The following is a 56,364-nucleotide window of genomic DNA, read 5'->3' on the forward strand; positions in this document are numbered from 1 at the left end:
CCCGTTTTGTGACAGGCCAAGTGCTGCATGTCAACGGGGGTACTTACTTGGGATCTTGAGGCAGGGTTTTTTGCCGGAGCCGCGGTGTTGCGCTTTCACCGCATCTTCACCGCAGTGATGCTTGGTTGAGCGAAAAGCTTGTCACAGGAAAGTCCTCTTGAGAATCATCCAGTGCCAATGACTGCACCGTGGCGTTAGATGGGGGCATGTGCGACTGCAAGTCCATCTTGTTACGGCCAGAGTGCTTGGCCTGCCGCCCGCGCACCCGGATACGCCAGACCCTGAACGAGCGGGTTTTCAGCTGGTCACGCATCAACGCAATGACCGCTGCTTCGCTCAAACCAAACTGCTGCTCAATGGCCTCAAACGGCGTGTTGTCGGACCAAGCCATGGCGATGATGCCGGACACGTCGGCAGCACTCAAAACATCGCAAACGCGTGTGTTCATGTCAGTTTGTGCCTTGTGGTTTTTCAACCGTTGGTAAGGGCGGGCTGCCGGGGTGGTCGCTGTGCTGCACCTCAAAACCATCGGCCACAAAAGCCGGACCCTTCATCAGCATCACGATCACACAACCGATGCTTGTTGTCAGCATCAAAATCCAATGCAGTAAAAGCACACCGATGGCAATGTAAAGCCACTGGCTCAGTTCGCGCTCAGATGCCGGGGTGGGTGGATCAGGTGCCCACAGGTAAGCCATGCCGACCAACGCCATGGGCAAGGCCGTGCCCAACAGCCCAATCCAGGGCAGCTTTTTCCAAAGCGACCATTCCAGGCCGGGGGCTGAGCGGGTAAAGCCCGGTAATTTTTGGAGCCAGTTCAAGGATTTCGCCACGGTATGAGCCCTTTGTCGCTTGCTGTGTTTGCGCCGTCTCACCGCAGTAAAGCGGTGGTCTCTTGCCGTAGCATGCGCACCATTTCTTCTGCTGCAGGTGACAGACTGCGGTGGCGTCGGGTGACCACGCCGATGGGGCGCTGGATGTCCGGCCCCGTCAAGCGGCGAGAGACCACGCCGCCTTGCTGCACAAAGGCCGCAGCCAATTCGGGCAGGGCCGCCACGCCCAGGCCAGCCTTGACCATGGCGTGGATGGTGGCGATGTGTTCGACTTCGTAACGCGGCTGAAAGGCGATGCTGTGCGAGATGAATGCGGCGTTGGCGTATTGACGCACGCTGGCGGGCAGAGGCATTGAAATGTGGGTCAACTCGGCCACGGTCAACCAGCTCAAGGGGCTTTGGGCTTTCGCCAAGCGGTGTCCCAAGGGCATGATTAACACAAAGCCATCGGCCGACAACGGCGTGTAGTCCAGATCGGGGTAGTCGGGGTTGGCGGCCGTCAGCGCCAAATCCACCGTGCCAGATCGCACCATGTCAAAAGCGGGGCCAGACAAGGTGTCGTGCAGTTGCAGCGCAATCTGTGGGTATTGCGCTGCAAAACGCGCCATGACCCGAGGCACCAACGTGGCCGCCAAAGAGGGCAGGGCGGCCAGGCTCACTTTGCCCGATTGGATTTGAGTGATGTGCTGCACCCGTTGCACGGCCTCTAGAGTTTGGGCGCTGAGCAGCTTGGCTTGCTCTACAAACACTTGACCCGCTTCGGTCAGGTGCACGCTGCGGGTGGTGCGGTCAAACAAGCGCGTGACCAGGGCTTCTTCAAGTCGAACGATGACCCCTGACACGGCCGATTGCGACAAATGCACTTGCGCGGCCGTTCGTCTGAAACTGCCGGTTTCGGCCAGCACCAAAAAGATGTCCAGGTCGCGTGGCGTCCAGTTCAGTTGTGCGTTGGATTGCAGTTGGGCAGTGGAATTGATCTTCATTGAAGATCAGTTTATGGGAAAAAACGGCTGGACGGGCCAATAGGGCCTTTTTAGACTGCACCCATCTCATCCTGTAAGTGGCATTCAACATGATTTCTGCAGACCCGTATAAAGCCCGTACCGTGGTCGTCGGTGGCGGCACCATGGGCATGGACGTGGCCATCGTGCTGGCCCGTGGTGGCAGTCAGGTCACGGTGGTCGAACCTGACGCCGCCAAGCGGCAAGCGCTGGCAAGCCATGTGCGCCACAACCTAACCCCCTTGGGCATGGCACACCGAATCGAGCGCGTGCAGGCTGTGGCCGATTTGGCCGACATCGCATGGCCTGGCGTGAGCCTGCTCATCGAATGCATTCCCGAAAAACTGTCGCTCAAACAAGCGCTGTTTGCACAGCTGGCGCAACTGGCGCCCCCAGAAACCTTGCTGTGCAGCAACAGTTCTAGCTTTCCGATCAGCGCCATCGCCGAGGGCTTGCCGACGGGCCAGCGCATGTTGGGATTGCACTTTTTTATGCCCGCGCATTTGGTGCCCTTGGTTGAGGTGGTGCTGGGGTTGCAGTCTGACGTGTCAGAAGCCGAGCAGCTGTGTGGCTTCATGCGCGGCTGCGGCAGCGTGCCAGTGCTGGTCCGCAAGGATAAACCCGGCTTTTTGGCCAACCGCATGCAGCATGCTCTCGCGCGTGAGGCCTTTGCCCTGATCGATGAAGGCGTGGCCTCGCCCGAAGACGTGGACGCGGCGGTGCGCTTTGGTTTTGGGTTCCGATTTTTGGCCGCAGGCCCGGTCATGCAGCGCGACCATGCAGGCCTCGAAGTGCACACCGCTGCTGCGGCCAGCATGTACCCTAGTTTGGCGGTCAATGTCGAACCTGCCCGCGTGCTGCAAGAACGTGCGGCCCGGGGCGACTTGGGCATGAAGACCGGTCAGGGCTTTTACAGCTGGACCCCCGAAACCCAAAAGGCCGAGCGCGAGCGCTACGACCGCTTGCTGCGCCAGGGGCTGGACTTGTTGGCCTCCGAACTGCCCACTCTTAACCCCCAAGATTGATCTTTCAAAGGTATTTACATGGCTGTTTTTTCAGATCCCTTGTTGATTACTGTGGCGCCCAACGGCGCTTACAAGCAGCGAACTGACCATGCTGCTCTGCCCATGACGCCTGCCGAGTTGGGTCAGACGGCCAAACACTGCCTCGATGCCGGTGCGGCGATGGTGCACATGCACATCCGTGATGCGCAAGGCCGCCACAGCCTGGACGTGCAGGGTTACCGTGATGCGCAACAGGCAGTCAAAGCGGCGGTTGGCGATGAGTTGATCATCCAGGTCACCAGCGAAGCGGCCCGTGTGTACCAAGCCCCCGAGCAAATCGCCATGGTCACCGCGCTCAAGCCCGAAGCCGTCTCGGTGGGCCTGCGCGAGGTGGACCAACCCGAGATCGGCGAAGCCGGTTTGTCCCGATTTTTTGGCTGGCTGGCCCAAGAACGCGTGATGACCCAGGTCATCGTTTATGACGTGACCGACCTGCAACGTTGGCAAGCCCTGCGTGCGCAAGGCGTGATTCCCGATGCGCCTTGGTCGCTCTTGTTTGTACTTGGCCGCTATTCGGTCGGCCAAACCTCAGAGCCCAAAGACCTGCTGCCTTTTGTGCTGGCCCACACAGGTCGCGAGCCGTGGTCGATGTGCGCCTTTGGCGCGGGAGAACACGCCTGTGCCACCACTGCGGTCGCGCTGGGTGGGCATGCGCGTGTGGGCTTTGAGAACAATCTGTTGCTCAAAAATGGGGAAATTGCCCCCGACAATGCAGCCTTGGTGCGCCAGGTGGCCGACTCTGCACGCGTGTTGGGCCGCAGCCTCTGCACCGCTCAACAAGCACGTGAAGCTTTTTTTGCCTGTTAAACCATTCAAACAATTTAAACCAACCGGAGACCACCCCATGAAACGCAGCACCTTTGTCACGGCACTGTCCGTAGCACTTTTAAGCGCCATTACCTTGCCTGCCCTGGCACAAGACAATTACCCAAGCAAGACCATCCGCTTTGTGGTGCCTTACCCACCGGGTGGTCCCACCGATTTGATGGCCCGCATGTTGCAAAGCGAATTGAGCTCGCGCTTGGGCGTCACGGTGGTGGTCGACAACAAAGGCGGCGCTGGCGGCAACTTGGGCAGCGCTGAGGTGGCCAAACAAGCGCCAGCAGATGGCTACACTTTGTTGTTGGCGGCCAGTGGTCCTATGGCCGTCAACCCTTCGCTGTTTCGCAACATGCCCTTCGAGCCCTTGACCGATCTGACGCCCGTGATTCAGATCTCGTCTTTCCCATTGGTGCTCGAAGTTCACCCGTCTTTGGGCGTTAAAACGGTCAAGGAACTGGTGGCTTTGGCCCAAAAGTCCGACAGCAAGCTCTCGTTTGCTTCGGCCGGCAACGGCACACCTCAGCATCTGGCGGGCGAAATATTCAACACCCAAATGGGCGTGAAGATTGCCCACATTCCTTATCGTGGCGCAGGCCCGGCGCTCAATGACTTGTTGGGTGGACAGGTGCAGGTCATGTTTGATGTGTTGGGCAGCAGCTTGCCGCACATTCAGGGTGGCCGCCTGCAGCCTTTGGCGGTCACTTCGGCTAAGCGCCATGCGTCTTTGCCCAACGTCCCCACGATGGTTGAGGCCGGCATTGCCGGTTATGAGTTCACCGCCTGGCATGGGGTCGCAGTGCGTGCAGGCACGCCAGCGCCGATTGTTCAAAAGCTCAACGCCACCATGAACGCAATCTTCAACGATGCCGAGTTCAAGAAAAAGTGGGAAGCGATCGGCACGCCCGTGGTGGGCGGAACGCCTCAGCAATTTGCCGACCTCATTCGCAAAGACAGCACCCGTTTGGGACTGATCGTCAAGAACGCGGGCGTGACGCTGGACTGACCGGACGGGCTGAGGCGGGATTGGCTGGGCCGAGTGTTCGGCTGGCCCCCGAGGGGATGCGGGAAAGGCTTTTTCAACCAGCCACAGCGGCAGCCGCTACACTGGCGAGCCTTTGTGCAAAGCAGCGCGTTGAACCTGCCCGATTGACCTCGGGCTTCCTTCTTTTTTTGATTGCCCATGAAATTCAAAATGTCCGAGAAGTCGCTGTTTGCGGCTTTGTTGCGAGCCCCTTGGTGGGTGAGTTTTTTGGTGATGCTGGCCGTGGCTTTGGTGGCCGGGGCTTTGCTGCCCGAGGCCTACAAAACAGCGGGCATGCTGGGGGCGTTTCCGTTTTTGGTGATCGGTGTCATGGCCGCGTGGCGGCAAAGAAACGCCATATCGGCGAGCCGCATCCAGGAACTGCTTGAGCAGGCCAGAGGCATGGGGTGGCGTGATTTTTCAGTGCGGGTGGAAGAAGCGTTGCGTCAACAGGGCTTTGTGGTCGCTCGCCTGACCGATAGCCCGGCTGATTTTCAGATCGAAAAAAATGGCCGTGTCACTTTGGTCAGCGCCAAGCGCTGGAAAGCTGCCACCGTGGGTGCCGAGCACCTGCGCGAACTGCTGGCCGCCCGAGAAAGTCGGGATGCTTTTTCGTGCACCTGCATGAGTCTGGGCACCTTCAGCCAAGCCGCGATCGATTTGGCCCAGCAAAGCCCCATGCAACTGCTGGGGCCTGCCAACATCGCACAACTCCTGCACGACGGAGCCAAAGCCCTCAAGCCCTGAAGCTCGGGCAGCCCGCTTGCGCCTTGGCGCTCTCTTTTTGGTTTTCAAGGAATTTCATGACTCGACCTCTTCTTGGCGAATCGGCCATCCATCCTGCTGTCCGCCAACGCATTGCCGAACACCACTTGTCCGTCATACAACAGGTGCAAACGGCCATCGGACTGCACCCCGTGGTGGTGGTGGGGTTGTCGGGTAACCCGTTTGTGGGTAAAGCGCGCAAAGCGCTGGCCGCAGCCGGTGTGGCGCACGAATACATCGAGTTTGGCAGTTACTTCTCGCAGTGGCGTTTGCGCAATGCCCTGAAGATGTGGACGGGCTGGCCAACGTTTCCGATGGTTTTTGTTCGGGGCACCTTGGTCGGCGGGGCCGATGATCTGCGCCGCCTGATCGACAGCGGCGAACTCAAGACCTTGTTGCAAGCCTGAGCGCGATGGCGTCCCCTGAAAAGCCCGAGTTGTGGCGCACAGAGGTTGGCGATGCAGTGGCCGTGCTCCATATTCCGGGTGCATTGAAGCGCGCACGCACCTTTGACATCGATGTCAGCCTGCTGGTGCGTGTGCCAGAGGACAAATCAGAGGCGTGGCATGCGCTGACTTTGGAGGTTGACGGCAAGCGGCAATGGCATCGGCGCATCGCCAGCAGCTGTCCGGGCCAGACCGATGGGCTGGACTACCACTGCCGTGTCGTGCTCGAAGCAGGTCCGTCTCTGCGCATCCGCGCTGTGGCGGGTACTCGGGGCGCTGTGGTGCAGCGCCTGCAGATCGAAGCCCGCGAAGACCAGCCGTCTTAGCCCATGGCGTTTCACTTGGGCAGGTCGCGTGCACCGCTTTCGGGGCGGACCATCTTGAACAGCTGCTCTGGCCCGATGCTGAAGTAATCCGCCGCACCACCCCCGCGCAAAATATGCCCTGCATTGGCCGTGTCATAAACCCCGGCCTTGAGCAAGCGCTGGTCAATGTGGACGCCCACCACCTGTCCAAACACCATCCAAGTATCGATTTTCTGGCCTTGCAGGTCTTGCAGTTGCAAGATCTGTGTGCAGCGGCACTCAAAGCTCACCGGGCTTTGCGCCACACGCGGCACGCCCACCACCCGTGAAGCCTCGGGCGTCAGGCCCGCCAGATCAAACTCGCTCACCTCGGGCGGCACCGCCTCGCAGGTCTGGTTCATCACCTCGGCCAAATCTCGTGTGACCAAGTTCCAGACAAACTCGCCCGTGGCCTCGATGTTGTTCAGCGAATCTTTGCGCCCGATGCTCGAAAATCCGATCACGGGCGGCACGTAATTGAAGGCACTGAAAAAGCTGTACGGGGCCAGGTTCAGAACGCCACTGGCGCTGTGGCTCGACACCCAACCAATAGGGCGGGGGCCAACGATGGCGTTGAACGGATCGTGCTTGAGGCCGTGGCCTAGATGGGGTTCGTAAAAGTGCATCATGGTCGAGGTGTAAAAAAACCCCTCAAGAGGGGTTGGGCTCAGAGTGCAAGAAGGATCACTTCTTGACGCAGGCTGAATTGGTTTCGTTTTCTTTTTTGGAGCAGTCGACTTTTTTGTCGTCCATCTTGCCACCGCCATGGCTGCCAGCGAAGGAAGGCATGGACACCAACATGAAAGCGGAAACGAGAGCGGTCATCACGATTTTCATAGAAACACCTTCAGGGAATGAGGTTGATAAAAGAGGCCAGAATGTCGTATCGGTTTGAACCAACACCATTACATCCTATCAAGCATCAAAGGCACACGTCGAACATGGACAAAAGTCAGACGCCCGAAAAATTACACACGCCGGCCATCTTTTTCCTCGGTATCGCCTGCGGTCTGGGTGTTCTGGCGGCGGCTTCGCCTGTCGCAGCGCAAGAGCGGTTTTTGCCCGCCGCGTCTGCGGTTGTTTTGTCTTCTTCGGTGCACGCTCAGGGCGGACGTCAGGCGGCCTTGCGCTCCCTTGATCTGGCTTGGCGGGCCCAACCCCAAGAATTGAATGCCGCACTGCCCTATGCCCGAGCCGTGTTTACCCTGGGCCTGACCGAAGGCGATTTGCGCTGGTTCGGTTCGGCCAAGGCGGCGCTGTCGCCGTGGTGGACGGCCGCTGATTTGCCGGCCGACGGGTATTTTTTGCGGGGCCTGATCAAGCAAGGCTTTCACGCTTTCGATGTCGGCTTGCAGGACATCGACCGCGCCATTGCGCTCGAACCCCGGCGTGCCGAATTTTGGTCCTGGCGCTTTGCCCTGCACCTGTTGCTCGCGGACATGGCGTCTGCCCGACAAGACACCGATGAGATGGCTCGGCTGTTCGGGGCGCAAGAGGCCGATGTGTACCGCGCCGTGTTGCTTTACCGTACCGGTCAGCCGCTGCCTGCCGTTCAGATGCTGACCCGGGCGATGCGATCACCCGACAACCAGGACGCGTCTTCGCAAGACTGGCTGGGTTTTCATCTTGGCGAGGCACACCGCGTGGCCGGCCAGCCCGCGCAGGCTATCACTCTGTGGGGACAACGGCTCAAAGCCAGCCCGCAGTCGCATCTGATCCGGCTTTCGCTGGCTGAGCTGTTCAACCAGCAAGGCCAATATGCACAGGCCAAATCCACCGCCTTGTACAAGGCCGACATCGGCAGCCTGACCGATGCGCTGCTCATGCAGGCCCTGCTGGCCAGCCGGGGCCTGAAAGACCCGGATGAGGCCCGGTTGGCCAGCCAGATGACGGCGCGTTTGCAGTCGCAAGCCCTGCGACAGGAGTCGTTGATTGAGCGCCCCAAATTGATTCACCAGATTGCCTACGGTCAGGATGTGGCGACAGGCCTCGCCTTGTCCATCGAGAACTGGCGGCTGCAAAAAGAACCGCCTGATGCGGTTTTGTTTGTGCAGGCTGCGCTTGCACTGGGCCAGGCCCGAGCCGCCGAGCCCGTGCTGGCCTGGGCTAAAAAAACAGGCTACACCGACCCGCAACTGGGTCCGCTGATGCAGCAACTCCAATCGCACCCGAGCTGGACAGGCGGTCGCTCATGATCGCCCGCACAGGGCTCTTGGGTTGGCGTGGCTTGTGCGCGGCGTTGCTGCTCATGACCTTGTGTTGGGCCCCGGCTGCTGTGGCCCATTCCAGCAGCAACAGCTACCTCTCGCTCACTGCGCCTGACGGGCTGCTGAGCTTGCGTGCCGACATTCACCTGCGTGATGTCGACCTGATTTTTGACCTCGACCATGACCGGGATGGCCAGGTCACTTGGGGCGAGACCCAAGCGCGCAGCGCCGAGCTGAAAACCTGGCTGGGGCAGGGCATCGCCTTGAGCGCATCGGGCCAGGGCTGCACCTTGGGCGATGCCGATCTGCAAGCCAGCCACCATGCCGACGGCATGTACCTGAGTGCGCTGTGGACACCCGTTTGCATGGGACTGACGGATGTGGCCCAGGCCAGCCTGGCGCTGCGATATGACCTGATCTTTGCGCAAGACAACCTGCACCGGGGCTTGCTGAAAGTGGATTTGCCCGGCAACCAAAGCAGTGCCTTGCTCAGCCCCGAGCGTCCCGAAGTTCAGGTCAGCGCGGCCGACAGCAGTGCCTGGCGGGTGTTTGGGCGCTATGTCATCGAAGGCGTGTGGCACATCTGGATCGGCATTGACCACATCGCCTTCTTGCTCAGTCTGTTGGTGCTGGCCCCCTTGCAGTCTTCACGCCAAAGGGTGGTGCACTGGCAAGCGGCCAAGCAGGCCCGGCCCGTGGTGCTGGACGTGCTCGCGGTCGTCACCGCCTTCACCGTGGCGCACTCCATCACGCTGGGTTTGACCATCACCGGCTGGCTCACGCCACCTGCCGATTTGGTGGAGCCGGCCATTGCCTTGTCGGTGGTGCTGGCAGCGCTGAACAACCTGCTGGGTTTCAGTGCCCTTCAGCGCTGGCGGCTGGCCTTGGTGTTTGGTCTGGTGCATGGCTTTGGCTTTGCAAGCGTGCTGCTCGACCTGGGCTTGCCCACCAGTTCGCTGCTGGCCGCGTTGGGCGGCTTCAACATCGGTGTGGAACTGGGGCAACTGGCCATTGTGGGCGTGTTTTTGCCCCTGGCCTGGGCGCTGCGCCGAACCCGTTTTTACCGCTGGGGGGTGGTGACGGGCGGGTCAGTTGTGATTGTCGTGCTGGGTGTGTTCTGGACCCTGCAGCGCATCGGGTGGCTCGGCGGATGACCTGCAGCGGCCTGCGGTGGGGGGGGGCGCAAGCCGCTGCAAGCTGCAGCCTCATAGCTTGCAGCCCTTGACCCATATGGCATCGCTATCCCCAAACCCCGTGCCCAAAGCTGTGGATAAGTCCTTGAACAAGTCGTTCAAGCCGCATGCCTGTTAGCTTGGCGGGATGTGCCTAAAAAACAAGCAGTTGTTTTTATCCCGTTCAGGCTCGTCTGTTGCGCTTTAGCCAGCTGGTTTTGCGGCTATTCTTGTTGCTTCGCACGCACTTTTGTCGCCTTGTTTTTCAGGGTGGATGCCCTGACCGCTGACCGCATGACCACCTCCTTGATCGCTCCTGGCTTCATCGCCTTGCACAGCCACCGCTCTGAGGTGCTGGCCGACACCTTGACGGCTTGGTTGCGTGCGCATCCTTTGCAGCCGCTGGAGAGCGAAGTGGTGCTGGTGCAAAGCAACGGCATGGCCGAGTGGATCAAGATCGAGCTGGCCAGGCAAGGCGGCGTGTGTGCAGCCACGCGGGTGGAACTGCCTTCACGCTTTTTGTGGCGCACTTACCGACAGGTGCTGGGCTCGCACAATGTGCCGCCCGATTCTCCGCTCGACAAGCTGCCCATGACTTGGCGGCTGATGGCGCTCTTGCCCGCTTGCCTGAGCGATGCGGTGTTCCAGCCGGTGGCGGGCTTTTTGCGTGCCCACGCCAATGCCAATGCCAATGCAAGCCCAGAGCCCGACCGCTTGCTGCAACTGGCCAGCCGCTTGGCCGATTTGTTTGACCAATACCAAATTTACCGACCCGACTGGCTGCAAGACTGGGCCGCTGGGCGCAATGTGCTGCGCAAGTCCGCTGGGCAAGATGAGCTCGGCGAAGACCAGCTTTGGCAGGCCGAACTTTGGCGGCGTGTGTTGGCCACGCTGGATGAATCGCAACGTGAAGCCACCCGCCCGGCGCTGCATGCGCGGGCGCTGGCGCATTTGCAGTCGGGCCAGCCGCTGGCCAGCCCGGTGGCGCGGCGCGTGTCGGTGTTTGGCATGAGCCACATGCCGGGGCAACTGCTGGAGATGTTGGCCGCGCTGGCCACGCACAGCCAGGTCATGCTGGCCGTGCCCAACCCTTGCCAATACCACTGGGGCGACATCATCGATGGGCGTGAATGGTTGCAGGCCGAGCGCCGTCGCCATGCCGACCGAGGTCAGGCGCTGGCCGCATTGCCCTTGGCGCAAATGCACTTGCACGCCCCCACGCTGCTCGCCGCTTGGGGGCGGCAGGGGCGCGACTTCATCCGCCAGCTCGATGCCTTTGACGACTTGCAAGCTGCCCAGCAGCTCACGCAGTGGCCGCGTCTGGATTTTTTTGACGATGTGCCCGGCGAAGACCCCACGCGGATGCTGGCGCAGTTGCAGCGGCGCATCCGCGACTTGGAGCCGTCCAGCGGTGGCTCCCCAGCCCAGCCTTTGCGCAAGGATGACCGCTCGCTCACCTTCAGCGTGGCGCACAGCCCGGTGCGCGAACTCGAAGTGCTGCACGACCAGCTGTTGCAGTGGTTTCACACACCGCCGGGCGATCAGCCCTTGTCGCCGCGCGATGTGGTGGTGATGGTGCCCGACATCGAGGTCATGGCCCCGGCGATCCGTGCGGTGTTTGGCCAGTACAAGCGCAGCGATGCACGCTTTATCCCGTTTGACATCGCCGACTTGGGGGCGCAGGCCATCAGCCCGCTGATCCACGCGGTCGAATGGTTGCTGGCCCTGCCGCAGCAGCGCAGCCGCATGAGCGAGCTGGTCGAGCTGCTCGAAGTGCCCGCCCTTGCCGCCCGCTTTGGCCTGAAGGACGAAAACCTGCCCACGCTCACGCGCTGGATGGCGGGCTCGGGCATCCGCTGGGGGCTGTCGGCAGAACACCGCGCAGGCATGGGCTTGGGGGTGTGCGGCGGCGACAACTCGGCGCTGTTTGGCGTGCAGCGCATGCTCATGGGCTATGCCTGCGGGGCCGACCCTGTTGATGCAGATGGCGTTGCATCGGGCGTGTCGCCTTACCCGGAAGTGGGCGGGCTGGATGCCGAGCTGGCCGGCTCGCTGGCCCACCTGTTGCAGGCGCTGATCGACTGGTGGCAAACCTGCACGCAAGACGCCACGCCCCCGCAGTGGGCCGAGCGGGGCCGTGCGTTGTTGACCGCTTTGTTCAAGCCGCGTGACGACAACGACCGCCATGCGCTGGCCGCGCTGGACCTGGCCTTGAGCGACTGGGTGCGGGCCTGCGACGATGCGGGCTTTGCCGAGGGGGTGCCGCTGGCTGTGGCTCGATCAGCTTGGCTCGAAGCCTTGAAAACACCCCGGCTGGAGCAGCGCTTTCGGGCCGGTGGTGTGACGTTTTGCACGCTCATGCCCATGCGGGCCATTCCTTTCAAAGCGGTGTGCCTGCTGGGCATGAACGATGGCGACTACCCGCGCCGAAGCCCACGTGCCGACTTTGACCTGATGGGCCTGCCCGGCATGACGCGCCCCGGCGACCGATCGCGCCGCGACGACGACCGCCAACTCATGCTCGAAGCGCTGCTGTCGGCGCGGCAGGTTTTGTATGTGAGCTGGAGCGGCCGCAGCGTGCGCAACAACAACCATCAACCGCCATCGGTGCTGGTGTCGCAGTTGCGCGACGAGATTGATTTGCTGTGGGGCAAAGGCACTGCGCAAAGCCGAACCACCGAATACCCGCTGCAACCTTTTGGCCGCGCTTACTTTGAAGAAGGCAGTGCCTTGCAGACCTATGCCAAAGAATGGCGGGCCGCGCAAGACGTTCAGCGTGGCGATGGGGCCACGCAGGCGGGCAGTCCATCGATGGCCCTTGCGCTGTTGCCACCGCTCATGGCGGCCAACGATCAGGCGCCGGTCATCACTTTGGCGCAGCTTGCACGCTTTTTGCGAAAACCGGTGGGCGCGTTTTTTCGTGAACGGCTGCAGGTGCAGTTGGACCTTGAACGCAGCGAGTTGCATGACGAAGAACTGTTTGGCTTGGGTGGGCTGGACCTGTACCAACTGCTCGACCACGAACTGCAACATGTGCCCGCCGACCTGAGCGCAGACGCATTGCCCGCCCACGCCGCGCGTGTGGTGCAGCGTCTGCGCCAAGCCGGGGCCTTGCCGCTGGCGGGTGTGGGCACGCTCGAAGCGCAAAAGCTCACCTATCTGTTGCAAACCCAGTTGGCCGCAGCCCTGCGTGAGCGCCAGACATGCCCCGATGCGGCCGAGCGCGTGCTGGTCGATTTGTCGCACCCGCAGGTGGCTTTGCAAGACGCCTTGGGCGGCGTGCTGGTGGGCGAGGGCGGGCCGATGCGCTTGAGCTTGCGTGCCAACGAGGTGGCCGACCTCCAATCCAAGACACCTGTGGCCAAGCCCGACAAACTCATCGACATTTGGCTGCAGTCGCTGGCCGCTGCCGCCATGGACCAGCCATTGCGCTGTGTGGTGGTGGGCCGCAATGCCGTGTTGCGTGTGCCCCCGCCATCGCCCGATGCTGCACGCGCCCAATTGCAGGTGCTGCTGGCCACTTGGGCCGAAGGCATGCGCTGGCCGCTGCCCTTGCCGCCCGGCGTGGCTTTGCAGTGGCTCAAAGACCCTGAAAACGGCCATGCTCTGGCCGATGCCTACGAAGGCAGCGGCTTCAAAAGCGCAGAAAAAGACAAAGACCCGGCCCTGGCCCGCACCTACCCCACCCTGGCCGATTTGCTGGCCACGCAGGCTCTGGGGCGCTTGGCCGAGGCGGTGTACGCACCGCTCAAAGCTTGGGCCGCGCAAGCGCAGGTCGAGCCATTGCCCGATGCGTCTGGAGACGACGAAGGGGAAGACGCATGAGCACCGCACACGCCCTCAACCCCCACAGCTTTCCGCTGCGTGGTAGCCACCTGATCGAGGCGAGCGCAGGCACGGGCAAAACCTGGACGATTGCCGCGCTGTATGTGCGCTTGGTGCTGGGTCATGGCGATGCGGCGACCGCACCCGTGCGCCCCATGCTGCCGCAAGACGTGTTGGTGATGACCTTCACCCGCGCCGCCACCCGCGAGTTGTCAGACCGCATCCGCGCACGCTTGACCGAAGCGGCCCAGGTTTTCCGCGGCATTGCCGAAACCGACGACGCTTTTCTGAAGCAACTCCAAAGCGAATACTCCGAAGGCGAGCCTCGCCAACAAGCAGCGTATCGCTTGGCGCTGGCCGCGCAGGCCATGGACGATGCGGCGGTCTACACCATCGATGCCTGGTGCCAGCGCATGCTGCGCGAACACGCCTTTGACAGCGGCAGCCTGTTTGAAGAAAAGCTGGTCGGTGACGAAGCCGCGCTGCGCCTCGAAGCGGTGCAGGACTACTGGCGGCAACAGCTCTACCCCATGGCCCCCCCCTTGGTGGCGCAGGTGCAGCGCGTTTGGCGCAATGTGCCCGCACTCGACAAAGACATGCGGGCCTTGATGGCGGTGAACCTGCCCAGCGCCGCACCCGGCACGCTGGCGCAGGTGTTTGGCCATGCGCTGGCCGAGCGCGAGGCACAACTGGCAGCGCTCAAGCCAGGCTGGGTTGAAAAAGCCGACCACTTGCTCGGTTGGATCGAGGCGCAGCTGGAGCAGCACAAGACGAGCTGGGATGGCCGCAAGCTGAGTTACAAAAAATGCGCCGAATGGTTGGCTGTGCTCAAAGCCTGGGCACAAAGCGCAGACGATCCCAAGGTATTGCAAGAGGACATGAAGACAGGCTGGACCCGCTTCACGCCCGAAGGCCTGCTTGAATGCCGCAAACCCGGCGAAGCACCGGTGGACTTGCCGCCCGAGTCGCAGGCCTTTGCCGATTTGCAAACCGCTTTGCAGGCCTTGCCAGAGCCGGCACAAGCGGCCAGGTTACACGCCCGCACGCATGTGTTGCAACGCATGGCCGAGCTCAAGCGCCGCAGCGGTTTGTTTGGCTTTGCCGATATGTTGCAGCGCCTGGACGTGGCGCTGGCCGAGCCCGATTCGGGCGAACGTTTGGCGCAGCGGCTGCGCGAGCAGTTTCCGGTGGCGATGATCGACGAGTTTCAAGACACATCGCCTTTGCAGTTCCGCATCTTTGACCGCATCTACCGCACCTCAGAGCACCGGCAAGACACGGCGCTGCTTTTGATCGGCGATCCCAAACAATCGATCTATGGCTTTCGCGGGGCCGACATCTTCAGCTATTTGGCCGCACGCCAAGCCACCGCAGGCCGCCACCATGTGTTGGGCACCAATTACCGGTCTACTCAGGCCGTGGTCGATGTGGTCAACCGCTGGTTTCAGATCACGCCAGACGCTTTTGGTTACCGTCAGGGCGTTGAAGACCCCTTGCCCTTTCAGCCAGTTGAAGCCAAGGGCCGCAGCGAAGTGTTCACCACCCAGCACGGCGAGGTGAAGGCCATGACGGTGGTGCATGGCAGCACGCTGCGCAGCCAGCGCGATGCGCAGACGCACCTGTCGGCTCTGTGCGCCGAGCAAATCGTGGCTTGGCTGAGTGATCCGCAAGCGCGTTTTGCACACACCCGCGAAGGCGACAAAGCGCTGCAACCCCAAGACATTGCGGTGCTGGTGCGCACCGGCAAAGAAGCCGCCGCTGTGCGCGACGCTTTGCGTGCGCGGGGGGTGGCCTCGGTGTATTTGTCAGACCGCGACTCGGTGTTTTCCAGCGACGAAGCGCAAGACCTGTGCCTGTGGCTTGGCGGCGTGGCCGAGCCACAAGACATGCGCCGCGTGCGGGCCGCATTGGGCACGCGCACCATGGGCTTGTCGCTGACCGAGTTGCATGCTTTGGCCACCCAAGACGAGCTGTTGGACCAGCGTGCCGAACAGATGCGCGATTTGCGCGGGGTTTGGCAAGGGCAGGGGGTGCTGGCCATGCTGCGCCAGTCGCTGCATCTGCTGCAGCTGGCCGGGCGCTGGCGCGGCCAGCCCGATGGCGAACGCCGCCTGACCAATGTGCTGCACTTGGCCGAGCTGTTGCAAACCGCCAGCAGCCAGCAAGCCGGCGAGCAGGCGCTGATCCGTTGGCTGAGCCAGCAGATCGACGAGGCGAGCTCGGGCAGTGTGGGCGACAGCGAAGAACAAACCGTGCGGCTGGAGAGCGATGAAGACCTGGTCAAGGTCATCACCATCCACGCCAGCAAGGGCCTGGAGTACCCGGTGGTGTGCCTGCCCTTTGCGCACAGCCACCGCATGATGGAGGCGCACAAAACCCCGGTGCTGCAACGCGATGACGGGCATGGCGAGCGCCATTGGACACTGGCCTTTGACAAAGAAGACACCGAGCTGGCCGACCGCGATCGCCTGCGCGAAGACTTGCGTCTGTGGTACGTGGCGCTCACGCGGGCACGCCATGCGCTGTGGGTGGGCTGGAGCCCCGTCACGCGCGGGGCAGGCAAAAGCGGTGTCAACCACCACAGCGCTGCAGGCCATTTGCTGGGCGGCGCTGCCGACTGGGACGCGGCCCAATGGTTGAGCGCCTTGCAAAGTTTGCAGAGCGACGCGCATGGCAACAGCTTGTCGGTGCACCTGGCCGCAGCCCCTGAAACGGTGCCGCTGACGGTCTGGCAGCGGCCCGCCCACAACATCGCATTGCGCCCAGCCCTGCGCTGCACAGCCGCGATCGACAAGTCGTGGACCATCGCCAGCTTCTCGCGTTTGACTCGTGACTTGTCTTCGCAGCCTTTGGCGCCAATGGGCATGCACATGGCCAGCCCGCGTGCCGCCGATGACGAGCCACCCGAAGACACGCCCATATGGCCACCCGCCGCAGCCCTGGCCACAGGCCTGGATACAACCCCCAACCAGCGCACACAGGCGGCTTGGCACACCTTTGCCAAAGGCCCCAGCGCGGGCAATTTTTTGCACGACCAGCTCGAATGGTTGGCCACCGAGCACTTTGCCATCGACGCGCCAAAGGCCGAACGGCTGAAACTGCGCAGCGAACGCGCAGGCTACAAGGCCCAGGCCGACGATGTGGTGCAGTGGCTCAGGCGTGTGGTGACACAGCCTTTGCGCGGACCCCACGCACCGCTCCAAGCGCTAGGGGCTTTGTTGCCTGAGATGGAGTTTTGGCTGCCTGCCCAGCGCCTGCATGCGCGTGAGGTGGATGCCCTGTGTCAGCAACACCTGCTGCCTGGCGTGAGCCGTCCGCAGTTGCCCGATGCACAGCTGCACGGCATGTTGATGGGTTTTGCCGATCTGGTGTTCGAGCACGAAGGCCGCTACTGGGTGCTCGACTACAAATCCAACCACTTGGGCGCAGACGATGCGGCCTACACGACGCAGGCACTGGCCCAAGCCATGGCCCACCACCGCTACGAAGTGCAAGCCGCGTTGTACATGCTGGCTTTGCACCGTTTGTTGCGAGCCCGTTTGGGTCAGGCCTATGACCCGGCGAAGCAACTGGGGGGGGCGGTGTATCTGTTTTTGCGCGGCATTGACGGGCCTGCTGGAGGCTGTTGCACATTGCCTGCGCCTGTGGCGCTGCTGGAGGGCCTGGACGCCATGCTGAACACGGAGGACAAGGCATGAGCTTGCACAAAAAATCTCGCGTGGCCGCTGTGCCCATGGGGCAAATGGATTGGCTCAACGATGTGCCGACCCAAGGCCTGAGTGCAGCGCACGTCATGGCGTGTTTGCAGCGCTGGACCGAGCAAGGTCTGTTGCGCCACATCGACAGTGCTTTGGCGGGGCAGTTGCTGCGTTTGGATGCACACGCCCATCCCGCGTTGTTGGTGGCGGCGGCGTTGTTGGCTCAAATGGAAGGTCGTGGCCACACCTGTTTGCCAGTGACCGATCTGTGCGCCCCACCTGTGACCCTGTTGGGCTGGCCTGCGGCGGCGGTGGATGGGCCGCAAGGCCTGCGTGCGCTGTGGGCGCATTTGCCCGGCACGCTGGCCGACTGGCAAGCGGCTTTGCAAGGGCCACCAGGCCATGCGAGTGTGCGCCACAACGACATGCCCGACCAAGGCCAGCCGCTGGTGTGGGGCGGCAGCGCCACAGCGCCGCTTTTGTACCTGCGCCGTTATGCGGGCTATGAAAAGCGTGTGGGCCAAGGTCTGCTGCAGCGGGCCAGCGAAGCCTTGGCGGTGCCTGAGGTGACCGCACGCGAGTGGCTGGACCGTTTTTTTGCGCCCAACACCGAGGCCCTTGCCGAGACCGATTGGCAAAAGCTCGCTTGCGCAGTGGCGCTGCGAGCGCGTTTGTCGGTGATCACCGGCGGGCCGGGCACGGGCAAGACTTACACCGCCGCACGTTTATTGGCTTTGCTGCTGGCCTTGCACGTGGGCGAAAGCCCTTTGCGTGTGGCGCTGGCTGCGCCCACAGGCAAGGCGGCTGCGCGTTTGAAGCAATCGATTGACCACGCGCTGACGGGCCTGCAAGCGCAAGTGCCTGCCGACAGCGGGCTGGACTTGGGTGCCTTGATCGCCCGCATGGGGCCAGCACGCACCTTGCATGCGCTGTTGGGGGCGCGGCCCGACACGCGCGAGTTCAAACACCATGCCGCTCAGCCGCTCGATGTGGATGTGTTGATCGTGGACGAAGCCTCGATGGTGCATCTGGAGATGATGGACGCTTTGCTGCAAGCCTTGCCCGCCACGGCGCGGCTGGTGCTGCTGGGTGACAAGGACCAACTGGCCTCGGTCGAAGCCGGTGCGGTGTTGGGGGAGCTGTGCCGCGACGCCGCCGCAGGCCGCTACAGCGCGGGCACCGCAGAGTTTGCGCAGGCCGTGGCAGGGCAGACTTTGCCCGCGTCATGCCGGGCCGTGGGTGCCGTGCCCGTGCTGGCCCAGCAGACGGTGATGCTGCGCCAAAGCCGCCGCTTCAAGGGCGCCATTGGGCAGTTGGCGCTGGCCGTCAACCGGGGTGATGCCGTGGCGGCCCGCGCTGTGTTGCCGGCTTCTTTTGTGGGATTTACCGCCCTCGCACGAATGCTTGCCGAAGACGCCAACCCTAGCCAACCCGGCGCGCTGCTTGCATTGCAACCCACTACCCCTCAAGCTGTATGCGACCTGGCCCTTGGCGCATCAGGCAAGCCGTCCTACGCCGACTACCTGCGTCTTATGCAACCGGGCCCGGCAGGGCAGGATGCTGAAACGCACGCCGCTTGGGTGTCCAGCGTGCTCATGGCGTTCGAGCGGTTTCGCATTTTGTGCGCGGTGCACCAAGGCGACTGGGGCACCCAAGGTCTCAATGCCGCGGTGCAAAAGGCGCTGGCCGGCCAAGGTCTGCTCAAAATCACAGGGGAGTGGTTTGCGGGGCGCCCTGTCATGGTCACGCGCAACGATGCACAGCTGGGCGTCTTCAACGGCGATGTGGGCTTGGTGCTGCCCAATTTAGAGGGCAAGCACAAGGTGTGGTTTCTCGATGGCCAAGCCTTGCGCTCGGTCAGCGTGATGCGCTTGGCGCAGGTCGAAACGGCGTTCGTCATGACGGTGCACAAGAGCCAAGGCTCAGAGTTCGAGCACACCGCATTGGTGTTGCCACCTGGTGGTGGCGAAGTGCTCAGCCGTGAGCTGGTCTACACCGGCATTACCCGCGCGCGCGAGCAGTTCACCCTGATCGAGGCCGAGGCGGGTTTGCTGGAAGCGGCTGTTCAGCGCCCCAGTGTGCGGGCCAGTGGTTTGGCGCAGCGGTGGGCCGGGGGCTGAACGAAGCGCGGGTGCGCTCTTGAATGGCCGCATGCACTTGGGCAGGGGCGAAGCATCAGTTCGCAAAACCTTCGCACGCCCCGGCATTGGCTTTGCCACGGCATTCGCGCAAAAGGCGTTTGTCGCGGTCGGCCTGGCTTTCACCGCTGCCGGGGCTGCTGGGTGGTTTAGGGGCTTTGGATTTTTTGGCCTTGGCGGGCTTGTTGGCGGTGCTGGCGGAGGTGATGGCTGTGAAGTTGTCTGCCGCCACGCAGGCCGGCGACAAGGTCAGCAAACACAGCCCCGATAACACGTAGAAAATCATCAAAGGCAAATGCCGTGTGAGCATGTCGGTCTCCCTGTCTGTTGTTATGCGGTCCATCATAGGCAAGTGCAGCGCTTGTGCAAGGGGTGACACCTGGAGGTCAGTTCCGCCGTTAGGATGGCGGCATGAACCCCAACACCACTCCTTTCATGCGCCAAGCGGTCATGGACCTTGAAGAGTCTCGCATCCGTGAAGTTGCCAATGCGGGTATGGGCCGGCCCGATGTGATGGCATTCTGGTTTGGCGAATCCGACGAGGTCACGCCCGACATCGTGCGCCAGGCGGCCATCGATTCGATGCAAAAAGGCGAAACCTTTTATTCGCACAACCTGGGCCTGCCCGAGCTGCGCCAGGCAGTGTCAGATTACATGTCGGCTCTGCATGGTCAAACTCAAGCGATAGGCGTGGACCGGCTGGCCATCACCTCAGGGGGCGTGAATGCCCTGATGCTGGCCGCACAGGCGTTGGTGGATGCCGGCGACGAGGTGGTTGCGGTCACGCCCGTCTGGCCCAACCTCACGGCGCAGGCCTTGGTCATGGGGGCTAATTTGAAGTGCGTGTCTCTGAGGCCGCTCAATGGCCAGTGGCAGCTGGACATGGCCGCGCTCAAAGCCGCAATCACACCCGTCACGCGAATGTTGATTGTCAATTCGCCCAACAACCCGACAGGCTGGACGCTCAGCCGTGCCGAGCAGGCCGAAATCTTGGCGCACTGCCGCAGCACCGGCACTTGGGTGCTGGCCGATGAGGTGTACGAGCGCTTGTATTACGAAACCGACACCGCCAACGGCTGCGCGCCTTCATTTCTGGATGTGTCTGAGCCCGATGACCGCCTGGTCGTGGTGCACAGCTTTTCCAAGAGTTTTTTGATGACCGGCTGGCGTCTGGGCTGGCTGGTCATGCCTGCGGCCATGACCCCTCACATGGGCAAATTGATCGAGTTCAACACCTCGTGTGCTTCGGTCTTTACCCAGCGCGCCGGGGTGGTTGCCTTACAAAACACCGGCGACATCACGCCCCGTGTGGTGGCGCACCTCAAAGCCTGCCGCGACACGCTGGTGCCGCTGTTGCAAACCGTGCCGGGCGTCCAAGTGGTGCCGGCCAGGGGCGGCATGTACGCTTTCTTCAAGCTGGAAGGGCATCCCGACTCATTGGCCACAGCCAAGCGCTTGGTGGCCGAGGCCGGTTTGGGCTTGGCCCCCGGTGAGGCCTTTGCACCCGAAGCAGCAGGCTGGCTGCGCTGGTGCTTTGCGTCCAAAGACCTGGACCGCTTGGTTCAAGGCGTGGATCGGCTCAAAAATTGGCTGGCCAAAAATTAATTGGGATCTGACCCCAATTGTTGCCAATTGTTGATTGGGATCTGACCCCAATTGCTGTGACCCCAACTGCTGCTGTCATGCCCGCGAACGCGGGTATCCATGCCCTTGAATAAGGTGGCCCTCAATCATGCTGTCATGCCCGCGAACGCGGGTATCCATGACTTTGAACGGCGGATAGATTCCCATTTTGTCGCCAGCAAAGCAGTGCTGAACCGACTCCGAGCCGGGCTGAAGGCCGTGAAAGTAGCCGCTTTCGGTCTATAATCCGCCTGTTTTGCGATTTGCAAAGCGCACGCCAGCCGCTTTTCCGGCAGTTGGCGCAAGTCATTCACCCGCTGAAATTCGTCACTGAACGACAGCGAAACAACAAGGAAATACCATGATTGCATCTTCAATCAAGGCAGAGGTCGTTAAAGCCAATGCACGTGCAGCCAACGACACTGGGTCCCCTGAAGTCCAAGTGGCTTTGCTCACAGCCCGTATCAACGAGCTGACACCTCACTTCAAAACACACGCCAAAGACCATCACGGTCGTCGCGGTCTGCTGCGCATGGTGAGCCGTCGCCGCAAGCTGCTGGACTACCTCAAGTCCCGTGATGCTGACCGTTACGTTGCGTTGATCGCCAAGCTTGGCCTGCGTAAGTAATCGTCTCTCCAGATGAAAAGCGCCTGAGTTAGTTCACTAGCTCAGGCGCTTTATTCTTTTTTTAGTCGGAATTTGTCCTTACGAACCCGCGCTGTGTCATTCCACAAGGCTTTCAAGCCCAGGTTTTGTGGAATGGCATCGAGTTCAGCAAGTCATTTTCCGGGCCCACCTTGCAGCCTTATGCATTTTTGATTTCAGGAGTACTGAACATGTCTATTTTTAACAAAGTTACCAAAACATTCCAATGGGGCCAACACACGGTCAAGATGGAAACGGGCGAAGTCGCTCGCCAAGCCGGCGGCGCTGTGCTGCTCGACATGGAAGGCACTGTGGTGCTGGCTACGGTGGTGGGTTCCAAGATCGCCAAAGCCGGTCAGGACTTCTTTCCTCTGACCGTCGATTACATCGAGAAAACTTACGCCGCAGGCAAGATCCCCGGCAGCTTCTTCAAGCGTGAAGCCAAGCCCAGCGAGCACGAAACCCTCACCAGTCGCCTGATCGACCGCCCGATTCGTCCCTTGTTCCCAGAAGGTTTCTACAACGACGTGCATGTGGTCATCCACACTGTGTCTTTGAACCCTGAAGTGGACGCCGACATCGCCGCGATGATCGCTGTGTCTGCCGCTTTGTCCATCTCGGGCATCCCGTTCAACGGCCCGATTGGTGCCGCTCGCGTCGGTTACATCAATGGCGAATACGTGTTGAACCCTGGCCAGACCCAGCGCAAAGACAGCGTGATGGACTTGGTGGTGGCGGGCACCGAAGCGGCTGTGTTGATGGTCGAATCCGAAGCCCAGCAACTGTCCGAAGAAATCATGCTGGGCGGTGTGGTGTATGGACACGCGCAATCGGCCATTGCCATCAACGCGATCCACGAGTTGGTGCGCGAAGCGGGCAAGCCGGTGTGGGATTGGCAAGCGCCTGCCCGCGATTTGGCTTTCGAAGCCAAGCTGGCTTCTTTGGCTGAAGAAAAGCTGCGCGCCGCTTACCAGATTCGCAACAAACAAGCCCGTACACACGCTTGCCGCGAAGCCTACGCTTCGGTCAAAGTGGCTTTGGCAGAAGAGGGCTTGGCCTTCGACAGTGTCAAGCTCGACGGCCTGATGTTCGAAATCGAAGCCCGCATCGTGCGCAGCCAGATTTTGGCTGGTGAGCCCCGCATCGACGGCCGCGACACACGCACTGTGCGTCCCATCGAGATCCGTAACAGCGTGCTGCCCCGCACACACGGTTCTGCCTTGTTTACACGTGGCGAAACTCAGGCTTTGGTGATCACCACTTTGGGCACCGAGCGCGATGCACAACGCATTGACGCGCTGGCCGGTGAGTTCGAAGACCGCTTCATGTTCCACTACAACATGCCTCCCTTTGCCACCGGCGAAGTGGGCCGCATGGGTTCGACCAAACGCCGCGAAATCGGCCACGGCCGTCTGGCCAAGCGTGCTCTGGCCGCTGTGTTGCCAAGCAAAGAAGAATTTCCTTACACCCTGCGTGTGGTGTCCGAAATCACCGAATCGAACGGTTCTTCGTCCATGGCTTCGGTCTGCGGCGGCTGCTTGTCGATGATGGACGCTGGTGTGCCGATGAAAGCCCACGTGGCCGGTATTGCCATGGGCCTGATCAAGGAAGACAACCGCTTTGCCGTGTTGACCGACATCTTGGGTGACGAAGACCACCTGGGTGACATGGATTTCAAAGTGGCCGGTACCACCAACGGCATCACCGCTTTGCAGATGGACATCAAGATCCAGGGCATCACCAAAGAAATCATGCAAGTCGCTTTGGCTCAAGCCAAAGAAGCCCGCATGCACATTCTGGGCAAAATGCAAGAAGCAATGAGCGAAGCCAACACCGCAGTGTCTGACTTTGCGCCCAAGCTCTTCACCATGAAGATCAATCCCGAGAAAATTCGTGACGTGATCGGCAAAGGTGGCTCGACCATCCGTGCGCTGACCGAAGAAACAGGTTGCCAGATCAACATCTCTGAAGACGGCACGATCACCATCGCGGCAACCGATGGCGACAAGGCCGAAATCGCCAAGAAGCGCATCGAGCAGATCACTGCTGAAGTCGAAATCGGCAAGGTTTACGAAGGCCCAGTGACCAAAATTTTGGACTTCGGTGCTCTGATCAACTTGCTGCCTGGCAAAGACGGTTTGTTGCACATCAGCCAGATCGCGCACGAGCGAGTCGAAAAAGTGACCGACTACCTGAGCGAAGGCCAGATTGTCAAAGTCAAGGTCATGGAAACCGATGAAAAAGGCCGCATCAAGTTGTCGATGAAGGCCTTGTTGGACCGTCCAGCTCAGGGCTAAATCCTGGGTACTTCGGGTGGTCAACGATCACCCGAGTCCGTGGTGTCGACTCACTATGAACGTCATTGAAATCCAGAGCTACGGTGCCCCCGAGGTGCTGGTGTCCGCGACCCGTCCCGACCCCGTGGCCGGGGCTGGAGAGTTGCTGATTCGCGTGTCGGCCAGCGGCATCAACCGCCCCGATGTGCTGCAACGTACCGGCAACTATCCCGTGCCACCTGGTGCCTCGGATATTCCTGGCCTCGAAGTGGCCGGCGTGGTTGTTTCCGGTGATGCAGCAGCCATGGCCGAAGCGGGTTTTGCGGTGGGTGACCGTGTATGCGCCTTGGTTTCTGGTGGTGGTTATGCGCAGTTGTGCGTCGCCCCTGTGGCCCAGTGTTTGCCAGTCCCCAAGGGCTTGACTGACACCGAGGCCGCCACGCTGCCCGAGACGTTTTTCACCGTCTGGAGCAATGTGTTTGACCGTGGGCATTTGCAAGCGGGCGAGACCTTGTTGATTCAAGGCGGTACCAGCGGCATTGGCGTGACGGCCATTCAGATGGCCAAGGCGGCAGGCGCTACCGTGATCGTCACGGCGGGGTCTGACGACAAATGCCAGGCTTGCTTGGCTTTGGGTGCAGACCATGCCATCAACTACAGAACCACCGATTTCGTGGCCGAGGCCAAGCGCCTGACGGGTGGTTTGGGTGTGAATGTGATTTTGGACATGGTTGCAGGCGACTACGTGGCACGCGAAGTCGAAGCCTTGGCCGAAGATGGTCGCTTGGTCATCATTGCGGTTCAGGGTGGTGTCAAGAGCGAGTTCAATGCCGGCATGGTGTTGCGTCGTCGTTTGACGATCACGGGCTCTACACTGCGTCCACGACCAGTGGCTTTCAAAGCAGCCATTGCACAGTCGTTGCGCAAAACGGTCTGGCCCTGGATTGAGTCGGGCCGCATCAAACCGGTCATCCACAGCGTGTTTGGCGCGGCGGATGCAGGCGGTGGCTTGCCATCGGGTGCGGCGCAAGCCCATGCCTTGATGGAGTCCAACCAACATGTGGGCAAATTGGTGGTGACTTGGTGATGACAATGCGCAGCAAGTTGATGGTCGGCAACTGGAAGATGAATGGCAGCCTGGTTGCCAATGCCTCTTTGGTGAATGCTATTTTGGACGACATTGCAACCGTGAATTGCCGTGCTGCGGTGTGTGTGCCTGCGGTTTTTCTGGCCCAGTTGCAAGCCTTGCTTGCTGGCTCTTGCATTGGCTTGGGTGCACAAGATGTGTCTGCCCATGCTTCGGGTGCTTACACGGGTGAGGTGTCTGCCGATATGTTGCGTGACTTCGCGGTGCGTTACTGCATCGTGGGCCACTCGGAGCGCCGTCAGTACCATGCCGAATCGGATGCGCTGGTGGCCATCAAGGCGCAGCGAGCCTTGGCTGCAGGCATCACCCCAATTGTTTGCGTCGGCGAAAGCTTGGCAGAGCGCGATGCAGGACAAACAGAGCACGTTGTGAAGCGTCAGTTGGCTGCTGTGATTCATGCCAACGGCCATTGCATCAGCGAAATTGTGGTGGCCTACGAGCCCCTCTGGGCTATCGGCACCGGTTTGACGGCCACTCCTGAGCAAGCGCAACAAGTGCACGCTGTTTTGCGTGCGCAGTTGCAAGCGGCATCTTCGCATGCGGATCTGATTTCTATTTTGTATGGTGGCAGCATGAATGCCGCCAATGCCGCTGAATTATTGGCCCAGCCCGATGTGGATGGTGGCTTGATTGGTGGCGCTGCGCTGAAAGCGCCTGACTTTTTGTCCATGCTGAAGACCGCTTCGCGCTGAGTTTTTGGCCAACTTTTTTATTGATTCTTGGAGATACAGATGAGCATGGTGTTGACTTTGATTTTGGTAGTGCAGATGTTGTCGGCCCTGGCCATGATCGGTTTGATCCTGATTCAGCACGGCAAAGGTGCTGACATGGGGGCCGCCTTTGGCAGTGGTGGTTCTGGCAGCCTGTTTGGTGCCACTGGGGGTGCCAACTTTCTGTCGCGCACCACGGCTGTTTTAGCTGCGGTTTTCTTTGTGTGTACTTTGTTGCTGGCTTATTTCAGCAACGCTCGCCCAGCGGCCCCTACAGGCAGCGTTCTGGAAGGTGTCACTGTGACCGCGCCGGCCGCGCCATCCGCACCTGTTGACAGCAGCACGGCTGCACAGATTCCTGGCAATGCACCCGCCACAAAGACGGACAACAGTGTGCCACCTGCACCAGTCAAGTAATTTGCCATTCAGCTTTGTTGCCCTGCATAAATTTCCTGTTTTTCGAAAGGAAATGGCAGGGTTTTCAGAGTAAACTATGGGATTGCCCGGAGAGCTAAATGCATCGTTTGATGCGCCTCATGCAACCCGGTCAAAAGTATCCAGCCGTCGTGGTGAAATTGGTAGACACGCTATCTTGAGGGGGTAGTGGCGAAAGCTGTGCGAGTTCGAGTCTCGCCGACGGCACCAGACAAACAGATTAGCCCAGACTGCAAGGTCTGGGCTACTCATTCGGTGATACCGTCAGCCTCAAGATGAACCTCGAACAATACCTTCCCATTCTCTTGTTCATTTTGGTCGGCATTGCTGTCGGCATCATTCCCCAGGTTTTGGGCTACATCCTTGGCCCCAACAAACCTGATGCGGAAAAAAATTCCCCCTATGAATGCGGCTTCGAAGCCTTCGAAGACGCTCGCATGAAGTTTGATGTGCGCTACTACTTGGTAGCCATCTTGTTCATCTTGTTTGATTTGGAAATCGCTTTCTTGTTTCCTTGGGCTGTGGCGCTCAAGGAGGTGGGTGTGGCGGGCTTTGTGGCCGTGGTGATTTTCCTGGCCATTCTGGTCGTGGGCTTTGTCTACGAGTGGAAAAAAGGCGCCCTCGATTGGGAATGATCGTGCCAAACACAACAGCATTCAGCCTGCTTAAGGATTCAAAATGATTGAAGGCGTGATGAAGGAAGGCTTTATCACCACGAGCTACGACTCGGTGGTGAACTGGGCCAAAACCGGCTCGCTCTGGCCCATGACCTTTGGTCTGGCTTGCTGCGCGGTTGAGATGATGCACTCGGCGACAGCCCGTTACGACTTGGCTCGATTTGGCGCCGAGGTGTTCCGAGCCAGCCCCCGTCAGGCCGACTTGATGATCGTGGCCGGCACTTTGTGCAACAAGATGGCACCTGCTTTGCGTAAGGTGTATGACCAGATGTCTGAGCCCCGTTGGGTGATTTCGATGGGGTCATGTGCTAATGGCGGTGGTTACTACCATTACAGCTATTCCGTGGTTCGTGGTTGCGACCGCATTGTGCCGGTGGATGTTTATGTGCCGGGTTGCCCTCCGACTGCTGAAGCGCTGATCTACGGCATCATCCAGTTGCAGCAAAAAATTCGCCGCACCCACACCATTGCGCGTGCTTAAGGGAAAGAAGACGATGACCGATTTCGCCATTCGCCCCGAAGAACTGCAAGACAACTTGGCCAGCGCCTTAGGTGACCGCGTGAGCGGTATCACCATCGCTTTGGGTGAGGTGACAGTGCAGGTGAATGCCGCCAATTACCTGGGCGTCATGCAAACCTTGCGCGACACAGCAGGCTGCCAATTCGAACAACTGATCGACCTTGCCGGCGTTGATTATTCTGCCTACCGTGAAGTTGGCACCGATGGCCCCCGCTTTGGTGTGACCGTGCACTTGCTGTCGGTCAGCTTGAACCAGCGCGTGCGTATCAAGGTGCTCTGCCCCGATGATGACTTGCCGCTGGTGGCTTCGATCAACGAGATCTGGAACTCGGCCAACTGGTACGAGCGCGAAGCCTTTGACTTGTTCGGCATCGTGTTTGAAGGTCACAACGACCTGCGCCGCATCCTGACGGATTACGGTTTCATTGGGCATCCGTTCCGCAAAGATTTCCCCATGTCAGGACATGTCGAAATGCGTTACGACGCTGAGCGCAAGCGCGTGATTTATGAGCCGGTCAGCATTGAGCCACGCGAAATCACACCGCGCATCATTCGCGAAGACAACTATGGAGGCCTGAACTGATATGGCCGAAATCAAGAATTACACGCTGAACTTCGGTCCACAGCACCCGGCCGCGCACGGTGTGTTGCGCCTCGTTTTGGAGCTCGACGGCGAGGTGGTGCAACGCGCTGACCCGCACATCGGCCTGTTGCACCGTGCCACTGAAAAGCTGGCTGAGAGCAAAACCTACATCCAGTCGCTTCCCTACATGGACCGACTGGATTACGTGTCAATGATGTGCAACGAGCACGCATACTGTCTGGCCATCGAAAAGATGCTGGGCCTTGAAGTGCCGATGCGCGCACAGTACATCCGCGTGATGTTTTCGGAAATCACCCGTGTCCTGAATCACCTGATGTGGTTGGGATCGCACGGTAACGATTGCGGCAGCTCGACCATCTTGATATACACCTTCCGCGAGCGTGAAGACCTGTTTGACATGTACGAGGCCGTCTCTGGTGCGCGCATGCACGCCGCGTATTTCCGTCCAGGTGGCGTGTACCGCGATTTGCCTGACAGCATGCCCCAATACAAGGTCAGCAAGATCAAAAATGCCAAGGCCATCGAGCAGCTCAACAGCAACCGCAATGGCTCTTTGCTGGACTTCATTGACGACTTTACGCAGCGCTTCCCCAAGTGCGTCGACGAATACGAAACCCTGCTGACTGACAACCGCATCTGGAAACAGCGCACCGTGGGCATCGGCGTGGTGGCACCCGAGCGCGCCCTGAATCTGGGCATGACCGGCCCCATGCTGCGCGGCTCAGGCATTGCTTGGGATTTGCGCAAGAAGCAGCCTTATGACGCGTACGACAAAGTCGAGTTCGACGTGCCTGTTGGCAAAACCGGTGACAGCTACGACCGTTACCTGGTGCGCATGCAAGAAATGCGCGAATCGAACCGCATCATCCAACAGTGCGTTGCGTGGTTGCGTGCCAACCCTGGCCCGGTCATCACCGACAACCACAAGGTGGCACCGCCTTCGCGTGAAGGAATGAAATCCAACATGGAAGACTTGATCCACCACTTCAAGCTCTTTACCGAAGGTTTCCATGTGCCCGAAGGCGAGGCCTACGCTGCTGTCGAACACCCCAAGGGCGAGTTCGGCATTTACATGGTCAGCGACGGTGCCAACAAGCCGTACCGTTTGAAAATTCGTGCCCCGGGCTTTGCCCATTTGGCCACTCTCGATGAAATGGCCCGCGGCCATATGCTGGCCGATGCGGTCGCGATCATCGGGACCATGGACATCGTTTTTGGAGAGATTGACCGATGATCTCTGAGTCAACCAAAGCACGCTTTGCGCGTGAAGTCGCCAAGTTCCCTGCGGATCAAAAGCAGTCGGCCGTCATGGCTTGTCTGTCGATCGTGCAGCAAGAACTAGGCTGGGTCAGCCCCGACAGTGAGGAAGTCGTGGCCGAGGTGTTGGGCATGCCGGTGATGGCGGTGCACGAAGTCACCACCTTCTACAACATGTACAACCAAAAGCCGGTGGGCAAGTTCAAGCTGAACGTCTGCACCAACCTGCCTTGCCAGTTGCGTGGCGGTGCCCAGGCACTGGCGCATCTGGAGCACAAGCTGGGCGTGCACGCCGGTGAAACCACGGCCGATGGCTTGTTTACTTTGCAGCCGAGCGAATGCCAAGGCGCTTGCGCTGATGCTCCCGTGTTGCTGGTGAACGACCGCCACATGTGCAGCTTCATGAGTCATGAAAAGCTCGACCAGCTCGTCGACAGCCTGAAGAAAGCCGAGGCCGCTTGATGAAAGTCGAACAAATCCTGAGCCAATTCCAAGCCACTGGCGTGGAAACTTGCTTTCATGACCGCCACATTAACCCGCAAATTTATGCCGGTCTGAATGGCCGTAATTGGGGCATCAAAGATTACGAAGCACGTGGCGGCTACGCTGCCTTGCGCAAAATTTTGGGCAAAGACGGCAGTGCGCCGAACCCTGAAACTGGCATCGCCGGCATGACGCAAGACCAGGTGATCGCCACCGTCAAAGAATCCGGCCTGCGCGGTCGCGGCGGTGCGGGCTTCCCCACGGGCCTCAAGTGGAGCTTCATGCCACGCCAGTTCCCCGGTCAAAAGTATCTGGTTTGCAACTCGGACGAAGGCGAGCCGGGCACATGCAAAGACCGCGACATCATGGAGTACAACCCCCACACAGTGATCGAGGGCATGATCATTGCCGCTTATGCCATGGGCATCAGCGTGGGTTACAACTACATTCACGGCGAAATCTTCCACACTTACGATCGCTTTGAAGCGGCCCTAGAAGAAGCCCGTGCAGCCGGTTATCTGGGCAACAGCATTATGGGTTCGTCGTTCAACTTCCAGTTGCACGCCTCGCACGGTTTTGGCGCTTACATCTGCGGCGAAGAAACCGCCTTGCTCGAATCGCTGGAAGGCAAAAAAGGCCAGCCACGTTTCAAGCCACCATTTCCGGCCAGCTTTGGCCTTTATGGTAAACCCACCACCATCAACAACACCGAGACTTTCGCGGCAGTTCCTTGGATCATCCGCAACGGTGGTCAGGCTTACCTCGAATGCGGCAAGCCCAACAACGGCGGCACCAAAATCTTCTCGGTCAGCGGCGACGTCGAGCGCCCCGGTAACTACGAAGTGCCCATGGGCACACCCTTTGCCAAGCTGCTGGAGCTCGCTGGTGGCGTGCGCGGTGGACGCAAGCTCAAGGCCGTGATTCCTGGCGGTTCGTCATCGCCGGTCGTTCCTGCCGATTTGATGATGACACTCACCATGGACTACGACAGCATCGCCAAAGAGGGCGGTTCGATGTTGGGTTCGGGCGCGGTGATCGTCATGGACGAAACGCGTTGCATGGTCAAGGCTTTGGCCCGACTGTCTTACTTTTACTCGCACGAATCCTGTGGCCAGTGCACCCCTTGCCGTGAAGGCACCGGCTGGCTCTGGCGCATGGTGGACCGCATTGAAAACGGTCAAGGCCGTGCCAGCGACATTGACATGCTCGACAGCGTGGCTGGCAACATCATGGGCCGCACGATTTGCGCCTTGGGTGACGCAGCGGCCATGCCGGTGCGCGGCATGCTCAAGCATTTCCGTCACGAATTTGTACACCACATTGAACACAAGACCTGCATGGTCGGTGCCGATGTGCCAACGGTGAAAACCCATGGTTGAAATAGAACTCGACGGTCAGAAAGTGGAAGTTGTCGAAGGCAGCATGGTGATGCATGCCGCCGAAAAAGCCGGCACCTACATCCCTCATTTCTGTTACCACAAGAAACTCTCCATCGCGGCCAATTGCCGCATGTGCCTGGTGGAGGTCGAAAAGGCCCCCAAGCCCATGCCCGCATGCGCCACACCCGTGACGCAAGGCATGATCGTGCGCACCAAGAGCGACAAAGCCATTGCGGCCCAGAAGTCGGTGATGGAGTTTTTGCTGATCAACCACCCACTCGATTGCCCGATTTGCGACCAAGGCGGTGAGTGCCAGTTGCAAGACTTGGCGGTCGGTTACGGCGGCACACAATCGCGTTACGAAGAAGAAAAACGCGTCGTGTTCCACAAGGAAGTCGGCCCGCTGATCTCGATGGAAGAGATGAGCCGCTGCATCCACTGCACACGCTGCGTGCGCTTTGGCCAAGAAGTGGCCGGTGCCATGGAGCTGGGCATGTCTCACCGCGGCGAGCACGCCGAGATCGAAACCTTTCTGGGCCAGACCATCGATTCCGAGTTGTCGGGCAACATGATCGACATTTGCCCGGTGGGGGCCTTGACCAGCAAGCCTTTCCGCTACAACGCCCGCACTTGGGAGTTGTCGCGCCGCAAGTCGGTGGCAGCGCACGACTCGTCGGGTGCCAACCTGATCGTTCAGGTCAAGAACAACCAGGTCATGCGCGTCGTGCCTCTGGAGAACGAAGAAGTCAACGAGTGCTGGATCGCTGACCGCGACCGATTCTCTTACGAAGCCCTCAATGGCGATGACCGCTTGACCCAGCCCATGCTCAAGCAAGGCGGTGAGTGGAAAACCGTTGACTGGCAAACCGCCCTCGAATACGTGGCCAACGGCCTGCGCAACATCCAACGTGACCACGGAGCGAACAGCATTGGCGCACTGGTCAGCCCCCACAGCACGGTGGAAGAGTTGTACTTGGCGGGTGCTTTGGTGCGTGGCTTGGGTTCGGACAACATCGACTACCGTCTGCGCCACGCCGAATTTGGCACCGCTGAAGGTGTGCGCACTTTGGGCACATCGATTGCTTCACTGAGCACATTGCAGCGTGTGCTGGTCGTGGGCTCCAACCTGCGCAAAGACCATCCCTTGTTTGCCCTGCGCGTGCGTCACGCCGTGCGCCATGGCGCTCAATTGAACGTCATCACATCGCAAGCGGATTTCGCCCACGCCGACGCTTGGGCCATGCCTGTGGCGCAAGCGGTCTTGGCCGATGCGGCTGCTTGGGCGCAAGCCTTAGCCGATGTGGCTGCAGCCATCGCTGCAGAAAAAGGCGTGACGGCCCCCGCCACTGGCCATGTCAGCGAACAAGCCCAAGCCATCGCCAAGTCCTTGTTGGGCGGTGAGCGCAAAGCCGTGTTGCTGGGCAATGCTGCAGCGCACCACGCCAACGCATCGTCCCTGTTGGCCTTGGCCAACTGGATTGCCGAGCAAACCGGTGCCAGCGTAGGTTACCTGACCGAAGCGGCCAATACCGTGGGCGCGCAGTGGGTGGGTGCGCAGCCGCAGACCGGCGGCAAAAACGCTGGCCAGATGCTGGCCGGTGGCCTCAAGGCCGCGATCTTGCTGAACACCGAACCCGAGTTCGACAGCGCTGCAGGTGCTGCCGCTGCCCAGAGCCTGGGCCAGGCCGAGATGGTCGTCACGCTCAGCCCGTTCAAAGCCAATATGGCTTTCAGCGACGTGTTGTTGCCGATCGCCCCGTTCACCGAAACATCGGGCAGTTTGGTCAATGCCGAAGGCCGTTTGCAAAGTTTTCATGCGGTGGTCAAGCCTTTGGCTGAAACCCGTCCCGCCTGGAAAGTGTTGCGCGTCTTGGCCAATTTGCTCGACATTCCGGGCGTGGCTTTTGAGACGTCACAAGACGTGTTGGCCCGTGCCACAGCCAAGCCGCTGACTGCATCCAACGCGACACGCGCTGCGATCAATCTGGCTGCAGCAGCGGGTACGCCTGCGGTCGCCTCCATTTACCAACTGGATGGCATCGTTCGCCGTGCACCGTCTTTGCAGTTGACCGCAGACGCACGCCAGGAGGTGACCCCATGATTGATGCTCTGTACAACGGCGGCTTGAACCTGATCGCTGCCACATGGTGGGCCACTTTGGTCTGGCCTGTGTTGTGGATCTTGCTCAAGATCGTCGCCATCCTTGCGCCGCTGATGGGCGCTGTGGCTTACCTGACGCTGTGGGAGCGCAAGCTGCTGGGCTTTATGCAAGTGCGCCACGGCCCGAACCGCGTAGGCCCCATGGGGCTGTTACAACCGATTGCCGATGCGCTCAAATTGTTGACCAAGGAATTGATCAATCCGTCTGCGGCCAGCTTGGGCTTGTTCCGCTTGGGTCCAATCATGGCCATCATGCCCGCCTTGGCGGCGTGGGTGGCGATTCCTTTCGGGCCTGAAGTCGCTTTGACCAACATCAATGCCGGCCTGATGCTGGTGATGGCCATCACCTCGATCGAGGTGTACGGCGTGATCATTGCGGGTTGGGCGTCCAACTCCAAATACGCTTTCTTGGGTGCGCTGCGTGCATCGGCCCAGATGGTGAGCTACGAAATCGCCATGGGCTTTTGCTTCTTGGTGGTCTTGATGGTGTCGGGCAGCATGAACCTGACCGAAATCGTTTTGTCGCAAGGCAAGGGACAGATGGCTCACATGGGTCTGGGCTTCCTTTCCTGGAACTGGTTGCCCTTGTTGCCGATCTTCATCGTCTACCTGATCTCTGGCGTGGCTGAAACTAACCGTCACCCGTTTGACGTGGTCGAAGGCGAAGCCGAAATCGTGGCCGGTCACATGGTCGAGTACTCGGGCATGGGCTTTGCCATCTTCTTCTTGGCCGAATACGCCAGCATGTGGCTCGTGTCCATTCTGGCCGTGATCATGTTCCTGGGGGGCTGGTTGCCGCCCATCGACAGTGCTTTGTTCAACATGATTCCGGGCTGGATCTGGTTGGGCCTGAAAACTTTCCTGGTCGTGTCCATGTTTATCTGGATCCGAGCAACCTTCCCGCGCTTCCGTTATGACCAGATCATGCGTCTGGGCTGGAAGATTTTCATTCCGGTCACCCTGGTGTGGCTGCTGGTGGTAGGCGCTTGGCTTTTCTCACCCTGGAACATCTGGAAATAAGCGGTTCACGACCATGACAACAATGACTGCTTCCTCCTTCTCGATCAAAGACTTCCTGAAGAGCTTCATGCTCGTGGAGTTGCTCAAGGGCATGGCCCTGACCGGACGCTACGCTTTCGCTCGCAAGGTAACGGTGCAATTTCCAGAAGAAAAAACACCACTGTCGCCGCGTTTCCGTGGCCTGCACGCTTTGCGCCGTTATGACAACGGGGAAGAGCGTTGCATTGCCTGCAAACTCTGCGAAGCTGTTTGCCCTGCGATGGCCATCACCATCGAGGCCGGTCAACGCGAAGACGGGTCCCGGCGCACCACGCGGTATGACATCGACCTGACAAAGTGCATCTTCTGTGGCTTTTGCGAAGAAAGCTGCCCGGTGGACTCGATCGTCGAGACGCACATTTTCGAATACCACGGTGAAAAACGTGGCGACCTGTACTTCACCAAGGACATGTTGCTGGCCGTGGGCGACCGTTACGAAAAAGAGATCGCAGCTGCCAAAGCAGCCGATGCTCCTTACCGTTGAACGCTGCCCAGTCCTGAATATTTAAAAAGACAGACCTATGGACGTCAAGACCGGTTTCTTCTACCTCTTCTCGGTGGTGCTGCTGTTTGCAGCCTTCCGAGTCGTGACTGCGCGCAACCCTGTGCACGCTGTGTTGTACCTCATGCTGGCTTTCTCGCAAGCTTCTGCGGTGTGGTTCCTGCTTAACGCAGAATTTTTGGCCATCGTGCTGGTGCTGGTGTACCTGGGTGCCGTAATGGTGCTCTTCCTGTTTGTGGTGATGATGCTTGACATCAACATCGACACCATGCGCAAGGGCTTCTGGAAAAACTTTCCGCTGGCTGCGACTTTGGGGGCCATCGTGGCACTTGAAATGGCAGCGGTGTTGTTGTCTGGTTTCCGCTTGTCCCAAGCACCGGCTATGTTGGCAGGTGCGGTGCCGGTCGACAACGGCAAGGCCTTGGGGATCTTGCTGTACACCGAATATCTGATGCCGATACAGATCGCAGCCTCCATCTTGCTGGTGGCCATGATCGCAGCGATTGCCCTGACATTGCGCGAGCGCAAGGACAGCAAGGCGATTGACCCGTCCATCCAGGTCAAGGTGCGCGCAGCAGACCGTATGCATTTGGTCAAGATGGACGTCACAAAACCAGCGCCTGCGCCTGTGGCTCCTGTGGAGGAAAGCAAATGATGACACTGACCTTGGGACATTTCCTGTCGCTCGGCGCCATGCTGTTTGCATTGGCCGTGATCGGCATCTTTTTGAACCGCAAGAACCTGATCGTTTTGCTCATGGCCATCGAATTGATGTTGTTGGCCGTGAACATGAACTTTGTGGCGTTCTCTCACTACCTGGGTGACATGCACGGTCAAGTGTTCGTGTTTTTCATCTTGACCGTGGCGGCTGCTGAATCGGCCATCGGTCTTGCCATCCTCGTGCTGCTGTTCCGCAACAAGAACACCATCAACGTGGATGAACTTAATTCGCTCAAGGGTTAACAAGAATATGAGTCAAACCCTCAACGCTGGCACGCTGTTGGCTGTGCCCCTCGCGCCCTTGGTGGGCTCGGTGCTGGCCGGTGTCCTCGGTACCCAATTTGGTGGCAACTGGATTGGCCGGCGCCTGTCGCACACACTGACCATTCTGGGTGTTTTTGTGGCGCTCGTTCTGTCGGCCATGACGCTCAAAAACGTCATCGACGGTGCCCGCTTCAACGAAACCCTCTACACCTGGATGGTGGTGGGGGGTCTGAAGATGGAAGTCGGCTTTCTGGTCGATGGCATCACCGCCATGATGATGTGCGTCGTGACCTTTGTGTCGCTGATGGTTCACATCTACACCATTGGCTATATGGAAGAAGACGAAGGCTACAACCGCTTCTTCGCTTACATCTCGCTGTTCACCTTCTCGATGTTGATGCTCGTCATGAGCAACAACTTGCTGCAGCTGTTCTTTGGCTGGGAAGCCGTGGGTCTGGTGTCCTATTTGCTGATCGGCTTTTGGTACAACAAACCAACCGCCATTTTCGCCAACATGAAGGCCTTCCTGGTCAACCGTGTGGGTGATTTCGGCTTCATTTTGGGCATTGGCCTGATCGTGGCCTACACCGGCACGCTCAACTACACCGAGTTGTTTGCCAAAGCGGGCGACCTGGCCGCCATCAACTTCCCTTGGTATGTGTTCGGTCTGGACGGCATGCTGATCACTGTGATCTGCATTTGCTTGTTCATCGGTGCCATGGGCAAGTCGGCCCAGTTCCCGCTGCATGTGTGGTTGCCTGACTCCATGGAAGGCCCGACCCCCATCTCGGCGCTGATCCACGCGGCCACTATGGTGACCGCAGGTATCTTCATGGTCGCCCGCATGTCGCCTCTGTTCGAGTTGTCCGATGCGGCCTTGAACTTCATCATGGTGATCGGCTCCATCACCGCCTTGTTCATGGGCTTTTTGGGCATCATTCAAAACGACATCAAGCGCGTGGTGGCTTACTCCACTTTGTCGCAGCTCGGGTACATGACCGTGGCGCTGGGTGCATCGGCCTATTCGGTGGCGGTGTTCCACCTGATGACGCACGCCTTCTTCAAGGCCTTGCTGTTCCTGGGCGCAGGCTCCGTCATCATGGGCATGCACCACAACCAAGACATCCGCTGGATGGGTGGCGTGCGCAAGTACATGCCCATCACCTGGATCACCTCGCTGCTGGGTTCGCTGGCATTGATCGGCACGCCTTTGTTCTCGGGTTTTTATTCGAAGGACAGCATCATCGAAGCCGTGCATGAAAGCCACTTGGCCGCTGCTGGTTTTGCCAACTTCGCTGTGCTGGCCGGTGTGTTTGTGACCGCCTTCTATTCGTTCCGCATGTATTTCTTGGTCTTCCACGGCAAAGAGCGATACGACCAGAACCCTGACGCGCACCATGGGCACGATGACCACCACGGTCACGATGACCATGGTCATGACAAACCCCACGAGTCGCCTTGGGTGGTGACAGTGCCCTTGGTCCTGTTGGCTATTCCATCGGTGCTGATTGGCTACATGACGATTGAACCCATGCTGTATGGCGACTTTTTCAAAGACGTGATCTTTGTGGACGCCGACAAGCACCCGGTCATGGTCGAAATGGCCGAAGCTTTCCACGGCCCTTTGGCCATGGCCAAGCACGCGCTGACGACTGCGCCATTCTGGCTGGCCTTGGCCGGTGTGGTGACCGCTTGGTACATGTACCTCGTCAACCCCAAAGTGCCGGCATTCTTTGCCCGCGCCTTGCGGCCGCTGATCGTGGTCATGGAGAACAAGTACTTCATGGACTGGATCAACGAGAACATCTTGGCCAAGGGTGCCCGTGGTTTGGGTTCGGGTCTGTGGAAGGTGGGTGATCGCGCCATCATCGACGGCTTCTTCGTCAACGGTTCCTGGAAAGTCGTGGGCATGGTTTCTGGCGTGGTGCGCTGGTTCCAGTCGGGCTACCTGTACCACTATGCCCTGGTCATGATTTTGGGTGTGTTCGTGCTGATGACGTATTTCGTCTGGCTCGCTTAACGATTTTGAGGACAAGATAAAAATGGGATTGTTAAGCCTTGCCATCTGGACGCCGATTGCTTTCGGTGTCATCTTGCTGGCCTTCGGTCGTGACAGCCAAGCCCGCGCCGTGCGCTGGTTGGCTCTCGTCGGTTCGATCGTCAGTTTCCTGATCACTTTGCCTTTGTATTCGGGCTTTCAGCTCGGTACTTCGGCCATGCAGTTCGTTGAAAAGGCGTCGTGGATCGAGCGTTTCAATGTGCACTACCACTTGGGTGTAGACGGCATCTCGCTGTGGCTCGTGCTGTTGACGGCGTTCATCAACGTGATCGTGGTCATTGCGGGCTGGGAAGTCATCACGCGCAAAGTCAACCAGTACATGGCCGCCTTCCTGATCTTGTCGGGTCTGATGATCGGTGTGTTCAGTGCCTTGGACGGCATCTTGTTCTACGTCTTCTTCGAGGCGACCTTGATCCCGATGTACCTGATCATTGGTATTTGGGGTGGCCCGAACAAGATTTATGCGGCGTTCAAATTCTTCCTGTACACCTTGATGGGCTCCTTGCTCACGCTGATTGCCCTCATTTACCTGTACACCGCCTCGAATGGCAGCTTTGACATCCTGACTTGGCACAAACTGCAGCTGTCGGGTACCGTGCAAACACTGTTGTTCTTTGCGTTCTTTGCGGCCTTTGCCGTGAAAGTGCCCATGTGGCCATTTCACACTTGGCTGCCTGATGTGCACGTCGAAGCGCCCACAGGCGGCTCTGCGGTGCTCGCGGCCATCATGCTCAAGCTCGGTGCTTATGGTTTCCTGCGTTTCTCGATGCCCATCGCACCTGATGCGGCTCGCGAATGGGGCATGTTCATCATCGTGCTGTCTTTGGTGGCCGTGGTCTACGTGGGTCTGGTGGCCATGGTGCAGCAAGACATGAAGAAACTGGTGGCCTACTCATCGGTGGCGCACATGGGTTTCGTGACCTTGGGCTTTTTCATCTTCAACCCGCTGGGCGTGTCCGGTGGCATTGTGCAGATGATCGCGCATGGCTTTGTGTCGGCTGCCATGTTCTTGTCGATTGGCGTCTTGTATGACCGCGTGCACTCGCGTGAAATCGCCAGCTATGGTGGCGTGGTCAACACCATGCCCAAGTTTGCGGCTTTCGCCTTGTTCTTTTCGATGGCCAACTGCGGCTTGCCAGGCACAGCCGGTTTCGTGGGCGAGTGGATGGTCATTCTGGGTGCTGTGAAGTTCAACTTCTGGATCGGTGCCCTGGCGGCTTCGGCTCTGATTTTTGGTGCGGCCTACACCCTGTGGATGTTCAAGCGCGTGTACCTCGGCCCTGTTGCCAATGACGACGTCAAAGACTTGACTGACATCAATGGCCGTGAGTTTCTGGTGATGGCCTTGCTGGCCGCCGCAGTGCTCTACATGGGTGTCTACCCCAAACCTTTCACCGACGTGATGGACACTTCGGTGGCCGACTTGCTCAAGCACGTTGCTATGTCCAAGTTGCCTTGAGCAACGGGCATTGAACGTTTAGCCTGATTAGAAGAATTGAGAGAACACAGATGATGGACAACTCCAGCTGGATGACGATTTATCCGGAGATCGTGTTGCTGGTCATGGCCTGCGTGATTGCGCTGGCCGACCTCTTCGTGAAAAGCCCCAAGCGCACCGCCACCTACGCCTTGACCTTGCTGTCATTGGGCGGAGTGGCTTGGCTGCACGCACTGTCGGCCGATGCCGGACAAACGCTGTACGGCTTTGGTCGCCTGGTGGTCAGTGACCCGATGGGCCATTGGCTCAAGTGTTTTGCCACGATCGCCGTCATGGTCACCCTGGTTTATTCACGTCCCTACGCCGCCGATCGCGACATGTTGCGCGGTGGTGAACTGTTCAGCCTGGGCATGTTTGCCTTGCTGGGCATGAGCTTCATGATTTCGGGGCAGAACTTCATCGTGATCTACCTGGGCCTCGAGCTGTTGACTTTGTCGAGTTATGCCTTAGTCGCTTTGCGCCGTGACCACACCCAAGCCACCGAAGCGGCCATGAAGTACTTTGTGCTGGGTGCCATGGCTTCGGGCTTTTTGCTGTACGGCATGTCCATGATGTACGGTGCCACGGGCAGCCTGGAGCTGTCGGCTGTCTTCAAGGCCGTTGCTTCTGGTCATGTGAACCACCAGGTGCTGGTGTTCGGTTTGGTCTTCATCGTTGCCGGTCTGTCTTTCAAGATCGGTGCCGTGCCTTTCCACATGTGGATTCCGGACGTGTACCAAGGTGCCCCAACGGCGGCTACCCTCATGATCGGCGGCGCCCCCAAGTTGGCGGCTTTTGCGATCATGGTCCGTTTGCTCGTCGAAGGCTTGTTGCCACTGGCCTTTGACTGGCAGCAGATGTTGTCATTTCTGGCCATTGGTTCTTTGCTGGTCGGTAACCTGGCGGCCATTGCCCAGACCAACCTCAAACGCATGCTGGCCTATTCAACTATCGCGCAAATGGGCTTTGTGCTGCTGGGTTTTGTGGCCGGTGTCATCAATGGCCAAACCACTCTGGCTGCCAACGCTTACAGCTCGGCCATGTTCTACATGGTTTCGTATGTGCTGACCACCTTGGCCAGTTTTGGCGTGATCATGTTGCTGGCGCGCCAAGGCTTTGAGAGCGAAGAGATCACCGACTTGGCAGGTTTGAACCAGCGCAGCCCGCTGTACGCTGGCGTGATGGCGATCTGCCTGTTTTCCATGGCCGGTATCCCGCCGATGGTGGGTTTCTATGCCAAGTTGTCGGTGTTGCAATCGCTGATCGTCTCGGGTCAGAGTTTCTACATCGGGCTGGCCATCTTCGCAGTGATCATGTCCCTGATCGGTGCGTTTTACTACCTGCGTGTCGTCAAGGTCATGTACTTTGATGAACCTGTGACGGCCACCACGGTATCGGCCAGCACCGATGTGCGCGTGGTGTTGTCGGTGAACGGCTTGTTGGTTTTGGTGTTGGGCATCATGCCCGGTGCCTTGATGGCACTGTGCGCAGATGCCATTGCCCGCATGTTGGTCATCTGATCGGCGTTGCCTGAGCATGTCAACCTCTTTGCAAATCGGCTTTTTGGTCGTACTGGCGTTGCTGGCGGCCAATTTGCCCTTCATCAACCAGCGGATCTTGGTGCTGGGGCCTCAGCGCAGCAGCAAACCCCTGGTATGGCGATTGGCTGAATTGGTGGTGTTGTACTTCGTGGTGGGTGCCATCGGCTTGGCATTCGAAAACCATGGCGGCCAGATTGCACCCCAAGGCTGGGAGTTTTACGCCATCACAGGCACCATGTTTGTGACCTTGGCATTCCCCGGGTTTGTTTACCGCTACCTCATGCACCGCCAACATTGAGCGCTGTTGGGTTTGGACGCGCGCATGTCTGACGAGCACCTGATCGAGCACCGGGTCAGCCAGCAAGAATTGCTGCGCGGCAACTTCTTGCACGCCTTTCGCGATACCGTTCGATTGCCCAATCAAGGATTGGCCACGCGCGAATATGTGGTTCACCCGGGTGCGGTCATGGTCATTCCGCTGCTCGACACACCCGAGGGCCTGCGCCTTGTGTTGGAGCGCCAATACCGCTACCCCGTCGGGCAGGTGATGATCGAGTTCCCTGCTGGCAAGCTCGATGCGGGCGAAGAACCTGGCTTGTGTGCTCAGCGCGAACTGATGGAAGAAACCGGTTACACCGCCCGTCAGTGGGCGAGGGCAGGCGTGTTGCACCCTGTGATTGCGTACTCGACCGAAGTAATCGAAATCTGGTTTGCCAAAGACCTGACGCTGGGTGAGCGGCAACTGGATTCTGAAGAGTTTCTGGACGTCTTCACCGCGACTCCTGCCGAGTTGATGGCCTGGTGCCGCGACGGGCAAGTCACCGATGCCAAAACCCTCACGGGCGTGCTGTGGCTACAGAACATGCTTGCGGGCAGCTGGCCGCTGACCTGGCAAACCTTGCCCTGAGACCTTCTACCCATGAAAGTGCTGGACCTCCAATGTCCGCAGGGCCACAGCTTTGAAGGCTGGTTTGGTTCTCAAGACGACTACGACGCACAACGTGCGCGCGGGTTGGTTACGTGCCCGGTGTGCAACGACAGCGACATTGTCAAAATGCTGTCTGCGCCGCGACTGAACCTGGGGCACGGCGGGGCCCCGGTGTCGAGCAAGGCTGAAACGGAAGCCAAAGACAATGCCAGTCCTGCGGCCACACCTGCGTTGCCGGACCCGGCGGACCCGCATCGCCAGCGGCCCGATCTGCACGGCTTGCAACAAATGCAAGCGGCCATGATGAACATGGTGCGCCACGTCATGGCCAATACCGAAGACGTTGGCCCTCAGTTTGCCGAAGAAGCCCGCAAGATTCATTACGGTGAGCGCGAAGAACGCAACATTCGTGGCCAGGCTACTCGCGAAGAAACCGAAGCCTTGCTCGAAGAGGGCATCGACGTCATGCCCTTGCCAGTGCCTGAGAACCTCAAAGGCCCGCTGCAGTAAAGCGGGCGCACCAGCCCTGCGCTCTGAAAGATTTGATCAGATCGACAGAGCGTGACCTCCATGACCGTCAAGCCCCACCGTCTGCGTCATACTCGCGGCAGCCCATGAACACCCTCCACATCCAAGACGCCGAGGTCGAACTGACGGCCATCCGCGCACAAGGCCCGGGTGGGCAAAACGTCAACAAAGTCTCGAGTGCCATTCAGCTGCGGTTTGATGTGGCCAACGCATCTTTGCCCGATGACATCAAGCAGCGTTGGCTGCAGTCCGGCGACAACCGTCTGACGCAAGAGGGGGTCTTCATCCTCAAGGCCCAGCGCCACCGCACTCAAGAGGCCAACCGGATGGATGCGTGGGCGCGCCTTTATGAAACGTTAGACCTGTATGCCAAGCCCCCAAAGCCCCGCAAGGCCACCAAGCCGACTTATGGCTCGGTGAAACGGCGACTGGAGGGCAAGTCGATGCAATCGCGCCTGAAAGCAAGCCGGCGCAACGACACCGGGGCTTGAAATTCTTGGGCAGCCAGTCTGCCTTGAGAACGGTCACCGCGACTTGATCGGCACCACACTCACCAAACTGCGTGCGCTTTGCGCATAGCCCTCGGGCGTCAGGTGCAGCAGGTCGGCTTGCATCCAGCCTTTGGCTAACCATCGCTGTGCGGCGCCCGGGCCGCCCATGGCTTTTTGCCAGTGCCAGTGGGCGCAGCCCTTGGCGATGGCTAGCCGGTACTGGCTGTCGTTGATCAGGCGCAGGGTGTTGGACGATCGTTGGGCATCGGGCGGGCCGATCAGGATGCATCGGGCTTGGGGGTAGGCGTTTTTCAGGCGGCTGAGGCTGGCGCTCAGCTGGGCCTCGTACAGCCCAACCTTGAAATCCGGGTCCAGCGATTCGTTGGTGCCCGATTGCAAGATGACCACATCGTAGCCCGCGTTCAGTGGGTCTTCCCGGCGCAAGTGGCCGCTGTCCACCACACGCCAGCCCCTGGCCGTGGCCCCGGGGATGCTGAACACATCCAGGATGGCCTGGGTCTTGCCCTCGTACACCGGAGCGATGCCGTCGATGCGAATTTGTCCAGCGATGACCCGTAAGCGCAATGTCGCAAAGGCCTGCTCTGCTTGCACCCGCAGGCGCTGGCTGCTGCTTGGCCCGAGGTCGACGATGGCTTCTGCGCCGTCATCAACGGTGATGCCCAGCACCAGGCTGCGCTCGGCCTTGTCTTTGGCAAAGTGGATGTCGGCCCATCTCACCCGGGTCTGGGCATCGGGGTAGCGAAAGTCCAGCCACATGAATGCACCAGCGTCTTCGGTGCCCAAGTGGGCCAGCGATTTGGCATAGGCCTGCGGGCCTTCGGTGGGGCTGCGGTAGGCCATGCTCAGGTGCCAGTCGTCACTCAGGCAGGCGCGGCGCAGGGGCTGGCGAATGCCCTTCACTCCGAAGGTCGGGGCAATGAAGCTGGGGTGGGTCTGTGCATGCGGCAGGCGCAGTGCCTCTAACAGGCTGTCGGCAAAGGTGCCGGACGCCGTGTGGCTGTCGCCCCACAGGCCGATTTTGGGTCCCAGCGTGTGCTTGTGCACGGGCGGTGTGTACGCCTGACGCCATTCGGGTGGCATCGGTTCGCTTGCGGCGTCAGGGCTTGCTGCTGTTGCCGTTGTGGCATGGCCAGAACGCGGGGGGCTTGCAAAAGCCCGTGACTTGGAGGGCGGACAGTTGAATTCGGCCGGATCGCGCTGCCCATTCACTCGCAACAGCATGATGTCGGGCTCTGCGAGGGTGTTGAGCGACAAACAGGCCGTGACGAGGGCGGCGGTGAATCTGTAAAAAACCGGTGTCAAAAGTGCGTCCGTTGAGCAATAGAAGTGGGTGTTTGTACCACTTAGGTGTTGGTTCGAGCGGCCTGGGGGTATCTGTTAATTCAGGCTTGAAAATTGCTCATGCTGAACAGACTGTGGAATACCCGTCAACTTTTTCTACGCCCGTGCACCGGCCGCACTGGCCGCACATGATGCCATGACCTTGCTTGCTGTAACGACATTCACCCCCACGGCGTCCGAATCATCGGACCGCCTGGCGGGCGCGTCTGCGCGTTCAATGCCACAGGTTGGGGCATTTTCCCAGACCCTGTCTCGGCTCACGCAGCCGGGCGAGGTGGTGACTGTGCGCCCCGGCGATACCCTGAGTGGGCTGATTCAAAAACGCCTGCAGGACACGCGTTCGCCTCTGCAACTCTCGGGTGAGCAGTTGTACCGGGTGGCGTTGAAGGTGGCGGCCGACAACGGCATTCCCAATGCCAACTTGATCTACCCTGAGCAACGCATTGATTTGTCGTCGGCAACCACCTTGGCCATGGCCGAGGCCTTGCAGCCTGACACGCGCACTACGCCATTGGCTAGCCTGCCGCCCAACGCCATGGCATCGGCCAGCCGTTTGTCTGCTTCCCCTGACGGCCCCGCTGCGGCCGATTCCTGGGCATTTTTGGCCCAGCATGCTGCCCACGCCCGTCAGGCCCAAGCCACCAGTGGCATTCCCGCCACTTTTATGGTGGCGCAAGCCGCCCTCGAAACCGGCTGGGGCAAGCACGAAATCCGTTTTGACGACGGCCGCAACTCGCACAACCTGTTTGGCATCCGCGCTGGGGCCAACTGGAAGGGGCCTGTGGCCGAAATATGGACCACCGAATTTGTGAATGGCACAGCGCAAAAGGTGCGGGGGCAGTTTCGCGCCTACGGCAGCTATGAAGAGTCGTTCAATGACTATGCCCGTTTGATCAGCCAAAGTCCGCGTTACGCCAACGCGATGCGCCATCTGGGTGATCCACAGGCCTATGCGGCGGCCTTGCAACAAGCCGGTTATGCCACGGCACCCAACTACGCCAGCGTGCTGGGCTCGATGATCGAAAAAACACAGCGCCTGCAAGGCACTGTGCCCGCCATGGCGGCTGCGATACTGCCCACGACCGCACAAATGCTCAACATGCGCCAGCAAGGTGGGCAAACCTCGGCAGACAGTGTCTTGGGTGTCATGAACAGTGCACTGAACACCTTGCCTGGTGGCGCGGGCCTGCCCGTTGTTGGTTCGCGGCAATGGCGCCAGTCGCCCTATGCCGAGCTGGGCATCCCCAAAATTTTGCCCTGACGTTCGGGCTCACAAAGCGCTCAATCGCCAGGCGATGGCTTGGGGTTGGACATGGGCGTGGACATGGGCGTAGACACAGGCGAGTGGTTGGCAAGGCCTGTTGGCTCTTGGCCTGTGCTGCCTGGCTGCGCCGACGGGCTGGTGCCGGTGTCGGTCAACGCGGTGGAGGACAAGGTCGTACCTGCAGGCGAATTTGTTGCCTTGGGCTCCGGATTGGCGGGCTCTGGCTGGGCCGAAGGCTTGGGCAGTTGTGGGCGTTTGAGTTGCCGCAGGGGCGGCCCAGAGACCAAGGCTTCGGGCTGACCCAAAGCCATGCGGATCTGGTTGTAATAGGCATGAATCCCGCTGCCCGACAGGTGGATGCCGTCTTGCACAAAGTAGTTCGGGTTGGCCTGCCCAATGGCATGCCAGTCGACCAATCGCACATTGCCAAAATCTTGGCTCACCCGCGCAATCATGTCGTTGTTGGGGCTGGTCCAGCGTCTTGCGCCGTAAACATTCACCACCACAACAGACTTGCGGTCGGTCAGTTGCTCTAGCAAAGCGCGAAATTGCTTTTCTGCCAAATAGCCGTTGGTGCCCAGGTGGATGACCGCTGCATCGCCCAGTTGCGCTTCTTCGCGCAGGCTTTGCACCACTTTCAGGCCATCGCTGCCTTGCCTGCCCACCTTGGCTTCCACCGAAGCAGATGGCAAACGCCGCAACAGGTAAGGGCTGGCACCCAGCAAAACCGAGTCACCCACGAGGGTGATTTTGGGGTAACGCGCACCGTTGACCCCGGGCGGTGTCACTGGCCCGGGGCTGGCGCTTGCGGCTTGGGCGGCCTCTGGCAGCTGCGCGGTCTTGTGGGCTTGAGGGGCGGCCGGCATGAAGCCCAAGACCCCTGCGTTGACCCCTACCAAAAGCGACAGGGCGAGTGTCATGCTGCGTCGCCGGGGCTTGCCCTTGAAGCCGTGGATCCAGCGGGTTTCAACCCAACGGTAAGAGGCTTCGGCGCACAGCAGGGTGATGGCCAAGCGGGCAGCGTTGACCCAAGTCAGCTCCAGGGCGTCAGCCTGTGAGGACGGGCGCAGCCAGACCACCACAGGCCAATGCCACAGGTACAGCGAATAAGAGCGTGCCCCCAGCCACAGCATGGGGCGAGTGGAAAGCATCCAAGCCACCCAAGTGCCCTCACGGGTGGCTGCGCCAATGACCATGCAGGTCAGCATGACGGCCAGCAAGAAACCGCCTTGGTACAGCCCAGGCGTGCCTTCGTGGGTTTCGGCCATGCCCCAGATCAGCGCGGCCAAGGCGGCTGTGCCTGCCAAGTTCAGCAATTCGTCGCTCGCAGGCGAGGCCATGCGGATTTTCCAGGGGTTCCACCAGGCGGCCAGGGCCGATCCCGCCAGCAGCCCCATCAAATGGGTGTCGGTGCCCAGATACACCCGACTGGGGTCGCCGCCGTCTATTTGAGTGGCATAGAGCCACGCCATCCAAGCGGTGCTGGCCAAGGCAATCAGCGCGGCACACATGCCCAGACCTGTGCGGCCGGCCCGGTTCAAAAGCGACAGTGCAGCCAGCGGCCACAGCAGGTAATACTGCTCTTCTACGGCCAGTGACCACAGGTGTTGCAGCAGCCGAGGCTGGTCAATCGCCTCGAAATACGACTGCTGCGCCACGATCTGCCACCAGTTGGAAACGTACAAAAAGGCAGCAGGCAGGTCTTCGCGCAGACGCGGCAGCGCGGCAGGCTGCAACAGCGGTGTGAGCGGTACCAGCAACAACAGCATGAGCAGCGCAGCCGGAAACAAGCGGCGTGCTCGGCGCAGGTAAAAGGCCGCAAAGTCAATCTGGCCGGTCTTTGCGTGCTCTTGCAACATGAGCGCCGTGATGATGAAACCAGACACGGTGAAGAAAATATCCACGCCCAGAAAACCCGCAGGCAGGAAGTTGCCCAGATTCAGGTGGTAAGCGATAACGGCCAACACAGCCACGCCGCGCAAGCCATCCAAGCCTGGCAATCGGGCCCATGCACTCATGGCTTGGCCAGGCCGAAGTCGGCCATGAAGCGGTCGGCCAGTTCACGGTAACCGGCCGGGGTGAAGTGGATCAGGTCAGGGGCCATGAGCGGTGGATTTTTTCGCGCCCATTGGTAGGCGCTGCCTGCGCCGCCCATGGCGTCTTGCATGCTCCAGGCCAGACAGCCGTTCTGGGCCGCTACCTCGGCCTGAACTTGGCCGATCAGCGTGTGAATGCGGCTGTACTTGAGCAAATGGGCTACAGGCCCAGCAGAGGTGTTGGGCGGCCTGGGGGGGGCGCTGGTTTTCGACGTGGCTTTCTTTTCTTTGCCGCTGACCGCTTTGCTGTTTTTGCTGGCGCTGGCCTGGCCGCTTGGTTTTTGAGCGGCTTGTTTTTTGCTGCCTTTGGCCGCTTTGGGTTTGGCGACCCGGATGCCCCGATCGCCCGGCCCGATCAGCACACATTGCGTCTGCGGAAAGACTTGGCGGAAGTTGCGCAGCGCTTGGTTCAAGGTGTCGCGGTAGGCGGCCTCGTTGAACCGCGGGTCGTTGCCTTCGTTGGTGCCAAAAGCGATCAAGGCCAAGTCATAAGGCGGGTCGGTGAACCACGACGCCAGGTAAGCCAAATCGCTGCGCACCCAGCCCGCCACGGTGGCCCCGGGGTAGGCGAACAGGTCCAGGTGAAGGGTCGGGGTCAGTGTTGTGGTGGGTGTGTGGGTGGGTGTGGCCGGTTCCGTTAGCTTGAGGCCCTGAAAGCGAAAGGCCCCCTCGACCACGCGAATTTGCAAGGTGGACAGCGGGGCATTGGTGGTCAGCGCCAAGGCGTTGGGTCCGGCTTGTGCCGCCAAAGTGACCTGTGTTTCGGCTTCGCCGTTCAGGCTGATGGCCAGCCGTACAGCGTTTGCACCATCCCCGTGGTGCAGGATTTGCAAGCGAGTGTGACGGGCCTGGCCTTGTGCGTCACGCAGGTCCATGGCCAGTGTGGCACCGGGGCTTTTGGCCACCAGGCTCGTCATGCCCGGACCGGGTGCGGCGGCGGCATCGGCGTGGGCATAGGCCATTTCGCGCCCCCAGTCACCAGACAAACAGGTCTTGCGCACCAAGGCGCGAACGCCGCCGTGGCCTACCCCGGCATGGACGAAATGACTCTCGACAGTGGCATCGGCGTACGCTCCTTGCCGCACCATTTGACGCAGCAAGTGGTCGCTGAAAAACGCAGCCGCCATGTGGCTGTCGCCCCAGATGGCCATGCGCAAACGGCCGGGCAAGTGGCCTGGCAAGTGGCCTGGCAAGCCCTGCCACAAAGCGCCGCTGCGGAACAACTGTTTGGCACTTCCAAAGCCCTCAAGGCCCCCGATGTTTCCTTTGGCATGCGGATTCGCCGGAGCTTGTGCCTGCGCACGAGCCTCCTGCAAGGCTTGTTCGACTTCGTCGTCATCAGGAATTTCGGTGGGCTCTGTGGCTGCGCTTGATGGCCTGGTTGGGGCCGGACCTTTGCGCGGGCAAACCAGCTCTACGGATCGCGCTCCGGTGTGGTCGATGTGGCGTGATTGCACCGAGACCACAGAGGCCAAGATGGCCGATGGGCTTGTTGGGCTTGTTGGGCTTGTTGGGGCCGAATGCGTCTGCTGAGCCCCAGCTCCAACGCACAAACAGCCCCACACCAGCATCCAAAAACGCATTTTCATTTCTGCAAACACTCCCGGGCCAGAGCCACCACGCGGGTGACCGGGTCTTGTGGCCCATCGGCCTGCACCACCCTGCGCTGCGGCATGCTGCGCAGCCAGGTGATTTGGCGTTTGGCCAATTGCCGCGTCGCAAAAATCCCGCGCTCTCGGATTTCATTTTCGGGCCAGTTTGCGTCCAACCCTTCCCAGGCTTGGCGGTAACCCACGCAGCGCATCGAGGGCAGGTCGGGGTTCAGGTCGCCGCGTTGGCGCAAAGTGCGCACCTCGTCCATGAAACCCGCCGCCATCATTTGGTCAAAGCGTTGGGCAATGCGCCCGTGCAACCAGGCCCGGTCGGCGGGTTCCAGGCTGATGATGGGCAGGTACCAGTCGGGCGCGTTTCTTTTGGCACTTTGGTGAAACGACGTCAAGGTCTGGCCCGTGGCGGTCCAGACTTCCAGCGCACGGCCAATGCGCTGGCTGTCGCCCGGGGCCAAGCGTGCGGCGGTGGTCGGGTCCACTTGGGCCAGTTGGGCGTGCAAAGCGGGCCAACCGAGGCGCTCGGCCTGCTGCTGAATTTGGCTGCGCACCTCAGGGTTGGCTGCGGGAATATCGTTCAGGCCTTCGAGCAAAGCCTTGAGGTAAAGCAGGGTGCCTCCCACCAACAAAGGCGTCTTGCCGCGTGCGCGGATGTCGTGGATCAACCGTGTGGCGTCTTTGGCAAATTCGGCCGCGCTGTAGCTGTGCAGCGGGTCCAGGGTGTCGATCAGGTGGTGCGGCACGGCGGCCAGCTCTTGGCGGCTGGGCTTGGCCGTGCCAATGTCCATGCCCCGGTAAACCAAGGCCGAATCGATGCTGATGATTTCTGCACCCCCATGACCTTGCAGGCTTTCGGCCAGTGCCAATGCCGCAGCAGTTTTCCCGCTGGCCGTGGGGCCGACGAGGGCGATGGCGTCGACAGGGCGTTGGCTCATGTTGGTTTGACCGATGTGACCACCGGGCGGCCATGGCGCTGCACACTGGTCCACGCCACAAGGGTGATGAAGATGGCGCACAGCAACAGGCCGTGGGCCAAGGCAAACACCGGGCGGTCCATGTGTGTGCCCAGCCAACCGCCTATGAAAAAGGCACCCAGCATCATCAAAAAGCCGTTTAAGGCCGATGCCGTGCCGGCCCGGTTCGGGAAGGGCGCAACCGCGCCGCTTTGTCCGCAGGGTTGGTGCACGCCGTGGCCCAGCATGAAGATGTACATCGGCCCCATCACCGCCCAAGCGCCGTACCAGTCTTGTCCTTGGCCTGCATAAGCCAGTGCGGTCATGCTGACGCCGCCGGTGATGGTCAGCACCGCGGCGATGCCCACGGTGCGGTGCACGCTGGTGCGCCGCAGCATCCAGCGGCACCAGAAGGTGCCCACGATGTACGACAGCGACATGCTGAGCATGAGAAAGCCATAGGCCGTTTTGCTGTAGCCCATGAAGGTGACGAAGACAAACGAGGAACTGGCCAAAAAGGTGAACAGGCCCAGGTACGAACCCGCCGACAAAGCACACCAAGTGAGGAACACCGGGTTGCGCAGGATGTCGAGGTTGGCTCGGATGAGGGGGCGTGCGCTCAGGGCATGTGGGTCGGGGCGGGCCAGGGTTTCTTCAAAGCGCCAATACAACAGGGCGAGTGTGGCAGCGCCAAATACCGCGAGCATGAGCAAGGCGATGCGCCAGCCCAACCAGTCGGTCAGCATGCCACCCAGTGGCGCACAGGCGCAGGCAATGATGCCCAGTCCAGTGAGGCCTTGCGACATGACGGTAGCGCCTTGTGCGGGCTGAAACAAATCGCGCACCACGGCGCGTGCGGCCATGACGCCCGCGCCCATCGCGATGCCTTGCAGCGTGCGCCCCGCGATCAGCCAAGCCATGCTGGGCGCCAAGGCACAGGCCACAGAGGACGCGGTGTAAGCCGCCATGCCCCATAGCAAGATGGGGCGGCGACCAAAGCGGTCGGACAACGGCCCCCAGACGAGTTGCGACAGCCCAAAGGCCAGCAGCAGCGCCGTGAGGGTGAGTTGGGCTTGTCCCATGCCTGCGCCAAAGCCTTGGGTGATGGCCGGCAGGGCGGGCAAGTACAGGTCGGTGGTGACGGGTTGCAGGCCGAGCAGCAGGGCGAGGATGAGGACGATCAGTTTTTGCGGCATGCTGTTTTTGTTTGGAGTCTTACGCTGCTTTGGCGGTGGTTTCTTTGTGGAGCGCGATGGTTGAGGCCGGTACGCGGCTGCCCCCATACTCGCTTCGCTCGCCAAATCGGGCAGTCCGAAAACCAGCTTCACTGCTTGTTTGAGGTTGGCTGTCTTCGTGGACCGCGATGGTTGAGGTCGGTACGCGGCTGCCCTCATACTCGCTACGCTCGCCAAATCGGGCAGTCCGCGTACCGACCCCAACCATCGCTGTGTGGTTGCCTCATCACCGGCCCCGCAAAAACAAGGCGTCCAAATCCCGCATCGTCATCTGACGCCAGGTTGGGCGGCCGTGGTTGCACTGGTCGGAGCGTTCGGTCTCCTCCATCTGGCGCAGCAGCGCGTTCATCTCATCGAGCGTCAGTCGGCGGTTGGCGCGGACTGCGCCGTGGCAGGCCATGGTGGCCAGAATCTCGTTTTGGGCGCGTTGCACCACGGTGCTGGCATCGTGTTGGGCCAGTTCGGCCAGCACGCTGCGGGCCAGCTCAACCGCATCACCTTGGGCCAAGCTGGTGGGCACGGCACGCACGGCCAGGGTTTTGGCCGACAGGGGCGAGATCTCCAGACCCAGCTGTTCCAGCGCTTCGGCGCAGGCTTCGGCGGTGGCCACTTCGGTTGGGGTCGCGGCAAAGGTGGCAGGGATCAGCAAAGGCTGGCTGGCGATGCGCGGGCCATCGCCGTGGGCGGTGTTCAGCTGGTTTTTCAGGCGCTCGTACACGATGCGTTCGTGTGCGGCGTGCATGTCCACCACCACCAGGCCCTGCTTGTTTTCAGCCAAGATGTAAACGCCATGCAACTGCGCCACCGCGCGACCCAAAGGCCAGTCGCCCTCGGGCAAAGGGGCGGCCGGAGTGCCTTGCGCCCTGTCGGCATTTGCCCCTGCCAGTGCCTGGCTGTCGGGTTTCGGCGAGATGGCCCACATGCCAGAGGCTTCAGCCGCCTGCGGTGGCATGGGGCCCTGCGGGGTGCCATCACTTGACCAGCCCGCGCTGACTTCGCTGCCGGCTTCGTTTGTGGGCTGCCACAGCGCCTTGAGGTCGGTCATGGCCTGTTCGCCGTCCACACGCGGGCGCAAAAAATCAGCCGGTTTGTGGCTGGGGGCGTTGAAGTGGGCCAGTCCCGGGCGTTCAAAAGCCATGCCACTTTGTTGCCAGGCGGCCGATTCGGGCAGCGCCTTGGGTGAAGGGCCGTTTTGCAATTCGAACGCTTGCGCCGATGCGGGCAAAGCCCCAGCCGATGTGGCCAAGAGGCTGTCGCCGGAGGCCTCACTCAGCTTGTGCGCACGCGGCGCAGCCAAAGCGTTTTCCAGTGCATGGCGCACCGCTTGGTGCACGGCGCGGCTGTCGCGAAAGCGCACTTCGATCTTGGTCGGGTGCACGTTGACATCGACCAGCGTGGGGTCGATTTGCATGAACAGCGCATAGGCCGGTTGTTTGTGGCCGTGCAGCACGTCTTCGTAGGCGCTGCGTGCGCCGTGCATGACCACTTTGTCGCGCACAAAGCGGCCATTGACATAGGCAAATTGGTGGTCGGGGCGCGAGCGGGCGGCGTCGGGCAGGCCGGCGCGTCCGATCACTTTGAGCGGCCCGGCGTTGTATTCCACGGCGATGGACTGCGCCACAAACTCTTCGCCCAGCACATCGGCCAGGCGCTGCTCCAAGCCCGCTTTGCCGGGGTGCACGCGCCACTGCTCGACCAGTTTGCCTTCGTGCCAGATGGCAAAGCCCACATCGGGGCGCGCCAGCGCGTGGCGGCGCACAGCTTCGATGCAGTGCGCCAGTTCGGTGCTGTCGCTTTTCAAAAACTTGCGGCGTGCGGGGGTCGAGAAAAACAGTTCTTTGACTTCCACCGTGGTGCCCACTGCGCGGGCCGCGGGGCGGATCTCGCCAGTGCGGCCATCCAGGGCAAAGGCGTTGGCTTGGCCGTCCATGCGCGACAGCAAGGTCAGTTCAGACACCGAGTTGATGGCCGCCAGCGCTTCACCCCGAAAGCCCATGGTCATGACCGATTCGAGGTCATTCAGGTTGCCAATCTTGCTGGTGGCGTGGCGCTTGAGGGCCGTGGCCAGCTCGTCCGGGGCAATGCCGCCGCCGTCGTCTTCGACCGAAATCAAACGGGTGCCGCCGCCCATCAGGCGCAGCGTGATGCTGCGCGCTCCGGCGTCCATGGCGTTGTCCACCAGCTCGCGCACGACCGAAGCGGGGCGTTCGACCACCTCGCCTGCGGCGATTTGGCTGATCAGTTCATCGGGGAGTTCGCGAATGGGGCGGCGCGCGGTCGCCGGGGTCTGTTGGGAGGTCACTGCCTGATTTTAGGGCTTGGCCGGGGATAATCGGCCCATGGACCTTCTTTTGCAACTCCTTGATTTCATCCTTCATGTTGACCGTTACCTGGAGGCCTTTGTGGGCCAATACGGGGCCTGGGTATACGCCTTGCTGTTTGTCATCATCTTTGTCGAAACCGGCTTGGTGGTCATGCCGTTTTTGCCGGGCGACTCTTTGCTGTTCATTGTGGGTGCCATGTGCGGGGCCGAGCTGATGAGCTTGCCACTGGCCATGGGCTTGTTGCTGGTGGCGGCGATTTTGGGTGACCAGACCAATTACACGATCGGGCGTTATTTTGGTCCCAAAGTGTTCAAGTGGGAAGACTCCCGGTTTTTCAACCGCCAAGCCTTTTTGCAGGCCAATGCCTTTTACGAAAAGTACGGCGGCATCACCATCGTCCTGGCCCGCTTCATGCCGTTTATCCGCACTTTTGTGCCTTTTGTGGCGGGCGTGGCCGAAATGACACGCAGTAAATTCACCCTTTACAACGTGGTGGGCGGAGCCATTTGGGTGGTGGGCCTGACGCTGGTCGGCTACCTGTTTGGCAACTTGCCCTTTGTGCAAACCCACCTGTCCAAGATCATCTGGGCATTGATCTTGGTGCCGGGACTGATCGCGGTTGCCGGTGCTTGGCGGGCACGCAAGGCCGCGTGAAGCTACCCCAGGTCAAGGTCGCTTGCTTGCCCAGTTGCAGAGTTGACGAACTCCCGGTTTTTTAGCTTGGTGGCTTTAGCTCCGAGACAGCATTTTTAACAGGCCCCGTCAGAGCTGAAGTCGCGACCTAGAAGCTGACTTATTTCGATTTTTGTGCAGACTTAAAACGCCTGCACTTCAGCCCAAGTGGGTGGCTGGCAGCCTTGGCGGGTGCAGTTGATGGCGGCGGCTTTCATGGCGTTTTCCAGCGTTTGGGCCACCCGAGCGCCAGCGCTAGCGGCATCGTCATGGGGCTGCAAGGCCCAGTCGGCCAGGGTGTTGCCCCAAAAGGTGTCGCCTGCGCCCACGGTATCGGCCACGGTGATGCGGGGCACGGGCAGGTGGTGCGATTGGCCTTCGATGTCCAGGTGTGCGCCTTCGCCGCCAAAGGTCAGGGCCACGCGGCTCAAGGTGTGGGTGGCCATGCCCGCTGCGGCAGCCATTTGACGCAGTTCGTGCACCAAGCGGTGCGATTCACCGATGGCCACATTTGCAAAACCCATGGTTTCGAGGTCTTCGTCGCTGGCTTTGAGCCAGTCGGTCAGGGCGATCACTTCGCGCAGGGCTTGCACATATTCGGTCAGGTCATGCGCCACTTTGGGCCGCAAATTGATGTCCACGCTGATGGTCCAGCCCATCTCGCGTGCCGCCTTCAAAATAGCCACCACTTTGTGGTGTTCGGGTGGGATCAACAGCAAAGAGCCCGTGTGCAAAATGCCGGGCTTTGCGCTTTGGCGCAGCAAAGTCACGATGCTGTCCACGGCGTAGTCGCGGTCGGCAATGCCTTCGCGGTAAAAGCCGTAGCTCGGCTGCCCATCCGTCACTTGCACCACGGCCAGCGAGGTGGGCAGGCGGCTCTGGCCACCTTGCAGCGCAACCCCGTCACGCAGCAGCAACTGTGCCAAGCCTTGGCCGAACAAGTCGGTGGACAAGGGGTTGAGGTAGGCCGCGCTGGCACCGCGCAAGGCGGCGGCGCGGGCCATGTTGAAGGGGCTGCCGCCCATGAGTGGACGCAATTGGCCATCGGGCTGGGCGATGCAGTCCATCAGGGCTTCGCCCAACACAAAAATTGGAGTGGTCATGGGCATCAATGGGCAACGTGATGTGGCCTGAACGTTCAGGCCACAGGGTTTAAGACGAAGGGCAAGTCCCGGCGATGACGCCGTGGTGTTTATTTTTTGAGCAGATGCTTGCGGCGCACCACATCGATCCATACGGCCACGATCACGACCGCGCCAATGGCCATCATTTGCTTGAACTGCGAGACTTCCATCAGGTTCATGCCGTTGCGGATCATGGTGATCAGCACCGCGCCCAACAAACTGCCCCAGATGCTGCCGCGACCGCCAAACAGCGAGGTGCCGCCCAAAATGACAGCGGCAATCGCGTCCAGCTCGAACATTTGCGCCATCTTGCCGCTGGACGAGTCCATGCGGGCCATCAGCACAATGGCGGCCAGCGCGCAGCACAGGCCAGAAATCACGTAAACACCCAGCTTGTACCAGCGGATGTTGATGCCCACTTGGCGGGCACCCATTTCGTTGGAGCCCATGGCGTACACGTAACGGCCAATTTTGGTGCTCGACAACACGAAGGCCATCACGACAAAAAAGATGCCGGTGATCAGCGTGGGCATGGGCACGCCCAGCACATCGCCGTAACCGATGAAGGGCAGGGGGTCGGGCAAACCGGCGTTGTCAAAGCCACCGGTCATGTCAAAGGCCAGACCGCGCCACAGCGTCAGGCCACCGAGCGTGACGATGAAGGCCGGGATGCCGACAAAAGCGACCAGGTAACCGTTGAACACGCCCACCGCTGCGCCAATGGCGAGCGCCATGAGCATGGCCAGATAAGGGTCAATGCCCATTTTGATCATCATGTGACCGGCCACAGCACCGGCCAGTGCGGTCAACGCACCCACGGCCAAGTCGACACCACCGGTCAAGATCACAAAGGTTTGTCCACCTGCGAGCAAGGCGATCACCGAGGCCTGCACCAGGATGTTGGA

At 60.3% G+C, this 56,364-nt stretch carries 52 protein-coding genes and 1 tRNA gene (2 of these 53 only partly in view); 39 read left to right on the top strand and 14 right to left on the bottom strand.

Annotated elements, in window-relative coordinates:
- Positions 1 to 59, top strand: the 3' portion of a protein-coding gene (locus BN3544_RS02265; protein ID WP_019428545.1) for an SDR family NAD(P)-dependent oxidoreductase. Its footprint begins 709 nt before the window's first position; the window shows 59 of its 768 coding nt (coding positions 710-768); its start codon lies off the left edge, out of view; the stop codon is at positions 57 to 59.
- 47 nt (positions 60 to 106) lie between these two features.
- Here the strand turns inward: BN3544_RS02265 and BN3544_RS14055 are convergent, their stop codons facing one another.
- From BN3544_RS14055 to BN3544_RS02280, 3 genes are read right to left on the bottom strand one after another with little or no spacing between them, the layout of a single operon-like run.
- The gene (locus BN3544_RS14055; protein ID WP_019428546.1) at positions 107 to 448 is read right to left on the bottom strand and encodes a TIGR03643 family protein; all 342 of its coding nucleotides are present in this window, start codon (positions 446 to 448) and stop codon (positions 107 to 109) included.
- Between the two features lies 1 nt (position 449).
- Positions 450 to 821 carry a hypothetical protein gene (locus tag BN3544_RS02275; RefSeq protein ID WP_019428547.1) on the bottom strand — a complete coding sequence of 124 codons (372 nt, stop codon included), beginning with the start codon at positions 819 to 821 and terminating at the stop codon, positions 450 to 452.
- Positions 822 to 871: 50 nt separating this feature from the next.
- Positions 872 to 1,816, bottom strand: coding sequence for a LysR family transcriptional regulator (locus tag BN3544_RS02280; RefSeq protein WP_019428548.1), 945 nt, complete (start codon positions 1,814 to 1,816; stop codon positions 872 to 874).
- An 89-nt stretch (positions 1,817 to 1,905) separates the two neighbouring features.
- On the opposite strand from BN3544_RS02280, the gene BN3544_RS02285 reads away from it, so the two are divergent.
- From BN3544_RS02285 to BN3544_RS02310, 6 genes are all read left to right on the top strand, one after another.
- Positions 1,906 to 2,859 carry a 3-hydroxyacyl-CoA dehydrogenase family protein gene (locus BN3544_RS02285; RefSeq protein WP_026036401.1) on the top strand — a complete coding sequence of 318 codons (954 nt, stop codon included), beginning with the start codon at positions 1,906 to 1,908 and terminating at the stop codon, positions 2,857 to 2,859.
- Positions 2,860 to 2,877: 18 nt separating this feature from the next.
- A complete protein-coding gene (locus BN3544_RS02290; protein WP_019428550.1) occupies positions 2,878 to 3,705 on the top strand; it encodes a beta-keto acid cleavage family enzyme in 828 nt (275 codons plus the stop codon).
- Positions 3,706 to 3,742: 37 nt separating this feature from the next.
- Entirely contained in the window at positions 3,743 to 4,723 is a 981-nt protein-coding gene (locus BN3544_RS02295; RefSeq protein WP_019428551.1) for a Bug family tripartite tricarboxylate transporter substrate binding protein, read from the top strand.
- A 177-nt stretch (positions 4,724 to 4,900) separates the two neighbouring features.
- Positions 4,901 to 5,488, top strand: a complete 588-nt coding sequence (locus BN3544_RS02300) for a restriction endonuclease (RefSeq protein ID WP_019428552.1) — start codon at positions 4,901 to 4,903, stop codon at positions 5,486 to 5,488.
- Positions 5,489 to 5,544: 56 nt separating this feature from the next.
- On the top strand, positions 5,545 to 5,913 hold the full coding sequence (locus BN3544_RS02305; protein ID WP_019428553.1) for a glutaredoxin domain-containing protein: 369 nt from the start codon (positions 5,545 to 5,547) through the stop codon (positions 5,911 to 5,913).
- A 5-nt stretch (positions 5,914 to 5,918) separates the two neighbouring features.
- On the top strand, positions 5,919 to 6,278 hold the full coding sequence (locus BN3544_RS02310) for a hypothetical protein (protein WP_019428554.1): 360 nt from the start codon (positions 5,919 to 5,921) through the stop codon (positions 6,276 to 6,278).
- A gap of 11 nt (positions 6,279 to 6,289) precedes the next feature.
- On the opposite strand, the gene BN3544_RS02315 is transcribed toward BN3544_RS02310, so the two are convergent.
- Together BN3544_RS02315 and BN3544_RS14230 are read right to left on the bottom strand one after the other, a co-directional pair.
- Positions 6,290 to 6,925, bottom strand: coding sequence for a flavin reductase family protein (locus BN3544_RS02315; protein WP_019428555.1), 636 nt, complete (start codon positions 6,923 to 6,925; stop codon positions 6,290 to 6,292).
- A gap of 55 nt (positions 6,926 to 6,980) precedes the next feature.
- Positions 6,981 to 7,121: a hypothetical protein gene (locus tag BN3544_RS14230; RefSeq protein ID WP_155820306.1), complete on the bottom strand. Its 141-nt coding sequence runs from the start codon at positions 7,119 to 7,121 to the stop codon at positions 6,981 to 6,983.
- Between the two features lie 116 nt (positions 7,122 to 7,237).
- Here BN3544_RS14230 and BN3544_RS02320 point away from each other — a divergent pair, with 116 nt between their 5' ends.
- From BN3544_RS02320 to recD, 5 genes are all read left to right on the top strand, one after another.
- Positions 7,238 to 8,491, top strand: a complete 1,254-nt coding sequence (locus BN3544_RS02320) for a tetratricopeptide repeat protein (RefSeq protein WP_019428557.1) — start codon at positions 7,238 to 7,240, stop codon at positions 8,489 to 8,491.
- Positions 8,488 to 9,657 (top strand): HupE/UreJ family protein, encoded by a 1,170-nt coding sequence (locus BN3544_RS02325; RefSeq protein ID WP_019428558.1) that lies wholly within the window; start codon positions 8,488 to 8,490, stop codon positions 9,655 to 9,657. The genes BN3544_RS02320 and BN3544_RS02325 overlap by 4 nt, the downstream gene beginning before the upstream one ends.
- 312 nt (positions 9,658 to 9,969) lie before the next feature.
- A complete protein-coding gene (gene recC / locus BN3544_RS02330) occupies positions 9,970 to 13,500 on the top strand; it encodes an exodeoxyribonuclease V subunit gamma (RefSeq protein ID WP_036074692.1) in 3,531 nt (1,176 codons plus the stop codon).
- Positions 13,497 to 17,198, top strand: a complete 3,702-nt coding sequence (recB, locus tag BN3544_RS02335) for an exodeoxyribonuclease V subunit beta (RefSeq protein ID WP_019428560.1) — start codon at positions 13,497 to 13,499, stop codon at positions 17,196 to 17,198. The genes recC and recB overlap by 4 nt, the downstream gene beginning before the upstream one ends.
- Positions 17,195 to 19,318, top strand: a complete 2,124-nt coding sequence (recD, locus tag BN3544_RS02340) for an exodeoxyribonuclease V subunit alpha (RefSeq protein ID WP_019428561.1) — start codon at positions 17,195 to 17,197, stop codon at positions 19,316 to 19,318. The genes recB and recD overlap by 4 nt, the downstream gene beginning before the upstream one ends.
- A gap of 55 nt (positions 19,319 to 19,373) precedes the next feature.
- Here the strand turns inward: recD and BN3544_RS02345 are convergent, their stop codons facing one another.
- Complete coding sequence (locus BN3544_RS02345) at positions 19,374 to 19,646, bottom strand: hypothetical protein (protein WP_019428562.1); 273 nt, start codon at positions 19,644 to 19,646, stop codon at positions 19,374 to 19,376.
- 101 nt (positions 19,647 to 19,747) lie between these two features.
- Here BN3544_RS02345 and BN3544_RS02350 point away from each other — a divergent pair, with 101 nt between their 5' ends.
- The 25 genes from BN3544_RS02350 (at position 19,748) to arfB (ending at position 42,822) form a co-directional block, all read left to right on the top strand.
- A complete protein-coding gene (locus tag BN3544_RS02350; protein ID WP_019428563.1) occupies positions 19,748 to 20,941 on the top strand; it encodes a pyridoxal phosphate-dependent aminotransferase in 1,194 nt (397 codons plus the stop codon).
- A gap of 379 nt (positions 20,942 to 21,320) precedes the next feature.
- Positions 21,321 to 21,587 carry a 30S ribosomal protein S15 gene (gene rpsO / locus BN3544_RS02360; RefSeq protein WP_019428565.1) on the top strand — a complete coding sequence of 89 codons (267 nt, stop codon included), beginning with the start codon at positions 21,321 to 21,323 and terminating at the stop codon, positions 21,585 to 21,587.
- A gap of 209 nt (positions 21,588 to 21,796) precedes the next feature.
- Positions 21,797 to 23,902: a polyribonucleotide nucleotidyltransferase gene (gene pnp, locus BN3544_RS02365; RefSeq protein WP_026036404.1), complete on the top strand. Its 2,106-nt coding sequence runs from the start codon at positions 21,797 to 21,799 to the stop codon at positions 23,900 to 23,902.
- A 55-nt stretch (positions 23,903 to 23,957) separates the two neighbouring features.
- Positions 23,958 to 24,968 (top strand): NAD(P)H-quinone oxidoreductase, encoded by a 1,011-nt coding sequence (locus BN3544_RS02370; protein ID WP_019428567.1) that lies wholly within the window; start codon positions 23,958 to 23,960, stop codon positions 24,966 to 24,968.
- A complete protein-coding gene (gene tpiA / locus BN3544_RS02375) occupies positions 24,968 to 25,720 on the top strand; it encodes a triose-phosphate isomerase (RefSeq protein WP_019428568.1) in 753 nt (250 codons plus the stop codon). Before BN3544_RS02370 ends, tpiA begins: the two co-directional genes overlap by 1 nt.
- Positions 25,721 to 25,759: 39 nt before the next feature.
- Complete coding sequence (gene secG / locus BN3544_RS02380) at positions 25,760 to 26,155, top strand: preprotein translocase subunit SecG (protein ID WP_019428569.1); 396 nt, start codon at positions 25,760 to 25,762, stop codon at positions 26,153 to 26,155.
- 143 nt (positions 26,156 to 26,298) lie between these two features.
- Positions 26,299 to 26,383 (top strand) — tRNA-Leu (locus BN3544_RS02385).
- 65 nt (positions 26,384 to 26,448) lie between these two features.
- Positions 26,449 to 26,808: an NADH-quinone oxidoreductase subunit A gene (locus BN3544_RS02390; RefSeq protein ID WP_019428570.1), complete on the top strand. Its 360-nt coding sequence runs from the start codon at positions 26,449 to 26,451 to the stop codon at positions 26,806 to 26,808.
- 43 nt (positions 26,809 to 26,851) lie between these two features.
- Positions 26,852 to 27,331, top strand: a complete 480-nt coding sequence (locus BN3544_RS02395) for a NuoB/complex I 20 kDa subunit family protein (RefSeq protein WP_019428571.1) — start codon at positions 26,852 to 26,854, stop codon at positions 27,329 to 27,331.
- Between the two features lie 13 nt (positions 27,332 to 27,344).
- The gene (locus BN3544_RS02400) at positions 27,345 to 27,953 is read left to right on the top strand and encodes an NADH-quinone oxidoreductase subunit C (RefSeq protein ID WP_019428572.1); all 609 of its coding nucleotides are present in this window, start codon (positions 27,345 to 27,347) and stop codon (positions 27,951 to 27,953) included.
- Between the two features lies 1 nt (position 27,954).
- The gene (locus BN3544_RS02405; protein WP_019428573.1) at positions 27,955 to 29,208 is read left to right on the top strand and encodes an NADH-quinone oxidoreductase subunit D; all 1,254 of its coding nucleotides are present in this window, start codon (positions 27,955 to 27,957) and stop codon (positions 29,206 to 29,208) included.
- On the top strand, positions 29,205 to 29,693 hold the full coding sequence (gene nuoE / locus BN3544_RS02410; protein ID WP_019428574.1) for an NADH-quinone oxidoreductase subunit NuoE: 489 nt from the start codon (positions 29,205 to 29,207) through the stop codon (positions 29,691 to 29,693). The genes BN3544_RS02405 and nuoE overlap by 4 nt, the downstream gene beginning before the upstream one ends.
- Entirely contained in the window at positions 29,693 to 31,093 is a 1,401-nt protein-coding gene (nuoF, locus tag BN3544_RS02415) for an NADH-quinone oxidoreductase subunit NuoF (RefSeq protein ID WP_019428575.1), read from the top strand. Before nuoE ends, nuoF begins: the two co-directional genes overlap by 1 nt.
- Positions 31,086 to 33,194, top strand: a complete 2,109-nt coding sequence (gene nuoG / locus BN3544_RS02420; RefSeq protein ID WP_026036405.1) for an NADH-quinone oxidoreductase subunit NuoG — start codon at positions 31,086 to 31,088, stop codon at positions 33,192 to 33,194. Before nuoF ends, nuoG begins: the two co-directional genes overlap by 8 nt.
- Positions 33,191 to 34,273 (top strand): NADH-quinone oxidoreductase subunit NuoH, encoded by a 1,083-nt coding sequence (nuoH, locus tag BN3544_RS02425; RefSeq protein WP_019428577.1) that lies wholly within the window; start codon positions 33,191 to 33,193, stop codon positions 34,271 to 34,273. Before nuoG ends, nuoH begins: the two co-directional genes overlap by 4 nt.
- A 22-nt stretch (positions 34,274 to 34,295) precedes the next feature.
- Positions 34,296 to 34,796 (top strand): NADH-quinone oxidoreductase subunit NuoI, encoded by a 501-nt coding sequence (gene nuoI, locus BN3544_RS02430; protein WP_019428578.1) that lies wholly within the window; start codon positions 34,296 to 34,298, stop codon positions 34,794 to 34,796.
- Between the two features lie 37 nt (positions 34,797 to 34,833).
- Positions 34,834 to 35,469, top strand: a complete 636-nt coding sequence (locus BN3544_RS02435) for an NADH-quinone oxidoreductase subunit J (RefSeq protein ID WP_019428579.1) — start codon at positions 34,834 to 34,836, stop codon at positions 35,467 to 35,469.
- Entirely contained in the window at positions 35,469 to 35,777 is a 309-nt protein-coding gene (nuoK, locus tag BN3544_RS02440; RefSeq protein ID WP_026036407.1) for an NADH-quinone oxidoreductase subunit NuoK, read from the top strand. The genes BN3544_RS02435 and nuoK overlap by 1 nt, the downstream gene beginning before the upstream one ends.
- Before the next feature lie 7 nt (positions 35,778 to 35,784).
- Positions 35,785 to 37,818, top strand: coding sequence for an NADH-quinone oxidoreductase subunit L (nuoL, locus tag BN3544_RS02445; RefSeq protein ID WP_019428581.1), 2,034 nt, complete (start codon positions 35,785 to 35,787; stop codon positions 37,816 to 37,818).
- A 22-nt stretch (positions 37,819 to 37,840) separates the two neighbouring features.
- Positions 37,841 to 39,316: an NADH-quinone oxidoreductase subunit M gene (locus BN3544_RS02450; protein WP_019428582.1), complete on the top strand. Its 1,476-nt coding sequence runs from the start codon at positions 37,841 to 37,843 to the stop codon at positions 39,314 to 39,316.
- 50 nt (positions 39,317 to 39,366) lie between these two features.
- Positions 39,367 to 40,854, top strand: coding sequence for an NADH-quinone oxidoreductase subunit NuoN (gene nuoN, locus BN3544_RS02455; protein WP_019428583.1), 1,488 nt, complete (start codon positions 39,367 to 39,369; stop codon positions 40,852 to 40,854).
- Positions 40,855 to 40,870: 16 nt separating this feature from the next.
- Positions 40,871 to 41,173 carry a DUF2818 family protein gene (locus BN3544_RS02460; RefSeq protein WP_019428584.1) on the top strand — a complete coding sequence of 101 codons (303 nt, stop codon included), beginning with the start codon at positions 40,871 to 40,873 and terminating at the stop codon, positions 41,171 to 41,173.
- 24 nt (positions 41,174 to 41,197) lie between these two features.
- Complete coding sequence (locus tag BN3544_RS02465; RefSeq protein WP_036074694.1) at positions 41,198 to 41,782, top strand: NUDIX domain-containing protein; 585 nt, start codon at positions 41,198 to 41,200, stop codon at positions 41,780 to 41,782.
- A gap of 12 nt (positions 41,783 to 41,794) precedes the next feature.
- Positions 41,795 to 42,313 (top strand): DUF1178 family protein, encoded by a 519-nt coding sequence (locus BN3544_RS02470; RefSeq protein WP_019428586.1) that lies wholly within the window; start codon positions 41,795 to 41,797, stop codon positions 42,311 to 42,313.
- Positions 42,314 to 42,417: 104 nt separating this feature from the next.
- On the top strand, positions 42,418 to 42,822 hold the full coding sequence (gene arfB, locus BN3544_RS02475) for an alternative ribosome rescue aminoacyl-tRNA hydrolase ArfB (protein ID WP_019428587.1): 405 nt from the start codon (positions 42,418 to 42,420) through the stop codon (positions 42,820 to 42,822).
- Between the two features lie 33 nt (positions 42,823 to 42,855).
- Here arfB and BN3544_RS02480 read toward each other — a convergent pair whose 3' ends face one another.
- A complete protein-coding gene (locus BN3544_RS02480; protein WP_155820310.1) occupies positions 42,856 to 44,145 on the bottom strand; it encodes a GDSL-type esterase/lipase family protein in 1,290 nt (429 codons plus the stop codon).
- Positions 44,146 to 44,320: 175 nt separating this feature from the next.
- Here BN3544_RS02480 and flgJ point away from each other — a divergent pair, with 175 nt between their 5' ends.
- Complete coding sequence (gene flgJ, locus BN3544_RS02485) at positions 44,321 to 45,445, top strand: flagellar assembly peptidoglycan hydrolase FlgJ (RefSeq protein ID WP_081499333.1); 1,125 nt, start codon at positions 44,321 to 44,323, stop codon at positions 45,443 to 45,445.
- A 20-nt stretch (positions 45,446 to 45,465) separates the two neighbouring features.
- Here the strand turns inward: flgJ and BN3544_RS02490 are convergent, their stop codons facing one another.
- From BN3544_RS02490 to mutL, 5 genes are all read right to left on the bottom strand, one after another.
- Positions 45,466 to 47,466, bottom strand: a complete 2,001-nt coding sequence (locus BN3544_RS02490) for an acyltransferase family protein (RefSeq protein ID WP_019428590.1) — start codon at positions 47,464 to 47,466, stop codon at positions 45,466 to 45,468.
- A complete protein-coding gene (locus BN3544_RS02495) occupies positions 47,463 to 49,133 on the bottom strand; it encodes an SGNH/GDSL hydrolase family protein (protein ID WP_019428591.1) in 1,671 nt (556 codons plus the stop codon). The genes BN3544_RS02490 and BN3544_RS02495 overlap by 4 nt, the downstream gene beginning before the upstream one ends.
- Positions 49,130 to 50,086 carry a tRNA (adenosine(37)-N6)-dimethylallyltransferase MiaA gene (gene miaA / locus BN3544_RS02500; protein ID WP_026036410.1) on the bottom strand — a complete coding sequence of 319 codons (957 nt, stop codon included), beginning with the start codon at positions 50,084 to 50,086 and terminating at the stop codon, positions 49,130 to 49,132. The genes BN3544_RS02495 and miaA overlap by 4 nt, the downstream gene beginning before the upstream one ends.
- Positions 50,083 to 51,300: a multidrug effflux MFS transporter gene (locus BN3544_RS02505; protein WP_019428593.1), complete on the bottom strand. Its 1,218-nt coding sequence runs from the start codon at positions 51,298 to 51,300 to the stop codon at positions 50,083 to 50,085. The genes miaA and BN3544_RS02505 overlap by 4 nt, the downstream gene beginning before the upstream one ends.
- A gap of 265 nt (positions 51,301 to 51,565) precedes the next feature.
- Positions 51,566 to 53,641: a DNA mismatch repair endonuclease MutL gene (gene mutL / locus BN3544_RS02510; RefSeq protein ID WP_019428594.1), complete on the bottom strand. Its 2,076-nt coding sequence runs from the start codon at positions 53,639 to 53,641 to the stop codon at positions 51,566 to 51,568.
- Between the two features lie 37 nt (positions 53,642 to 53,678).
- Between mutL and BN3544_RS02515 the strand changes: the two genes are divergently transcribed.
- Positions 53,679 to 54,317, top strand: coding sequence for a DedA family protein (locus BN3544_RS02515; RefSeq protein WP_019428595.1), 639 nt, complete (start codon positions 53,679 to 53,681; stop codon positions 54,315 to 54,317).
- Positions 54,318 to 54,478: 161 nt separating this feature from the next.
- Here BN3544_RS02515 and BN3544_RS02520 read toward each other — a convergent pair whose 3' ends face one another.
- Positions 54,479 to 55,438 carry a PfkB family carbohydrate kinase gene (locus BN3544_RS02520; protein ID WP_162131418.1) on the bottom strand — a complete coding sequence of 320 codons (960 nt, stop codon included), beginning with the start codon at positions 55,436 to 55,438 and terminating at the stop codon, positions 54,479 to 54,481.
- Positions 55,439 to 55,527: 89 nt separating this feature from the next.
- Positions 55,528 to 56,364 carry the 3' portion of an ABC transporter permease gene (locus BN3544_RS02525; protein ID WP_019428597.1) on the bottom strand. 108 nt of this gene lie beyond the right edge of the window, so 837 of the gene's 945 nt are visible here — the last part of the coding sequence; its start codon lies off the right edge, out of view; its stop codon occupies positions 55,528 to 55,530.

Source organism: Limnohabitans sp. Rim47, from assembly GCF_001517545.1.
Taxonomy (GTDB): Bacteria; Pseudomonadota; Gammaproteobacteria; order Burkholderiales; family Burkholderiaceae_C; genus Limnohabitans_A.

Excerpts from the sequence above, each read along its gene's own strand:
- nuoH (WP_019428577.1), top strand. The coding sequence starts at position 33,191 with ATGATTGATGCTCTGTACAACGGCGGCTTGAACCTGATCGCTGCCACA.
- nuoE (WP_019428574.1), top strand. The coding sequence starts at position 29,205 with ATGATCTCTGAGTCAACCAAAGCACGCTTTGCGCGTGAAGTCGCCAAG.
- BN3544_RS02450 (WP_019428582.1), top strand. The coding sequence starts at position 37,841 with ATGGGATTGTTAAGCCTTGCCATCTGGACGCCGATTGCTTTCGGTGTC.
- nuoG (WP_026036405.1), top strand. The coding sequence starts at position 31,086 with ATGGTTGAAATAGAACTCGACGGTCAGAAAGTGGAAGTTGTCGAAGGC.
- nuoK (WP_026036407.1), top strand. The coding sequence starts at position 35,469 with ATGACACTGACCTTGGGACATTTCCTGTCGCTCGGCGCCATGCTGTTT.
- BN3544_RS14055 (WP_019428546.1), bottom strand. The coding sequence starts at position 448 with ATGAACACACGCGTTTGCGATGTTTTGAGTGCTGCCGACGTGTCCGGC.
- tpiA (WP_019428568.1), top strand. The coding sequence starts at position 24,968 with ATGACAATGCGCAGCAAGTTGATGGTCGGCAACTGGAAGATGAATGGC.
- BN3544_RS02305 (WP_019428553.1), top strand. The coding sequence starts at position 5,545 with ATGACTCGACCTCTTCTTGGCGAATCGGCCATCCATCCTGCTGTCCGC.
- recC (WP_036074692.1), top strand. The coding sequence starts at position 9,970 with ATGACCACCTCCTTGATCGCTCCTGGCTTCATCGCCTTGCACAGCCAC.
- recD (WP_019428561.1), top strand. The coding sequence starts at position 17,195 with ATGAGCTTGCACAAAAAATCTCGCGTGGCCGCTGTGCCCATGGGGCAA.
- BN3544_RS02390 (WP_019428570.1), top strand. The coding sequence starts at position 26,449 with ATGAACCTCGAACAATACCTTCCCATTCTCTTGTTCATTTTGGTCGGC.
- BN3544_RS02515 (WP_019428595.1), top strand. The coding sequence starts at position 53,679 with ATGGACCTTCTTTTGCAACTCCTTGATTTCATCCTTCATGTTGACCGT.
- BN3544_RS02470 (WP_019428586.1), top strand. The coding sequence starts at position 41,795 with ATGAAAGTGCTGGACCTCCAATGTCCGCAGGGCCACAGCTTTGAAGGC.
- arfB (WP_019428587.1), top strand. The coding sequence starts at position 42,418 with ATGAACACCCTCCACATCCAAGACGCCGAGGTCGAACTGACGGCCATC.
- nuoN (WP_019428583.1), top strand. The coding sequence starts at position 39,367 with ATGATGGACAACTCCAGCTGGATGACGATTTATCCGGAGATCGTGTTG.
- BN3544_RS02310 (WP_019428554.1), top strand. The coding sequence starts at position 5,919 with ATGGCGTCCCCTGAAAAGCCCGAGTTGTGGCGCACAGAGGTTGGCGAT.
- BN3544_RS14230 (WP_155820306.1), bottom strand. The coding sequence starts at position 7,121 with ATGACCGCTCTCGTTTCCGCTTTCATGTTGGTGTCCATGCCTTCCTTC.
- BN3544_RS02405 (WP_019428573.1), top strand. The coding sequence starts at position 27,955 with ATGGCCGAAATCAAGAATTACACGCTGAACTTCGGTCCACAGCACCCG.
- miaA (WP_026036410.1), bottom strand. The coding sequence starts at position 50,086 with ATGAGCCAACGCCCTGTCGACGCCATCGCCCTCGTCGGCCCCACGGCC.
- BN3544_RS02495 (WP_019428591.1), bottom strand. The coding sequence starts at position 49,133 with ATGAAAATGCGTTTTTGGATGCTGGTGTGGGGCTGTTTGTGCGTTGGA.
- BN3544_RS02395 (WP_019428571.1), top strand. The coding sequence starts at position 26,852 with ATGATTGAAGGCGTGATGAAGGAAGGCTTTATCACCACGAGCTACGAC.
- BN3544_RS02465 (WP_036074694.1), top strand. The coding sequence starts at position 41,198 with ATGTCTGACGAGCACCTGATCGAGCACCGGGTCAGCCAGCAAGAATTG.
- nuoI (WP_019428578.1), top strand. The coding sequence starts at position 34,296 with ATGACTGCTTCCTCCTTCTCGATCAAAGACTTCCTGAAGAGCTTCATG.
- BN3544_RS02315 (WP_019428555.1), bottom strand. The coding sequence starts at position 6,925 with ATGATGCACTTTTACGAACCCCATCTAGGCCACGGCCTCAAGCACGAT.
- nuoL (WP_019428581.1), top strand. The coding sequence starts at position 35,785 with ATGAGTCAAACCCTCAACGCTGGCACGCTGTTGGCTGTGCCCCTCGCG.
- BN3544_RS02300 (WP_019428552.1), top strand. The coding sequence starts at position 4,901 with ATGAAATTCAAAATGTCCGAGAAGTCGCTGTTTGCGGCTTTGTTGCGA.
- BN3544_RS02290 (WP_019428550.1), top strand. The coding sequence starts at position 2,878 with ATGGCTGTTTTTTCAGATCCCTTGTTGATTACTGTGGCGCCCAACGGC.
- BN3544_RS02460 (WP_019428584.1), top strand. The coding sequence starts at position 40,871 with ATGTCAACCTCTTTGCAAATCGGCTTTTTGGTCGTACTGGCGTTGCTG.
- BN3544_RS02345 (WP_019428562.1), bottom strand. The coding sequence starts at position 19,646 with ATGCTCACACGGCATTTGCCTTTGATGATTTTCTACGTGTTATCGGGG.
- BN3544_RS02505 (WP_019428593.1), bottom strand. The coding sequence starts at position 51,300 with ATGCCGCAAAAACTGATCGTCCTCATCCTCGCCCTGCTGCTCGGCCTG.
- BN3544_RS02490 (WP_019428590.1), bottom strand. The coding sequence starts at position 47,466 with ATGAGTGCATGGGCCCGATTGCCAGGCTTGGATGGCTTGCGCGGCGTG.
- BN3544_RS02350 (WP_019428563.1), top strand. The coding sequence starts at position 19,748 with ATGAACCCCAACACCACTCCTTTCATGCGCCAAGCGGTCATGGACCTT.
- BN3544_RS02400 (WP_019428572.1), top strand. The coding sequence starts at position 27,345 with ATGACCGATTTCGCCATTCGCCCCGAAGAACTGCAAGACAACTTGGCC.
- BN3544_RS02320 (WP_019428557.1), top strand. The coding sequence starts at position 7,238 with ATGGACAAAAGTCAGACGCCCGAAAAATTACACACGCCGGCCATCTTT.
- BN3544_RS02370 (WP_019428567.1), top strand. The coding sequence starts at position 23,958 with ATGAACGTCATTGAAATCCAGAGCTACGGTGCCCCCGAGGTGCTGGTG.
- BN3544_RS02280 (WP_019428548.1), bottom strand. The coding sequence starts at position 1,816 with ATGAAGATCAATTCCACTGCCCAACTGCAATCCAACGCACAACTGAAC.
- BN3544_RS02520 (WP_162131418.1), bottom strand. The coding sequence starts at position 55,438 with ATGACCACTCCAATTTTTGTGTTGGGCGAAGCCCTGATGGACTGCATC.
- pnp (WP_026036404.1), top strand. The coding sequence starts at position 21,797 with ATGTCTATTTTTAACAAAGTTACCAAAACATTCCAATGGGGCCAACAC.
- recB (WP_019428560.1), top strand. The coding sequence starts at position 13,497 with ATGAGCACCGCACACGCCCTCAACCCCCACAGCTTTCCGCTGCGTGGT.
- secG (WP_019428569.1), top strand. The coding sequence starts at position 25,760 with ATGAGCATGGTGTTGACTTTGATTTTGGTAGTGCAGATGTTGTCGGCC.
- BN3544_RS02325 (WP_019428558.1), top strand. The coding sequence starts at position 8,488 with ATGATCGCCCGCACAGGGCTCTTGGGTTGGCGTGGCTTGTGCGCGGCG.
- BN3544_RS02285 (WP_026036401.1), top strand. The coding sequence starts at position 1,906 with ATGATTTCTGCAGACCCGTATAAAGCCCGTACCGTGGTCGTCGGTGGC.
- BN3544_RS02435 (WP_019428579.1), top strand. The coding sequence starts at position 34,834 with ATGGACGTCAAGACCGGTTTCTTCTACCTCTTCTCGGTGGTGCTGCTG.
- nuoF (WP_019428575.1), top strand. The coding sequence starts at position 29,693 with ATGAAAGTCGAACAAATCCTGAGCCAATTCCAAGCCACTGGCGTGGAA.
- rpsO (WP_019428565.1), top strand. The coding sequence starts at position 21,321 with ATGATTGCATCTTCAATCAAGGCAGAGGTCGTTAAAGCCAATGCACGT.
- BN3544_RS02295 (WP_019428551.1), top strand. The coding sequence starts at position 3,743 with ATGAAACGCAGCACCTTTGTCACGGCACTGTCCGTAGCACTTTTAAGC.
- flgJ (WP_081499333.1), top strand. The coding sequence starts at position 44,321 with ATGACCTTGCTTGCTGTAACGACATTCACCCCCACGGCGTCCGAATCA.